This window comes from Claveliimonas monacensis (assembly GCF_014982975.1).
In the GTDB taxonomy this organism is placed as follows: Bacteria; Bacillota; Clostridia; order Lachnospirales; family Lachnospiraceae; genus Claveliimonas; species Claveliimonas monacensis.
Genome location: NZ_JADCKL010000016.1, coordinates 1 through 49,113 on the forward strand (window position 1 = coordinate 1; position 49,113 = coordinate 49,113).

44 protein-coding genes are annotated in these 49,113 nt (G+C 53.9%); 2 read left to right on the forward strand and 42 right to left on the reverse strand.

Going from position 1 to position 49,113, the window contains the following annotated elements; translation table 11 throughout:
* Nucleotides 1-129 precede the first annotated feature (129 nt).
* Nucleotides 130-684 carry a helix-turn-helix domain-containing protein gene (locus INF30_RS13580; RefSeq protein ID WP_226395608.1) on the reverse strand — a complete coding sequence of 185 codons (555 nt, stop codon included), beginning with the start codon at nt 682-684 and terminating at the stop codon, nt 130-132.
* Between the two features lie 159 nt (nt 685-843).
* Here INF30_RS13580 and INF30_RS13585 point away from each other — a divergent pair, with 159 nt between their 5' ends.
* The gene (locus tag INF30_RS13585; RefSeq protein ID WP_087173269.1) at nt 844-1,344 is read left to right on the forward strand and encodes a GNAT family N-acetyltransferase; all 501 of its coding nucleotides are present in this window, start codon (nt 844-846) and stop codon (nt 1,342-1,344) included.
* A 65-nt stretch (nt 1,345-1,409) separates the two neighbouring features.
* Here the strand turns inward: INF30_RS13585 and INF30_RS13590 are convergent, their stop codons facing one another.
* From INF30_RS13590 to ald, 5 genes are all read right to left on the reverse strand, one after another.
* The gene (locus tag INF30_RS13590) at nt 1,410-1,823 is read right to left on the reverse strand and encodes an endosialidase (protein WP_226395609.1); all 414 of its coding nucleotides are present in this window, start codon (nt 1,821-1,823) and stop codon (nt 1,410-1,412) included.
* 57 nt (nt 1,824-1,880) lie between these two features.
* Nucleotides 1,881-4,316 carry an ATP-dependent Clp protease ATP-binding subunit gene (locus tag INF30_RS13595; RefSeq protein WP_226395610.1) on the reverse strand — a complete coding sequence of 812 codons (2,436 nt, stop codon included), beginning with the start codon at nt 4,314-4,316 and terminating at the stop codon, nt 1,881-1,883.
* A gap of 76 nt (nt 4,317-4,392) precedes the next feature.
* Nucleotides 4,393-4,761, reverse strand: a complete 369-nt coding sequence (locus INF30_RS13600) for a GntR family transcriptional regulator (protein WP_033126873.1) — start codon at nt 4,759-4,761, stop codon at nt 4,393-4,395.
* Nucleotides 4,762-4,844: 83 nt separating this feature from the next.
* A complete protein-coding gene (locus tag INF30_RS13605; RefSeq protein WP_033126872.1) occupies nt 4,845-5,636 on the reverse strand; it encodes a nitroreductase family protein in 792 nt (263 codons plus the stop codon).
* A gap of 194 nt (nt 5,637-5,830) precedes the next feature.
* Nucleotides 5,831-6,952 (reverse strand): alanine dehydrogenase, encoded by a 1,122-nt coding sequence (gene ald, locus INF30_RS13610; RefSeq protein WP_076779017.1) that lies wholly within the window; start codon nt 6,950-6,952, stop codon nt 5,831-5,833.
* Between the two features lie 327 nt (nt 6,953-7,279).
* Between ald and INF30_RS13615 the strand changes: the two genes are divergently transcribed.
* Entirely contained in the window at nt 7,280-8,137 is an 858-nt protein-coding gene (locus tag INF30_RS13615; RefSeq protein ID WP_226395611.1) for a MurR/RpiR family transcriptional regulator, read from the forward strand.
* 89 nt (nt 8,138-8,226) lie between these two features.
* Here INF30_RS13615 and INF30_RS13620 read toward each other — a convergent pair whose 3' ends face one another.
* The 36 genes from INF30_RS13620 to lpdA form a co-directional block, all read right to left on the reverse strand.
* On the reverse strand, nt 8,227-10,938 hold the full coding sequence (locus INF30_RS13620; protein ID WP_226395612.1) for an ABC transporter permease: 2,712 nt from the start codon (nt 10,936-10,938) through the stop codon (nt 8,227-8,229).
* Complete coding sequence (locus INF30_RS13625) at nt 10,938-11,630, reverse strand: ABC transporter ATP-binding protein (RefSeq protein WP_226395613.1); 693 nt, start codon at nt 11,628-11,630, stop codon at nt 10,938-10,940. Before INF30_RS13625 ends, INF30_RS13620 begins: the two co-directional genes overlap by 1 nt.
* Before the next feature lie 118 nt (nt 11,631-11,748).
* Complete coding sequence (locus INF30_RS13630; protein WP_226395614.1) at nt 11,749-12,771, reverse strand: sensor histidine kinase; 1,023 nt, start codon at nt 12,769-12,771, stop codon at nt 11,749-11,751.
* 24 nt (nt 12,772-12,795) lie between these two features.
* Nucleotides 12,796-13,470 (reverse strand): response regulator transcription factor, encoded by a 675-nt coding sequence (locus INF30_RS13635; protein ID WP_033126866.1) that lies wholly within the window; start codon nt 13,468-13,470, stop codon nt 12,796-12,798.
* 95 nt (nt 13,471-13,565) lie between these two features.
* A complete protein-coding gene (purD, locus tag INF30_RS13640; protein ID WP_226395615.1) occupies nt 13,566-14,840 on the reverse strand; it encodes a phosphoribosylamine--glycine ligase in 1,275 nt (424 codons plus the stop codon).
* A gap of 25 nt (nt 14,841-14,865) precedes the next feature.
* Nucleotides 14,866-15,489: a phosphoribosylglycinamide formyltransferase gene (gene purN, locus INF30_RS13645; protein WP_226395616.1), complete on the reverse strand. Its 624-nt coding sequence runs from the start codon at nt 15,487-15,489 to the stop codon at nt 14,866-14,868.
* The gene (gene purM / locus INF30_RS13650; protein ID WP_087173278.1) at nt 15,483-16,508 is read right to left on the reverse strand and encodes a phosphoribosylformylglycinamidine cyclo-ligase; all 1,026 of its coding nucleotides are present in this window, start codon (nt 16,506-16,508) and stop codon (nt 15,483-15,485) included. Before purM ends, purN begins: the two co-directional genes overlap by 7 nt.
* Before the next feature lie 13 nt (nt 16,509-16,521).
* Nucleotides 16,522-17,034 (reverse strand): 5-(carboxyamino)imidazole ribonucleotide mutase, encoded by a 513-nt coding sequence (gene purE / locus INF30_RS13655; protein ID WP_033126862.1) that lies wholly within the window; start codon nt 17,032-17,034, stop codon nt 16,522-16,524.
* A 56-nt stretch (nt 17,035-17,090) separates the two neighbouring features.
* Entirely contained in the window at nt 17,091-19,148 is a 2,058-nt protein-coding gene (locus INF30_RS13660; protein WP_226395617.1) for an aminopeptidase, read from the reverse strand.
* The gene (locus INF30_RS13665) at nt 19,149-19,547 is read right to left on the reverse strand and encodes a DUF6142 family protein (RefSeq protein ID WP_076779028.1); all 399 of its coding nucleotides are present in this window, start codon (nt 19,545-19,547) and stop codon (nt 19,149-19,151) included.
* Entirely contained in the window at nt 19,516-19,935 is a 420-nt protein-coding gene (locus INF30_RS13670) for a VanZ family protein (RefSeq protein WP_083582710.1), read from the reverse strand. The genes INF30_RS13665 and INF30_RS13670 overlap by 32 nt, the downstream gene beginning before the upstream one ends.
* Nucleotides 19,936-20,035: 100 nt before the next feature.
* Nucleotides 20,036-20,188, reverse strand: coding sequence for a hypothetical protein (locus tag INF30_RS13675; RefSeq protein WP_173829262.1), 153 nt, complete (start codon nt 20,186-20,188; stop codon nt 20,036-20,038).
* A 12-nt stretch (nt 20,189-20,200) separates the two neighbouring features.
* Entirely contained in the window at nt 20,201-20,881 is a 681-nt protein-coding gene (gene pyrE / locus INF30_RS13680; protein WP_226395618.1) for an orotate phosphoribosyltransferase, read from the reverse strand.
* A 230-nt stretch (nt 20,882-21,111) separates the two neighbouring features.
* Nucleotides 21,112-22,014 (reverse strand): dihydroorotate dehydrogenase, encoded by a 903-nt coding sequence (locus INF30_RS13685; RefSeq protein WP_076779036.1) that lies wholly within the window; start codon nt 22,012-22,014, stop codon nt 21,112-21,114.
* Entirely contained in the window at nt 22,014-22,796 is a 783-nt protein-coding gene (locus INF30_RS13690) for a dihydroorotate dehydrogenase electron transfer subunit (protein WP_226395619.1), read from the reverse strand. Before INF30_RS13690 ends, INF30_RS13685 begins: the two co-directional genes overlap by 1 nt.
* A gap of 14 nt (nt 22,797-22,810) precedes the next feature.
* A complete protein-coding gene (pyrF, locus tag INF30_RS13695) occupies nt 22,811-23,737 on the reverse strand; it encodes an orotidine-5'-phosphate decarboxylase (RefSeq protein WP_076779042.1) in 927 nt (308 codons plus the stop codon).
* On the reverse strand, nt 23,730-25,022 hold the full coding sequence (locus INF30_RS13700) for a dihydroorotase (RefSeq protein ID WP_076779045.1): 1,293 nt from the start codon (nt 25,020-25,022) through the stop codon (nt 23,730-23,732). Before INF30_RS13700 ends, pyrF begins: the two co-directional genes overlap by 8 nt.
* Before the next feature lie 137 nt (nt 25,023-25,159).
* Nucleotides 25,160-26,302 (reverse strand): S41 family peptidase, encoded by a 1,143-nt coding sequence (locus tag INF30_RS13705; protein ID WP_226395620.1) that lies wholly within the window; start codon nt 26,300-26,302, stop codon nt 25,160-25,162.
* A gap of 32 nt (nt 26,303-26,334) precedes the next feature.
* The gene (locus INF30_RS13710; protein ID WP_226395621.1) at nt 26,335-27,465 is read right to left on the reverse strand and encodes a murein hydrolase activator EnvC family protein; all 1,131 of its coding nucleotides are present in this window, start codon (nt 27,463-27,465) and stop codon (nt 26,335-26,337) included.
* Nucleotides 27,466-27,561: 96 nt separating this feature from the next.
* A complete protein-coding gene (gene ftsX / locus INF30_RS13715; protein ID WP_076779052.1) occupies nt 27,562-28,470 on the reverse strand; it encodes a permease-like cell division protein FtsX in 909 nt (302 codons plus the stop codon).
* The gene (ftsE, locus tag INF30_RS13720) at nt 28,460-29,146 is read right to left on the reverse strand and encodes a cell division ATP-binding protein FtsE (protein WP_076779055.1); all 687 of its coding nucleotides are present in this window, start codon (nt 29,144-29,146) and stop codon (nt 28,460-28,462) included. Before ftsE ends, ftsX begins: the two co-directional genes overlap by 11 nt.
* Before the next feature lie 16 nt (nt 29,147-29,162).
* The gene (locus INF30_RS13725; RefSeq protein WP_076779057.1) at nt 29,163-30,248 is read right to left on the reverse strand and encodes a PucR family transcriptional regulator; all 1,086 of its coding nucleotides are present in this window, start codon (nt 30,246-30,248) and stop codon (nt 29,163-29,165) included.
* A gap of 210 nt (nt 30,249-30,458) precedes the next feature.
* Nucleotides 30,459-31,154: a WecB/TagA/CpsF family glycosyltransferase gene (locus tag INF30_RS13730; protein ID WP_076779060.1), complete on the reverse strand. Its 696-nt coding sequence runs from the start codon at nt 31,152-31,154 to the stop codon at nt 30,459-30,461.
* Nucleotides 31,155-31,262: 108 nt separating this feature from the next.
* Complete coding sequence (locus INF30_RS13735) at nt 31,263-31,457, reverse strand: small, acid-soluble spore protein, alpha/beta type (protein ID WP_076779061.1); 195 nt, start codon at nt 31,455-31,457, stop codon at nt 31,263-31,265.
* Nucleotides 31,458-31,539: 82 nt separating this feature from the next.
* Nucleotides 31,540-31,734, reverse strand: coding sequence for a PspC domain-containing protein (locus INF30_RS13740; protein ID WP_076779064.1), 195 nt, complete (start codon nt 31,732-31,734; stop codon nt 31,540-31,542).
* Between the two features lie 26 nt (nt 31,735-31,760).
* Nucleotides 31,761-32,597, reverse strand: coding sequence for a DUF4097 family beta strand repeat-containing protein (locus INF30_RS13745; protein ID WP_226395622.1), 837 nt, complete (start codon nt 32,595-32,597; stop codon nt 31,761-31,763).
* Entirely contained in the window at nt 32,598-33,338 is a 741-nt protein-coding gene (locus INF30_RS13750; RefSeq protein ID WP_076779068.1) for a DUF1700 domain-containing protein, read from the reverse strand.
* Nucleotides 33,335-33,658: a PadR family transcriptional regulator gene (locus tag INF30_RS13755; protein WP_076779071.1), complete on the reverse strand. Its 324-nt coding sequence runs from the start codon at nt 33,656-33,658 to the stop codon at nt 33,335-33,337. The genes INF30_RS13750 and INF30_RS13755 overlap by 4 nt, the downstream gene beginning before the upstream one ends.
* 208 nt (nt 33,659-33,866) lie before the next feature.
* Nucleotides 33,867-37,481, reverse strand: coding sequence for a helicase-exonuclease AddAB subunit AddA (addA, locus tag INF30_RS13760; protein WP_226395623.1), 3,615 nt, complete (start codon nt 37,479-37,481; stop codon nt 33,867-33,869).
* A complete protein-coding gene (locus INF30_RS13765; protein ID WP_226395624.1) occupies nt 37,478-40,864 on the reverse strand; it encodes a PD-(D/E)XK nuclease family protein in 3,387 nt (1,128 codons plus the stop codon). The genes addA and INF30_RS13765 overlap by 4 nt, the downstream gene beginning before the upstream one ends.
* A gap of 1 nt (nt 40,865) precedes the next feature.
* Nucleotides 40,866-42,125 (reverse strand): GTPase HflX, encoded by a 1,260-nt coding sequence (hflX, locus tag INF30_RS13770; RefSeq protein WP_226395625.1) that lies wholly within the window; start codon nt 42,123-42,125, stop codon nt 40,866-40,868.
* Between the two features lie 27 nt (nt 42,126-42,152).
* Nucleotides 42,153-42,680 carry a tetratricopeptide repeat protein gene (locus INF30_RS13775; protein ID WP_076779080.1) on the reverse strand — a complete coding sequence of 176 codons (528 nt, stop codon included), beginning with the start codon at nt 42,678-42,680 and terminating at the stop codon, nt 42,153-42,155.
* A 34-nt stretch (nt 42,681-42,714) separates the two neighbouring features.
* Nucleotides 42,715-44,580 (reverse strand): heavy metal translocating P-type ATPase, encoded by a 1,866-nt coding sequence (locus tag INF30_RS13780; RefSeq protein ID WP_226395626.1) that lies wholly within the window; start codon nt 44,578-44,580, stop codon nt 42,715-42,717.
* A gap of 28 nt (nt 44,581-44,608) precedes the next feature.
* Nucleotides 44,609-44,968: an ArsR/SmtB family transcription factor gene (locus INF30_RS13785; RefSeq protein WP_076779082.1), complete on the reverse strand. Its 360-nt coding sequence runs from the start codon at nt 44,966-44,968 to the stop codon at nt 44,609-44,611.
* Nucleotides 44,969-45,090: 122 nt separating this feature from the next.
* Nucleotides 45,091-47,394 carry a heavy metal translocating P-type ATPase gene (locus INF30_RS13790; RefSeq protein WP_226395627.1) on the reverse strand — a complete coding sequence of 768 codons (2,304 nt, stop codon included), beginning with the start codon at nt 47,392-47,394 and terminating at the stop codon, nt 45,091-45,093.
* 138 nt (nt 47,395-47,532) lie between these two features.
* Nucleotides 47,533-48,963 carry a dihydrolipoyl dehydrogenase gene (gene lpdA / locus INF30_RS13795; protein ID WP_226395628.1) on the reverse strand — a complete coding sequence of 477 codons (1,431 nt, stop codon included), beginning with the start codon at nt 48,961-48,963 and terminating at the stop codon, nt 47,533-47,535.
* Between the last annotated feature and the right edge of the window lie 150 nt (nt 48,964-49,113).

Consider the following 49,113-nt stretch of genomic DNA (forward strand, 5'->3'; position numbering starts at 1 on the left):
TGAGCACCGGTATACGATGCTCTGTTTGTCATGCGATTTTCAAGGTACAACGATATCTGAAATGCGTTCCCGCAATTCATTCATAAAATCTTCATTTCAGACTTGACTTTTAATAGTTAGTCTTTCCCTTTAACTCTCTCCGTAGTAGATCAGCATACTCATCTGCACAGTCTCACTGCCTGTATTCTTATACCCGTGGATCACATCCGACCTGAAACGGATAGAGTCCCCCGCCTTCAGCTGATACACTTTCCCGTCAGCCATGATCTGTGCCTCCCCCTCGAACACAGTAATGTACTCCTCTGTTCCAGCTATATGCGGCTGAGCATCCAGCTTCCCCCCCGGCTTAATGACAATGCGGTACATCTCAAAAAGGCGTTTCTCATCAAAGGGAAAGACGGGATAGTTGATATACAGACCATCCGCCTCTGTAACCGGATGCACGGACTCTGCGGGAATAACAGCTGCATCCTCAAGAGAAGTCTCTGTGAGCGCTGTAAAAGAAACTTTAAATCCATTCGCGATCTTCCACAGTACAGTGATCGTAGGATTGGCATCCCCTCTCTCTATCTGGGAGAGCATGCTGCGTGATACTCCTGTGGCGGCGGCCGCTGCATCCAATGTCATCTTCTTGTTTTCACGTATCCTTTTTATGTTTCTGGCTGTTGTCTTTGATATGTCCAAAATCTCGCCTCTCTCTCCGTTATATCGGATTTTTTTCCATTATATGATTGACATTTCTCACTCTGAAGATATATACTTTCTTTAACAATATAATGTATTTTTAGTACATTATATCGCACAAGAACAAAATGTCAACACACAAGGGGAGGAGCAGATACAATGGAACTGCGGAAAGCAAAAAGAGAAGATCTGGAGCAGATCATGGAACTTATTGACAACGCAAAATGTTTTTTGAGATCTCAGGGCGTGGATCAGTGGCAGAACGGCTATCCGGACAAGGACTGCTTAGAAAAGGACATAGAGAAAGAGATCGGATATCTGTGTATGCTTGACGGACGCCCGGCTGGTTATGTATGTATCGACTTCAACGGTGAGCCCGCCTACAATACTTTAAGCGGCTCCTGGCTCAGTTCCCAGCCCTATGTAGTCCTGCATCGCCTTGCCCTTTCCCCCTCCTTCCGGGGACGGGGCCTTGCCGCCTCTGTCTTCCAGGCCGCCGAAAAAATGGCTCGCTCAAAAGATGTGCACAGTTTTAAAGTGGACACAGACAGCCAGAACCTGATCATGCGGCATATTTTGGAAAAACAGGGGTTTGTATACTGCGGTACGATCTGTTTTGACAACAGTGAGAAAATTGCATTCGAAAAACTGCTCCTGTAGACGATCCATCTGATATTAACAATAAATAAAAAATAAGCTGCAGGGGAAATCCCTGCAGCCCGGAATTATTTCTTTACAATTTTTACTTCTATGCTCTTTCCTTCTTCCAGCTCTGCACTAACGCTCAGCTTGCCGCTTAAGTTTGTCGTCATATCACCGATATTCATATCATCCAGATAGACAGTGTACTCACTGTCCGCCTCCAGCTCAAGTGTAAACTGTGCATCTTTTGATGCAGATACTTTAAAGGAAACAATGCCGTCTCCTGTCTTAAAATTCTCCACCGCTGTCCCGGGAACGGACTCGTATACAAACATGCCGTTTTTCTCCAGTTTGGTGATCTCGGCAAATGTCTTTACCTTGTAGATGTCTCCCTGGAACTCAAAGCCCTCCAGCTTTGTCTTAGAGCCGAGTGTGTAATCCCCAAAACTCAGTGTTCCATCGTTTTCTGCCCGCAACAGCTCTTTTACTACTGCCATTTTACATGTCCTCCTAGTGGTTCTTCTTTTGTATCCACATTATATCTCAAAAAAATTTCAATTTGTAGTCTTTGGAATAAATTTTATTTCTTTTTTAGACATGCCGGCCTCCACTGTCTGGCCCCTCTTTATGGTACCGTCCAGCACTGCCTCAGCCAGCTTATCTTCCAGCAGATTCTGCACCGCCCGGCGCAGCGGACGGGCTCCATACTTCTGATCCGTGCCGGTCTCCACAATGTGCTTTTTCACAGAGTCCCGGACATGGAGCGTGATGCCAAGCTGCTCCTTTGCCCGCGCACACACCTCTTTGCACATCATGCTCACGATCTTCTTCATATCTACATTATTCAGTGCATGGAATACAAGGATCTCGTCAATACGGTTCAGGAACTCCGGACGGAAGAGCAGCTTCACTTCATTCATCACATTGGACTTCATCCGCTTGTAGTCGCCGGCCTCGTCTTCTTTTGTCACAAATCCCAGCCGCTTCGGGTCTATGATCGCCTGGGCGCCCGCATTGGATGTCATAATGATCACCGTGTTGCGGAAATCCACCTTCCTGCCCTGGGAGTCCGTGATATGGCCGTCATCCAGCACCTGCAGGAGGATGTTGAACACATCCGGATGCGCCTTCTCGATCTCGTCAAACAGCACCACTGAGTAAGGGTGACGGCGCACCTGTTCGCTGAGCTGTCCTCCATCCTCGTGACCTACGTATCCCGGAGGCGAACCGATCATCTTGGAGACGCTGTGCTTCTCCATGTACTCAGACATATCCACCCGGATCATAGAATCCTCATTGCCAAAGAGAGCCTCTGCCAGCGCCTTTGAAAGCTCTGTCTTTCCCACACCGGTAGGTCCGAGAAAGAGAAACGAGCCGATAGGGCGGGCCGGGTCTTTCAGGCCCACTCTTCCACGGCGCACCGCCTTCGCCACAGCAGTGACAGCCTCCTCCTGCCCCACCACTCTCTTGTGAAGGGTCTGCTCCAGCCTTTTCAGTCTGACGCTCTCAGACTCTGCCAGTTTCTGCACAGGGATCTTCGTCCACTCGGACACGACGCCTGCTATGTCATCGGCCGTGACACACACCTGGCGGCGGGCATTGTTTCTCTGGAAACGCTTTTTCTGCTGCTCCAGCTTTTTCTGAGCCTCCTGCTGCTCCTGGTGGAGAAGGGAGGCCTCCTTCATATCTCCGGCACGGATGGCATCCTCCTTGTCCCGGACCAGCTGTTCGATCACTTTCTCCAGCTCTTCCATATTTTCCGGAACTTTAAATCCCTTCAGGCTGACCTTGGCGCAGGCTTCATCCAGCACATCTATGGCTTTATCCGGCAGGAAGCGGTCGCTGATATAGCGCTCCGACAGGGAGACCGCCGCCTCCAGCGCCTCCTCCCGGACAGACACGCGGTGATGTTCCTCATATTTTTCCTGAAGTCCTTTCAGGATCTCCAGACACTCCTCCCTGGTCGGTTCCTCCACAGTCACCGGCTGGAATCGGCGCTCCAGGGCCGCATCCTTTTCTATATATTTCCTGTACTCCACAATGGTGGTGGCTCCGATGAGCTGCAGCTCCCCTCTTGCCAGGGAAGGCTTCAGTATATTGGATGCGTCCATGGCGCCTTCCGCGCCGCCGGCGCCGATGATGGTGTGGACCTCATCCAGGAAGAGGATCACATTGCCGGCAGCCTTCACCTCCTGGATCAGCCGCTTCATCCTCTCCTCAAATTCGCCTCTGTACTTGGACCCGGCGATCATCCCCGCCAGATCCATAGTAACGATGCGCCGGTTTTTCATTGTCTCCGGCACCACGCCTCTGGCGATCCGCTGGGCAAGCCCCTCCAGCACCGCCGTCTTTCCGACGCCCGGCTCTCCTACAAGGCAGGGATTGTTCTTCGTACGGCGGCTCAGGATCTGCATCAGCCGCTCGATCTCCTTCTCCCGGCCGATGACAGGGTCCAGTTTCCCCTCTGCGGCCTGAAGTGTCAGGTCTGTACCATACTGTTCCAGGACAGAATTTTTCCTCCGCCCGTCCTCCTGCATCTCCTCCATGTACTCTTTGGGGTCTGCGCCCACACTGACCAGGATATCCTGGCACAGCTTCTGAAGATTCACATTCAGCGTGAGCAGGATCCTGGCTGCCACACAGTCCACATCCCGCAGGATAGCAAGGAGCATATGCTCCGTCCCCGCCTCATCGGAGCGCAGGCGCAGCGCCTCCTCCTTGGACTCCTCCAGGATGTACGTAAGCCGGGGGCTCATCTGAGGACTGCCTGTGACCGTCGCTCCCTCCCCGGGGGATACCAGCTCATCTATGATCTTCCGGATATTCTCCTCACTGACACCGTTCAGGGCCAGCACCTGTCCGGCCACCCCGGTGTAAACTTTTTTCAGCCCGACAAGAAGATGCTCCGTCCCGATGTAGGGGTGCCGGAGCTCTCTTGCCACAGTCTTTGCAATTTTCAATACTTCCTTTGCCTGTTCGGTATAGTTCATGTCCTATCAGGGAAAAAGAATCTGCTCCTCTTCCCTCTCCTTTCTCCATTTTCCCGTCTCTGCCGGATCTTTCTTCCTAAGCGTACTCGTCGAAAATCTCATCCACAAGCTCATGCACTTCTTCCCTGGATATAGCCTTGCACCGGCCCTGAGCCAGCACGATCCGAAGCTGCTGCTTCATCTCCTCCACTGCCTTGATCTTGTCAATATCCAGTGCAACCACAGCGCCCTTGCGCCTGTCAAGCTGGATAAATCCTTCCTGCCTAAGCAGGCTGTAGGCCTTGTTCACTGTGTGCATATTGATCCCCACCGCCTGGGCCATCTGCCGGACCGAGGGGAGCGGGTCTCCCTCCCGGATCTCGGCGGTAGCGATCCCCAGGATGATCTGGTTGCGCACCTGCATGTAAATCGCTTCGTCACTGTTAAAATCAATTTCTATCAACATAGTATCCCCTTTTCACTAAGAGCCTTTTCTCTTGTTATATATACATTAGCACATATTACACAATTCCCGCAAGAAAAACAACTCTACCGGATCACGATATTGCCGGATTTCCGGGGCGCAGTCCTTTTATAGGATACAGCCGGGTACCCCATGAGCATGCAGCAGACCACGGTGCGCTTCCCGATGCCCAGCCACTCCCTGAGCACATCGCTGTTCTCCACCACCGCTTTGGTGTAGCCGCTGAACAGCACGCCGGCTCCCTCAGCCACAGCCATGTTTTCAATATTGGCCGCCGCCAGCCCTCCGTCCAGAGGATTTTTGGAGGTGATCACCAGGAAGGATGTGGCGTTAAAGAAAAAGGTATCGTCCTTTGGATCTTTTTTATATTTCTCATAGAACCCGCGGAAAACGCGCTCATACAGAGGCGCCTCCTCCTTCAGGACATCCAGGATGCCGGGCAGCTCCTTCCAGAAAAGATCTTTAAACGCTTTCATTTCGTCCCGCACCAGGACAAACCTGCATCCCTGGGTATTTTTCGCCGTGGGCGTGTACCGGCCTGCCGCCAGGATGCGCTCCAGCTTCTCCCGCTCTATGGGCGTGCTCTTGAAGTTCCGGATGCTCCTTCTGAATTTCACCGCGTGGAGAAAATGTTCCGGATCCACACAGAATGTGTCTTTATCGTACTCCTCCACCTCGTCCATGTCGTACTCCGGTATGGACACAGCTCCCGTGGGACAGACCGCCACACAGTGTCCGCACTGAATACATTTGCGCACATACTCCGCCTTTTTATCCTGGATCTGCAGCGCTTCTCCCGGACAGTCCCTGACGCAGGCGCCGCATCCCACACACAAATCTTTATTAATCTCAACCATGATCCGCACTCCTTATCCTTTAAATAATCCTTTAAAACTTTATAAGTTCTTCCGTATTTACATCTGATATATTACCACAGCTTCCGGTTTCTGCAAACTAAAAAGACGGAGGCATCCGCCGCCGGACTGTCTTTCTCTGCCCGTCGGGGATGCCTTCGTTTATAAAAGCTGTGAATTTTTATAGACTTTCCAATTTATTTGCAGATTTCTCTGATGTCTGTGTACTCATAGCAGTCAAAGCTGTCTGCCACGTTCTTGCATGTCAGCTTGCCATCGTATGTGTTGATGGCTGAGTAGATTACCTCGTTGTCTGCGCATGCTTTCTCAAGTCCCTTGTTTGCGATCTGGAGACCGTAGGAGAGAGTTGCATTTGTCAGAGCGATGGTGGATGTTCTCGGAACAGCACCCGGCATATTTCCTACACAGTAGTGAACAACGCCATCCTCGATGAAGATCGGATCATCGTGGTATGTCACTTTTGTGGTCTCGCCGCAGCCGCCCTGGTCAACAGCAACGTCTACAAATACAGCGCCTGGTTTCATCTCTTTGAGATATTTCTTCTTGAAGATCTTCGGAGCAGCTTTTCCTGGAATCAGGACAGATCCGATTACAAGGTCTGCTTCTTTTACAGCTTTCTCAATGTTTGCATCATTGGATACAAGTGTCTGGATGCGGGCTCCAAAAATGTCGTCCAGGTAAGCAAGTCTCGGAAGGCTGATATCCATAATAGTTACATTTGCGCCCATTCCAACAGCAATCTTGCAGGCGTTTGTTCCTACATTTCCGCCTCCAAGGATTACGATGTTTGCCTTCGGTGTTCCCGGAACGCCTGCCAGGAGAACGCCCTCACCGCCGAATGTCTGCTCCAGGTATTTTGCTCCTTCCTGGATACTTAAGCGTCCTGCGATCTGGCTCATAGGAGCAAGAAGGGGAAGTCCGCCCTGCTTCGGATCATACAGTGTCTCGTAGGCAACACCTTTAACTTTTCCATTTAAGAGAGCGTCTGTCTGCGGTTTGTCTGCTGCCAGATGAAGATATGTATAGAGGATCAGTCCTTCGTGGAACAGCGGATACTCTTCCGGAAGAGGCTCTTTTACCTTGATCATCATCTCTACTGTATCCCACACTTCTTTTGCAGTGTCGATCATTTTTGCGCCTGCTGCCTCGTACTCAGCATCCTGGAACCCGGATCCAACACCAGCGCCTTTCTCAATATACACCTCATGGCCTGCTGCCACATAGCTCTTTACGTTGTCCGGTGTCATACCTACACGGAACTCATTGTTTTTGATTTCTTTTACGCATCCTACTTTCAACTTTCTTACCTCCTGTGTCAATATTTTTCCGGCTCTTCTGCCTTCTCTTATTTCGGGCTGCAGCCTGCTCCTGCACGGCCTGCAGATACCCGGCGAAAAATATTCTTCAAATTCTTATTTTTTTGAAGAATATTTTTCATTTGTTTCTAAAATCATAATAGCACACCACCCTTCAACATTCAATAAAAGTTATTTTTTTCACGAAACTTTTTATTTATCAACATTTCTTTCATTTGTATGTACAATTGACTTGAATATTTTCTCAATCCATGCTTAAATCTTATTGTAGAATACAAACATACTATTGCCAAACCCGGAGGGAAGAATATGAAAGAATTGAGGGACCTTATCAGTAAGACCCCGCTTACCAAGACACAGAAGATCATTGCAAAATATATACTGGACAACTCTGCCGACGCCTGTTTCATGACATCCACAGAAATCGCCCTGAAGCTGGGCGTCAGCGAATCCTCTATCATCCGCTTCAGCCGGTCACTGGGATTTGAAGGATTTATGGATTTTCAAAAAAACCTGCGAAAGGACTACCAGGACAAAGTGCTGAGCATTTCCAGTTCCATCACCATCCCATCTCAGAGGATCGCCAAACGGGCCCAGCTCACCAGCACATCCGACTACATCAACCGGCATTTCAAAAATGCCGCACAGAATCTGGAAAGCGCACTGACATCCAACAGCCCGGACTCCTTCGAGGAGGCAGCCAGCATTATCCTTGCAAGCAGACACAAGTACATCACCGCCTCCAGAGGCAACTCCTCCCTGGGGGACTATTTTCTCCTCTATCTGAAGCACATGGTCCCCAACGTGGAGACCACCAGCTCCTCGGCCATCAGTCCGGTGGACCACCTGTGCAACATTTCAAAGGATGACTGCCTGATCATGTTCAGCTTCCCTCGGTACTCCTCCGAGGATAAGATCTGCGCCCAGATGGCAAGGGAGTCCGGCGCAAAGATCATCGTTGTGACCGACAAACCAAGCGCCCTCCTGGCCGAGTACGCTACTGTCCTCTTCACAGTCCCAGTAGACAGCAACGCTTTCTTCAACTGCATGGTGGGTCCGCAGTTCATCGCAGAGGGCATTCTGGAGACACTGAGCCATAAGGCCAAAGGGATTGAGAAAAGGCTCAAGAAAATCGACAGATATCTCGGCGAATTGGGTAATTATTGATCGCGAAAAGTTAATTCCGGACGTAATACTTTTAAAAAGTATTACGTCCGGAATTAACATATCTGGTGCGTTATTGTGTATTTTGTATTCTACTCTTTGCGCAATTCATCGATGATGTTCATCCTGCGGATCTTGCCTATGCTGTACGCCATGGTGATGCCTACGATGAGGAGCACGCCTGCCACAGCCGCCGCAAACCATGGCCAGGGGAAGATGAATTCATTCCCGCCTCCGGCCCGGGAAGTGAAATGCCAGAAGGCAAAGCTGATAAGCAGGGACAAAATGGTGCCGTACACAAGGGAGCGCAGGCCATAGATGACGCACTCGTATCCCAGCATAAGGCGGAAGGATCTGCCTGTCATCCCCACGGAACGGAGCATGGCGAACTCCCGCCGTCTCAGCATGAGGTTTGTGGACATGGTGTTGAACACATTTACCAGTGCAATAAGGGAGATGAGGGCAATAAATCCATAGCACAGAACCTGGATGGCCGCCACCGCCTGCCTGTTCATCTCTGCATCCGCAGCCGGCGTATAGAAAATGCCGTCCCACTCTTCTTTTTCTTCCAGTTTCTCTTGCAGGTCTGCCCCTACCGTCCGGTAATCCGAGGCCCGGATGTTGAACTCTGCAAAATAGGACTCCCCTTCCGTCCCGTCACGCATCAGGCTCCTGTACTGTTCAAACTGTCTCTCCGACAGGATCATGATAGGATCCACTCTTCCCTGGGCGTCATATTTTTCGGGGAGCTGCATCGTCTCCTGATCAAACTCCACCTGGAGCTTTTCTTCAAACGTCATTTCCTGTCCACCGTCCGGCGTCTCCTCCGCCCGGTATATTCCAGCCGCCAGAGGCCTTTTCTTCACCTCGTCTGACAGAACCGGAACCTGACTGTAGGTCTCATTTTCTTCATCATACACCTGCATCTGGTCATAATAAACCGCCTTGAGAACTGTATCGTCTGTGCCGTCCGCGCCGTCTGCTGCAGCACCCGCATCCGGCTCTTCCAGCCCCTGCTCCTTAAGGAACTCCTGGTACTCATCATCTGACAGCACAATTGCGGGGCAGGTAAAGGGCACTTTCCCGTCCGGATGATCCTCTTCGCTCCAGGAATGTATCCGGCTGTACTCCTCATTCAGCATGTTCTCTTCCACAGGAATGGAAAGATAAATGCTTTTATACATCCACACCTCTTCCACACCCGGCTCATTTTCCAGAAGTTTCCGGACATCCCCGGTGGTCTGCTCATCTCCCTGGCTGCCGGACAGGAACAGCGTGTACTCCAGTTCATACTTAGGCGGATCCAGGATCGTGCCGCCTGCACGGGTCAGATAAATGGTAAACAGCGCCGCTGTCATAAGGAGTACCATGCTGACCGTAAGGGAAACCACCGTGCTCTTATATTTCTTCCGGTCCCTCCTGTAATTCTTGGAGGCCAGCATCCCCGGAAGCCCCAGCATTTTCCCTGTCAGTCTCCCGCTTTTTACATCCCGGGGACGGATGCGGATGTCCTTTGTGGAACGGATGGCATCCATGGGAGAAATCTTCCGGATCCGCCGGGAGGGTATCCACACGGACACCAGCACGATAAGAAAGGCAAAAGCCGCCGCCAGAAGAAGCGCGGCCGGATAGATCTGCACCGGTATCTCTCCCTCATACCCGTACATAAATGCCGTCAGCCCGCCTCCGATAAAATGCAGCGTGACCGCGCTCCCGGCCACCCCGGCCAGAAGTCCCAGAGGGATTCCCAAGCCGCTTACAAGAAACGCCTCAAATCGCAGGGATTTTCTCAGCTGCTTTCGGGTGGCTCCCACAGAAGCAAGAAGCCCGAACTGAGCCGTCCGCTCCCGCAGGGAAATGGAAAATGAGTTGTAGATCAAAGAGACTGACCCCACCATGATCACCGCCAGCAGTGTCCCCAGCATTCCCACGATAAACTGGATATAGCGTTCACTGCGGAACACGCCCTGCCATCTGAGGAGACTGTCGTGCCGGGACCAGGACACCCCTTCCAGCCTGTTTCTGCCGTCGGAAGGATCCACCCAGTCCGCGATAAATCCGTCTGCCTGGCCCGGCTTTTTCATCTCCAGAAAAGCGCGGCAGTACAGCCCGTTTTCGTCCTGATCCGGGATATCCCGCCCCCCTGTCAGAAGCATGTACCCGGCGTCAAACCTGGCGCTGCCAAAATCCATCTCCGCCATCTCTTTGTAAACGCCTGTCACCGTAAAGCTCTGGGTCTGCCCTTCCACATACTGCCCAGCCCTGCCTGCCTCCTCGGAGGTTTCCCGGACGAGTTCCCAGGATTTCTGCGTCTCCCCGGTTTCCGAGACATATCTGCCCATGGGGATGGCAAGCACATCCCCCACATGGGCTTCCTGTCCGGCGATCCAGATCCCGTCGTAGGGGATCAGGATCTCGTCTTCCGTTTCCGGCAGACGCCCCGCGTCAAGTTCCACCGGCAGCTCCTCCCAGGCCGTCTCATCCCGGCTGGCCACCAGATGACAGATCCCGTCCTCTTCCCGGGCCGGGACATACCCCAGCTCATACAGCACAGAGGCCTTCTCCACCCGGTCATCCGCCAGGACCTCAGCCAGCTCCTCCCTGGTCATCCCGCTTATATCCACATGCCACGCTCCTTCCATGGCAATAGTATGCTGCACAAGAAAATGCTGCATGCTCCCTGCAAATACCGCCAGCGCCGTCACCATGGCCGTGGAGAGGATGACGCCGATGATGGTGACCACTGTGCGGGTCCGGTTCTGTCCCATGGTCCTTCTTGTGATCTCTGAAAAAATATTTCTCATTACCGGATCACCTCGTCTTTCACGATCCGCCCGTCCGCCAGGGCGATGACCCGGTCCGCCTGGAGAGCGATATCCTCGTCGTGGGTAATGACCACCATGGTCTGGTCGTAGGTTCGGTTGGAGTATTTCAGAAGCTCCACGATCTGCCGGCTGTTCTCCGAGTCCAGATTGCCGGTTGGCTCATCCGCCAGCACCACCGCCGGGGCGTTCATAAGCGCCCTGCCTATGGACACCCGCTGCTGCTGTCCGCCGGACAACTGCCCCGGCAGATGGGTACGCCGCTTTTCCATCTTCAGGATCTTCAGCAGATTTTCCATCCGCTCTTTATTCACCTTTCTCCCGTCCATGAGCACCGGCAGGGCAATATTCTCCTCTACTGTCAGCACCGGGATCAGATTGTAAAACTGGTAGATGAGTCCCACCTTTCTTCTGCGGAACACAGCCAGCTCCTCCTCCTTCTGGGCGTACACATCCACACCGCCCACACAGACTTTCCCCGCCGTGGGCCGGTCCACGCCGCCCAGCAGATGGAGCAGGGTGGATTTGCCGGAGCCGGAGGCCCCCATCACCGCCACAAACTCTCCTTTCTGCACGGAGAAGGACACGCCGTCCAAAGCCCGCACGGCGTTTTCCCCCTCCCCGTATATTTTTGTCAGATTTTCAACACGAAGGATCTCCCCTGTCTTTTTCATGTCACTGTTCCTCCTGCATGGTTTTTCTTTCACTGTCAGTATAGCCCGCCCACATGACAGGACCGTGACAGAAAAATGACGGATCTGTCACTTTCAGACCCGTCATCCGCAAAATCCGTCACCTGTAAAACCGCATGGTAAACTGTCCGCCCCGGCCCTTGCTGTTCCCGGCCAGGATCACCCCATTCTCTCCGGCCAGGATGGACCTGGCCAGCGCCAGGCCGATGCCAAAGTTCCCGGCAGCCGCGTTCTGCCCTCTGTAAAACCGCTCAAACACATGGGGCAGATCCTTATCCGCTATCCCCGTTCCGGAGTCGGTAATGACAATCTCCGCAAAAAGCGGGGTCTCCCGCAGGCTGATCCAGATGCGTCCCCCTTCCGGTGTGTGTTCCAGAGCGTTTTTGATCACATTCTGCACCGCCTCCAGCGTCCAGGTATAGTCTCCCCGTATGACCGGCTCCCCGGACAGGTCGAAGATGCACTCCTGCCCGTGGATCTCCATGGAAATCTCAAAGGGCTTAAGGGCCTCCCTTGCCAGCTCTCCGGCCGGAAATTCCTCTTTTCTCATTACCACTGTCCCTGCCTCCAGCTTTGACAGCTTAAGGAGCGTCTCCACCAGCCAGCCGATGCGTGACAGCATGCCCGTCATCTCCCGGAGCAGGGCCCGCCTTTCGTCCTCTGTAAGGGCGGAACCGCGGAGCCGCTCCGCCTGCAGATTAAGAGACGTAAGAGGCGTGCGGATCTGGTGGGAGATATCTGCCAGCGCTTCCGAGAGCTGACGCTTGTCCGCCATAAGAAGAACCGACTGCCGGCTTAGACGGACCAACAGCTTCTCGACCTCGTCCCGCAGCACTTCCAGATCCCCCTCCCGGAAATGCTGCATCTGCATGTCACCTCTGCCGGAGGAGGAGCCTTTTGTCTCCATGTGGAGAAAACTATCCAGCTCCTCTGCCAGGCGCTGCACATCCCTGGTCCTCCTCCATGTAAACAAAAGGGAAATGGCCGCAAAAACTGCTCCTGTCAGAAAGACCGGAAGCGCCGCCTGCCGGGAGACAGAAAACGCCGCCCCGGTGGCCGCCAGAAGAACCACAGCAAAGAGCAGGCACTGCTGCCGGACATCCCTGTTTCTGAAAAACTCCATCTCTTTCCTCCTTCTCTCTTCCGGTTACTCCATGCGGTAGCCCAGCCCCCGGACCGTCCGCAGGATGACAGGGTTCCCCGGATCCAGCTCTATCTTCTCCCGGAGCCGCTTGATATAGACTGTCAGCGTATTGTCATTGACAAACTCTCCCGAGATATCCCAGAGCTCCTCCATCAGCACATCCCGGCTTAAAATCTGTCCCCGGTGATTTAAAAACACAAGCAGCAGCCGGTATTCCAGCGCAGACAGGTACAGCTCCCGGCCCTCACGCAGGACCACGCCCCGATCTGTGTCCACCGTAAGATCCCCGATCACCGCCGCCCGCTCCGCCCGGCCGCTCCTTCGCAGCACATTTCTCATGCGGGACACAAGCTCCCGGGGCCGGAAAGGCTTGCTGATATAGTCGTCCGCACCCATGTCCAGGCCGGCCACCACCGAATACTCGTCGTCCATAGCTGTCAGAAAGATCACCGGGATCTGGTACTCCTCCTTGATCCTGGCGCAGACCGAAAACCCGTTTCCCTGGGCCAGGGTAATATCAAGAAGCACAAGATCCACCTTGTTCTCATCCAGTATATCCAGTGCCGCCTCCTGCCCCGACGCACTTTTCACCGCAAAACCTTCTCCTGCCAGAAATTCCGTCAGATGTTCCACGATGGAGGGATCGTCCTCCACAAGAAGCACTGCCGCTGTCTGCATGTTTCCCCATCCCCTTTCCTTAAAAGTCTGTCCCGGAAGTCAAAAAGCCCTCCCTGGAATTTCCCTCCAGAGAGAGCTTCTCTTTCGCTTTTTATTTATGCTTCGTCAATGGCTTTTCCAATGTCGTGGCGCATGTACTTGTTGTCAAACTGCACCCACTCTGTGGCCGCGTAGGCGTTGGCCCTGGCCTCCTTCAGATCTTTTCCCTTGGCCGTGATACCAAGAACGCGGCCGCCGTTTGTGACGATCTGTCCGTCCGCCTCTTTTGTCCCTGCGTGGAAGCAGTAGTAACCCTCGTGTTTCTTAAATTCATCCAGCCCTGTAATGGGAAGTCCCTTCTCATAGGAGACAGGATACCCTTCCGATGCCAGCACCACGCAGACAGCCGCATTGTCCTCAAACTGCAGATCGATCTGATCCAGGGTGCCGTCGATGCAGGCCTCCGCCACGTCGATGATGTCGTTCTTCATCCGGGGCAGCACCACCTGGGCTTCCGGATCGCCGAAGCGGGCATTGTACTCCAGCACCTTCGGCCCTTCCTCTGTCAGCATCAGGCCGAAGAAGATCACGCCTTTGAAGGGGCGTCCCTCCGCTTTCATGGCGTCAACCGTGGGCTGGAAAATATATTTCTGGCAGAACGCATCCACCTCTTCTGTGTAGAACGGACTTGGAGAAAATGTACCCATACCGCCTGTGTTAAGGCCAGTGTCTCCGTCCCCGGCCCGCTTGTGGTCCTGGGCGCTTGTCATGGTCTTTACAATATTGCCGTCCACAAAGGAGAGGACAGACACTTCCCTGCCGGTCATGAACTCCTCAATGACCATGGTGTTGCCGGAAGCTCCGAATTTCTTGTCCAGCATGATGGTCTTCACGCCTTCCTCCGCCTCCTCCAGGGTGTTGCAGATGAGAACTCCCTTTCCCAGAGCCAGGCCGTCCGCCTTGAGGACGATGGGGAATTTCGCCTCTGTCTTCAGATACTGGATGGCCTTGTCCGGATCGTCAAAATTCTCATAGGCCGCTGTGGGGATATGGTATTTTTTCATCAGATCTTTGGAAAATGCCTTGGAACCTTCCAGGATGGCTGCATTCTTCCTGGGGCCGAAGGTGCGGATGCCTGCCGCCTCCAGCTCATCCACCAGGCCGCCTACCAGAGGATCGTCCATGCCCACAATGACAAGGTCAATGTCTTTCTCCTTTGCAAAAGCCACGATCTTGTCAAACTCCATGGCGCCGATGGGCTCGCACTGTGCGTACTCAGCGATGCCCGCATTGCCCGGTGTGCAGTATATTTTATCCGCTTTGTGACTTTTCGCCACGCAGTACGCGATGGCGTGCTCCCTTCCGCCGCTTCCTACAATCAATACATTCATTGGTCTTCCTCCTGTCTTCCCGGCTTTACCGGATCCTGACTTTTCCGTCTTCCACTGTCACCCTGCCGCCTGCTATAAGGTTAATGGCCTGTGGCAGGATCTTCCACTCTGCCTGCTCCATCACGCGCCGCTGAAGGATCTCGGGGGTATCCCCCTCCTCCACTTCCACAGCTTTCTGTAAAATGATGGGGCCTGTGTCCGTGCCTTCATCCACAAAGTGCACGGTAGCTCCCACCACTTTCACCCCTCTTTTAAGGGCCGCTTCATGAACTTTCAGCCCGTAGAAGCCTGTCCCGCAGAAAGCCGGGATGAGAGATGGATGGATGTTGATGATCCTGTTTCTGTACTTTGCGATCATCTCCGCGGGGATGACCACAAGAAATCCGGCCAGCACGATGAGGTCCGGTCCGATCTCATCCACCGCCGCCAGGAATTTCGCATTAAACTCCTCCCTGGTGGCAAAATCCTTGGGCGAAATGCACCGGGACGCCACGCCGTGCTCCCTGGCCCTTGTCAGGGCGTAGGCATTTTTATTGTTGCTGATCACGCCCACGATCTCTGTGTTGGTGATGCTCCCTTCGTCCACCGCATCCAGGATAGCCTGCAGGTTAGTGCCGCCCCCGGACACAAGAACCAGTACTCTTAGCATAATGTGACTCCTTTATCTCCGGCTTTGATATGGCCGATCACATAAGGCGTATCTCCTGCCGCTTTCATGGCCTCCATGGCTGCGTCCACATCCTTCGGATCCACTGCCACAACCATGCCGATACCCATGTTGAATGTGTTGTACATCATCTGCTCTTCCACATGGCCCTGCTTTGCCAGCATGTCAAAAATAGGCGGCACCGGATAGCTGTCTTTCTCGATCACTGCGTGGGTGCCTTCCTTCAGCATACGGGGCACGTTCTCGTAGAAGCCGCCCCCTGTGATGTGGCTGCAGGCCTTCACCTTAACTCCTGCGTTTTTCACGCTCTTGAGGGCTTTTACATAAATCCTCGTAGGGGCCAGGAGAGCCTCCCCCAGGGTCTTCCCAAGCTCGTCATAGTATGTATCCAAAGACTCCCTTGTCATGTCAAACACCTTGCGCACCAGGGAAAATCCGTTGCTGTGCACGCCGGAAGAAGCCATGCCGATGAGCACATCTCCCTCTGCCAGGTTCTCCCCAGTGATCATATCTTTTCTGTCACAGACGCCCACTGCAAATCCGGCCAGATCATAATCATCTTCCGGCATAAGTCCGGGATGCTCTGCTGTCTCGCCGCCGATGAGAGCCGCCTCAGACTGGATGCAGCCTTCCGCCACTCCTTTTACAATGTCAGCGATCTTCTCCGGATAGTTCTTTCCGCAGGCTATGTAGTCCAGGAAGAACAGGGGCTCCCCGCCTGCACAGGCAATGTCGTTGACACACATGGCCACCGCATCGATACCGATGGTGTCATGCTTGTCCAGGATCATGGCCAGCTTCACTTTTGTGCCGCAGCCGTCTGTTCCGGACAGAAGAACAGGATCTTCCATTTCCTTGATCTTACTTAAGGAAAACGCGCCGGAAAATCCTCCCAGACCCCCCAGCACCTCGGGGCGCATGGTCTTCTTTACATGCTCCTTCATCAGTTCCACGGATCTGTAACCCGCCTCAATATCTACACCCGCATTCTTGTAATCCATACTTTTCTCCTCACTACATCTGTTTCATGTATTCTTTATAGCCAAGTTCGTCCAGCTTCGCCGCCTTTGCCTGCACGGTCTCCTTCATCTCCTGTGTGTAGGCCTTCAGTCTCTCAAGAAGAGCCGCGTCTGAGGTGGCCAGGATCTTCGCTGCCAGGATGGCCGCGTTCATGCCTCCGTCAATGGCAACTGTGGCAACCGGAATTCCGGGCGGCATCTGTACGATTGAAAAAAGCGCGTCCTCTCCGGCCAGGTTCTTTCCCGACATGGGCACGCCGATGACCGGCATGGGGAAGATGGCGGCACACATACCCGGCAGATGGGCAGCCATGCCTGCTCCGGCGATGATCACCTTAAAATCTTTCTCCTCCGCGCTCTTTGCATACTCAAAAAACACATCCGGCTCCCTGTGGGCGGAGATGATCGTCATCTCATACTCGATCCCCAGTTTTTCCAGCATATCGGCAGCCTTGCTCATAACCTTCATATCAGAGTCACTGCCCATTACGATTCCTACTTTTGGCATAGTTTCCATCCTTTCCGCTTTTCGCTCATTTATAAGTTTCGCAGATAAATCATAGCTTATTTATTCGTATTTTTCAATGGTTCATTTAAAATCTCTGTGCCTGGAAGGACAAATTCTCCATTTTCGATGAGAGGGATCTCCTCTCCCTCCCCGGTCACCACTGCGATCCTGCCCAGTTCCTCGTAGGGAATGGTGATATCCGTGTGGCAGTGGAAGTAGGCCTTTGCCGGGTCTTCTTTCCGCTTTATGGAAATAGAATTGTCTCTGGCCACGATCTCCTTCCCATCCGGGTTGTACACGCTGATGTCCTCAGCCCAGCTGTAGCATGTGTCGCCCACGGCAAAATGGGGGCCTGTCTTCTCTGCAATGAGAATGGGCATCTTGCCCCCGATGCCATATTTTCTGGCTGTCACGTAGGCTGTAGTGTTGGTGCCGATGGCAAACTCGCCAAGGGGAAGAGTCTCGTGTTTGAAAAGAATATTGTCAAAAATATACTTCCTGCCCTCTTCCTCATCCTCAAAATTGCCGCACCGGTACCCGGTGATCATGCCGTCCTCAAAGGTCAGCTCCAGATCCTTAAACTGCAGTCCGTTCAGGTACACCTGGCTGACATGCAGCGTCCCTTCCGTTCCCTCCAGCACCGGAGAAGTAAAGACTTCCCCCACCGGGATATTCACGTCCGCCACGCAGTTTTCAAATATGGTCTCCTTTTCCGGGTCTGAAAGTCTGTAAAGCTGCACTTTCATGTCCGTCCGGTTGCCGTCCTTTCCAAGGATGCGCACATATTTTCCCTTATCCAGGGCGTCGATGAGCTTCTGCTGTACGCTGCCGTACACTTCGGCGTCCAGGGTGTTGATGCGGATCACCTGGTCGAAGATCTCCGGGTACTTCTCCCCGATCTCCGGCACCGGCCACGCAATGATGGTAAAGCTCCTCTCATCCCCCGGAATGTACTCGTTGGTCATCTGGGAGGATCTGCTGTCATAGAGAAGCTGCAGCTCTTCCTGCTTCGGAGACAGGGATACCACTTCTTTTTTCTGCTTTGGAGAAAAAGGCTTCTCACCGAAGGTCTCCATCACCGCCGGGCCTGCCAGCGCCCGGGCCAGCTCTCTGTTTCTCTCATAGGTGGTGTGCATGACTTCCAGCTTCCGCTCCATGAACCGCTTGCCAAAGAAAAGGCCCTGGTCATTTCTGTGGTCATAGTCGTACTGCATATTGGGAATGCCGCCATAGTATCCCACCCGGGATGCCCCTCTCTTTGTGAGGACGCTTCCTGCCGCCCGGTAGATCACCGGTTCAAGGCCCATTTCACGGAAATTCTCCACCGCCTTCTTCACCACTCTCTCAAAGCCAAGGACATAGCGGATATTCACTGTCCCTTTCTTTGACAGATCCTTTCCCGTGTTGACAAAACCGATCCTGTATCCTTCCGTGTACACATCCGCCATCTTCTGCACTGTCTCCTCCGGCAGGGCCGCCAGATAGCGGGCTGTCCCCAGCTCATTTTCCCCCACGTACTCTCCGTAGAAATAAAGGTATCGGAAGTCCGACAGGTCGCATTCTTCTATGATATCCAGAGCGAACCTCCTCTCAGGATCGATCTGCTCCTCTATCCTGTCCGCCACAAACACGTCGCAGTAATCACTGGCGTACCAGTAAATGATATCCCGGAGGGTCCGAAGCTCCGGCTCATCCTCCTCTTCAAAGCAGTTGTAGATCTCGATGAAAAGTTCGTACAGAATGTCCAGGTACTCTGTCTTCCCCTCCGCCGCATAGGGGATGCCTCCCCGGATCTCAGCGTAGAGAAAGCTTAAGATCTGCCCGTATTCCTCCCCCAGCTCCCGCACCGCATACGCGGGATTGCCGCAGCTGGTCTCATAATTTTCAGGCAAGATGTCCTCATAGAGCTTTCTGTTCCACTCCTTCAGTTCCTCCAGCGAAGACTTCCTGTAGTCTCCCGAAGAGACACATCTGTAAAATCTGTCCAATAAAAGAATAAATTCCGCAGTCCGCCGGAACCAGGGCCGGAATCTCTCCCCTGCCCTCTCTTCATCCGGGATCTGCGAAATCCTTTCTATTGCAAGTTCATATCTTTCTTCTGTCAGTTCTGCCATCTAAAATAGCCCCCTTAAAAATATTGCGATCAGACCAAGGAGAAAAAGGCCATTCAACGCCGCCCCCACTTTACATGTGACGTAATTCTTTTCTCTCTCCTTAAAGCCCTGGATAGCATTTTTCAGTCCAACGACTGCCAGGGCAAGGGCGCTAAGACCCACAACGCCGATCAAAAGTCCTACATCTCCTCTGGTTATGTATGAAGCAGAAAAAGCCAGCACAAGGAGGAACAGACAGCACACTGCGAGAAACGTGGATTTGATCCCTCTTCTGGAGTGTTTCAGCTGGGCCTGCCCATACTTCCGGCTGCGCCTCTTCATTTTCTCTTTTTCTGTTTTTTTCTTTTTTCTTCTCTCCGCCATCTCCTCAATGGCTTCTCTTAGTCTTCTTAGCAACATGGTGTCTCCTTATCGCTGCACATATGGTAAAAATGATGTATCCTGCCGCCCCTCCTATGGTGTTCAGGAGCAGGTCGTCCACGTCAAAACTGCCCACCTTTGTCAGGAGCTGAAACGCCTCCACTCCCAGGCTCAGCGAAAAGCTGTACAGCACGGCCGAGGCAAAGCTCCTGTGCCGGCTGGCCATAGGCAGGAAAAAGCCAAAAGGCATAAAAATCAGCACATTGCCGAAAAGATTGGAAAACACGGCATAAGTGCCAAGCTGATCCCTGTATGTCCAAAACCTTCTGATCTCCTGAAAAAGGACCAGGTTGTAGTGGTACTCACTGGCCGGCCCGGTCCTCCCGTAAAGATCAGAAAACAGCAGAAAATACACGACAAATGCCATATACAGGATAAACAAGATCTTCCCCAGTATACGTATTCCTCTGCCTTTTTTATAACTCAAAACTTATCTTCTACTCCTCCATCCAGTCAGACTGTTTTCTTTAAAACATCAGGCCGTTCTTCTCTTTCAACAGCCTCGCGCCGCCGATGATGGACAGGATACCTGCCACCGTGCCCACCACGATCATCACAATGCCGATCACTATATTTCCAGTTCCCGCAAACGCCATAGATCTGTATGCTTTTTCATTCATAGCCGCTTCCTCCTATTTTGCTCCGTACTGTTCATAGTATGCATCAATAGCTGCCTTTAATGTATCGTCGATAACAACCTTTCCGTCACATTCTTTATTCCAGAGACACTCTACCACTTCCGCCATGGTCACAATGGCCGCTGTGTCAAATCCGTACAGGTCATGGACCTCATCCAGGGCTTTCTTCTCTCCGCCCTTGCCCACTTCCATGCGGTCCAGGGATACCATAAGGCCCACGATAGTTACATCCGCTGCTCCTCTTACCTTTGGAACCGTCTCCTCCATGGATTTACCGGAGGTTGTCACGTCCTCGATCATGATAACCCGGTCCCCGTCTTTTAAGCTGCTGCCAAGAAAGCTTCCCTTGTCAGCACCATGGTCTTTCTCCTCCTTGCGGTCTGAGCAGTAGCGGATCTCCTTTCCGTAGAGCTCGCTGTAGGCGATAGCTGTCACCACTGCCAGCGGGATCCCCTTGTAGGCGGGCCCGAAGAGCACGTCAAAGTCATCCCCGTACCTGTCGTGGATAGCCTTGGCGTAGTATTCTCCCAGTTTCTTTAACTGGGAACCTGTCACATAGGCGCCTGCGTTCATAAAGAAGGGGGATTTTCTCCCGCTTTTCAAAGTAAAATCTCCAAATTTCAGCACATCACTGTCCACCATAAACTGGATAAATTCCTGCTTGTAACTTTCCATATCTTTCAAAACCTCCGTGTTTATAGGATTTTGTCCTTGCGTTTCCACTTTTTTGCCGCTGCGGGCAAATCCCCCTCTGCCTTAAAAGGACAGAAAGAGAGTCATTATATTCTTTTCAATTCTACCATACCCGCTAGAGATTTTCAATTCAGGAATTTCCCCCGCTCTGTCAGATGCCGGCAAAAAAAGAGGACTGTCATGTCTCCACAACAGTCCTCTGGATCCTTCTGTTACCTGACAGCTCCCACCATGTCTTTCACAGTCTCAAATCCCTGCTTTTCCATATACTTCTCGATGCCATCAATGACTTTTAGGGTCACGGCCGGATCGTGGAAGTTGGCCGTTCCCACGGACACAGCGCTGGCTCCGGCCAGGATCATCTCGATGGCGTCCTCCGCCGTGGCAATGCCTCCCATGCCGATGATGGGGATGTGTACCGCCTGAGCCGCCTGGTACACCATGCGCACGGCAATGGGATGGACCGCCGGACCGGACACACCGCCTGTCTTATTTGCCAGGGCAAATGTCCTGCGGTTGATGTCGATCTTCATGCCGGTCAGTGTGTTAATGAGGGAGATGGCGTCCGCGCCGCCTGCCTCCGCCGCCTTTGCGATTTCTGTGATATCCGTCACATTGGGGGTCAGCTTCATGATCACCGGCTGCTTTGCGATCTTCTTGATCTGTGCTGTCAGCTCCTCCACATGTCCCGCGTCCTGCCCGAAAGCCAGAAAGCCCGCGTTCACATTGGGGCAGGAGATGTTGATCTCCATCATGTCGATGGGCTCATCTGCCAGTCGCTCCACCACTGCCAGATATTCTTCCGGCGCATGGCCGCACACGTTCACAATGATCTTTGTGTCAAACTGCTTCAGATAGGGGATATCCCTCTGGCAGAACAGCTCAATGCCCGGGTTCTGCAGGCCGATGGCATTCATCATGCCGCCGTATACTTCCGCCACGCGGGGCGTCGGGTTGCCGCTCCAGGGTACATTTGCCACGCCCTTTGTGGTCACGGCGCCCAGACGGTTCAGATCCACAAAATCTGAAAATTCCTCGCCGGATCCGAATGTGCCGGAAGCCACAGTCACCGGGTTCTTCCACTCTACGCCCGCTATATTTACTTTCATGTCCATCAGATCTCCACCTCCGTCGATAAGAAGACCGGCCCGTCTTTGCAGATCCGCTTATTATTTACATTGCTGTGGGCATCCTTCTCCTTTGTCTTACACACGCATCCGAGACAGGCGCCGATGCCGCAGGCCATCCTCTCTTCCAGAGAAATGTAGCACGTAATTCCCTTTTCTTCCGCGTACTGTTTGATCGCACGAAGCATGGGCGTGGGGCCGCAGGCATAAATGATGTCCGCCTCCAGTCCATGCTCCCGCACGGCGTCCAGGACATTGCCTTTTACGCCCACGCTTCCGTCTTCTGTAGAGATAAAGAGTTCCCCGTTTTTCTCAAATTCCTCCCGCAGGAATGTCTGCCTGTCCCTGTATCCGGCAATGATCTGCTTTTTCCCGCAGTCCAGTTCCTTCGCCAGCTCCAGGATGGGAGGCACGCCGATGCCGCCGCCCATGAGGAATGCTTTTTTCCCTTTTGCCTCCTCCAGGGGGAAGCCATTTCCCAGGGGGCCGACGATGAAGAGGCTATCTCCTGCCTCCATCCGGGAAAACTGCTCTGTCCCGGTGTTCTCTCCTGTCACCCGGTACACCACCCGCAGCGCCCCGCCTTCTCTGTCAATCTCGCAGATACTGATGGGGCGGGGCAGCAGCTTTGTCCCGTCATTTGTATACATGGACAGGAACTGCCCCGGCTTTGCTGTCTTTGCAGCCTCTGTGCATATCCACATGCTGAAGATCCCCTCCGCGAGCTGCTCCTGGGAGATGATCTGTACCTGTTCTTTCTTCTTTGTCATCTTTTCCTTCTCCTTTAGCGGTTTTCCAGCGCTCCGGCAATGTCCGCGATCATATCTTCCACCGCAGCCCTGGAAGCGTCTCCAAAGGCCTCTGCTCCGAAGGAAGCATATTTCTCCTGCTTGTAGGCAGCGATGATCCCCCTGGATGAGTTTACGATGGCGCCAAGTCCGTCCTCATTGAAGAAGTGCACCAGATCTTTTCCCTGGCCGCCCTGTGCGCCGTAGCCCGGCACAAGGATGTAGGCCTTGGGCATGATCTTGCGCAGCACTTTTCCCATCTCCGGGTATGTGGCGCCCACAACTGCGCCCACGTAGCTGTAGGAACATCCCATGCACTCCTGGCCCCACTCATTTACCTTCTCGCCTACCAGCTCGTAGAGCGGACGTCCGTCGATAAGCTGATCCTGGAACTCCCCGCTGGAAGGATTGGATGTCTTCACAAGGATAAAAAGTCCCTTCTGCTCTTTCTTGCACACGTCGATAAAGGGCTTCACACCGTCGGATCCAAGGTAGGGGTTGACTGTCACAAAGTCCTCGTCGAATGGAGCAAATGTATTGCTTCCCACCTGCACTTTTCCGATGTGTCCTGTGGCGTAGGCTGCGGAAGTGGAGCCGATGTCCCCTCTCTTGATATCGCCGATCACAACCAGGCCTTTTTCTTTACAGTAGTCCACAGTCTTTTTGAAAGCTGCAAGTCCCGGGATACCGAACTGCTCGTACATGGCGATCTGGGGCTTCACAGCCGGGATCAGATCGTATGTCTTGTCCACGATCTCCTTGTTAAACTGCCAGATGGCCTCAGCGGCCCCCTCCAGGGTCTCTCCAAACTCAGCAAAGGCCTTCTTCTGCACATGCTCCGGAATGTAGCTGAGCATGGGGTCCAGTCCCACTACAATGGGGGCTCCCGTCTTTTTGATATTGCTTACTAACTGATTAATCAATGGTTTTTCCTCCTTCGTATACAATCCGTCCGCCCACGATGGTGCAGCGCACTTCTCCTTTTACCTTCCTGCCGTGGAAAGGTGTGTTTTTCCCTTTGGATAAAAATGTATTCTTGTCGATCACGTACTCTTTCCGGGGATCAAAGATCACCACGTCCGCGATCTTGCCCGCGCTGACAGATCCCTTGTCGGAAAGTCCCAGTATGCGGGCCGGGTTATAGCTCATCTTCTCCGCCATCTGCATGGGAGTGAGGACGCCTTTTTCCACCAGCTCCGTGTAAGTCAGTGCTGCGGACGTCTCCAGTCCTACAATGCCAAAAGCCGCCAGCTTCATGGAGCGGTTCTTCTCCGCCTCCGCGTGGGGCGCGTGGTCTGTGGCAATGACATCCACCACGTCATTTTTCAGTGCCTCTCTCAGAGCCTCCACATCCGCTCTGCTGCGAAGAGGCGGGTTCATCTTAAAGTTGCCGTCATCCTCACAGATATCGTCCGTGGAAAGGATAAAGTGATGGGGACACACTTCCCCGGTCACAGGCAGTCCCTCCTTCTTCGCCAGCGCCAGCATCTTTGCGCTGTCCGCTGTGGAGCAGTGGCACAGGTGAAGCTGCACACCTGTCTCTTTTGCCAGCAGGATGTCCCTGGCCACGATGACGTCCTCCACCGCGTTAGTGATGCCCGGAAGTCCCAGTTCCCTGGCTTTCTCATCCGCGTTCATAACGCCGCCTTCCACCATGGTAATGTCCTCACAATGGGCAAACACGGCTACGCCTTCCTTCTTCGCCGCCTGCATCCCCTTCCGGTAGAGAGAGGCATTCATGACAGACTTTCCGTCCTCGCTGATGGCACGGCAGCCGTTCTCAGCCATCCCGTTAATGTCCGCCAGCTCTTCTCCCTTCTGGCCTCTTGTCACAGCTCCAAGCTGGATGACATTTGTGAGGGATTCTCTCTTGGCCCTCTCCATGACCTCCCGCACTTTCACGCCGTTGTCAATGACCGGCTTTGTGTTGGGCATGGCGCACACGGTTGTAACGCCGCCCCGGACAGCCGCCCGGCCGCCTGTGGCAAGGGTTTCCTTGTACTCCAGTCCGGGATCCCGGAAATGCACGTGCAGATCGATAAAGCCCGGCATCACCCAGCATCCGTCCGCATCGATGACCCGGTCGCTCTCCGTCTCAATATTCTTCTCCACCTCTGTGATCCGATCCCCGTCGATCAGCACGTCACATATATCATCCAGCCCTGTCCCGGGATCAAGCACATGTCCGTTTTTAATTAAAATCGTCATAGCCCGCATTCCTTTCTACATACATACTCTGTTTTATTTTATCATACCCATATAAGAAATGGAACGGGGAATTTCCCGTTCCATTTCTTCGGCAGCGGCCGCTGCCTGTATCCACTTTTTCACAATATCCTGTCGGTTTACTGCTGCGCCACTACTTCCATGGCCTTCTCGAGCTGATTGTCCGCGTCCGGGTTGTTTTCATCGTACTGGTACTCCACTTCCACGTCCGGGGTGATCCCCTCCCCGTCAATGCTGCGGCCATTGGGTGTAAAGTACTCCGCAATGGTCAGCTTCACGCTTGTTCCATCCTGCAGGTCAAAGACGCTCTGGACAACTCCCTTTCCGTAGGACTGGGTTCCCACGATCTGCCCCAGGCCGTAGTCCTGGATAGCTCCTGCGAAGATCTCCGAGGCGCTGGCGCTGTAGCCGTTCATCATGACAACCAGGGGTTTGTCGAACTGATTTTCCTCGTCAGAGGTGTACTCCTCCCGCTCCCCGTTCTTATCCTCCGTGTAGACGATGAGCCCCTCCGGCAGCATCAGGTCCAGGATATCGCAGACAGTATCCAGATTGCCGCCGGGATTGCTGCGCAGATCCACGATCAGTCTCTCCATGCCCTGGTCTTCTAAATCCTCCAGCGCCTCCTTATACTGCTCATAGGTCACAGTGTCGAATTCCGTGATGCGGATGTAGCCCACATTGTTTTCCTTCATCTCATGGGACACAGTCTGGGCCTCGATGGTGTCTCTTGTGATGGTCAGTTCCTCCTCGTCCCCCGTGTCAGCCCGCAGGACGGTCAGGGTCACCTGGGTTCCCTTCTCCCCCTTGACTTTGCTCACCACGTCGGACAGGTCCTCTCCTGTCACCTCTTCTCCCTCCACCTTATAGAGGGTGTCGCCGTCCCGCATGCCGGCCTCCTGGGCAGGAGAGCCGTCGTACACCTGGAGGACCGTGATAACGCCGGTCTCCCGGTCCTGGCTCATGAGTGCGCCCACTCCGCCGAACTCGCCGGACAGGCTCTCGCTCATCTGCTTCGTCTCCTCCTCGTCGTAGTAGACCGAGTAGGGATCTCCCAGCCCTTCAATATAGCCCTTGTAGACGCCCTCCGACAGGTCCGTCTCATCCACATCGCCGATATAATACCGGTCGATGAGGCTGTTCAGGAGCTCCATTTTCTGATTCTCTTCACTTTTAAAAACGCTGCAGGAGACAACTCCTCCTGCCAGTAATACAACGAGGGCGCCAGCAAGCGCCCCCTTAAAAAAACTATGATTTTTCATATAAGTAGTCCTGTTCTCCGTCTCCTGATTGCTTACAGATACAGTCTCGGATCAACCGGTGTTCCGTTTACATGCACCTCAAAGTGAAGGTGCGCTCCGGTGGAGATACCGGTAGAACCGACAGCCGCGATATTCTTTCCTGCACTTACTGACTGCCCTGCACTTACATAAATGGCACTGCAGTGCTGATACAGCGTAGACAGGCCATCACCATGATTGATAATCACGTAGTTTCCTCTGGCTGAATTGTATGCTACAGTCGTCACTGTGCCGGATGCCGCCGCATAGATGGGCGTTCCGGATGCTGCTGCGTAGTCCCGGCCTTTGTGATTGGTACTTCCAATACCACCCGGTGAATTTCTTCCGCCAAACTCACTACTGATATACGCTGCCGGGCAGGGATTCTGGAGTCTTCCTGTTCCTCCCGATGGTGTATAGTCATCTACCGGACCATTATTTACATTATTATTGTTATTATTGGCTTCCTGTTGCAGTCTTGCCTGCTCTGCCGCAGCTGCCTGCAGCTGAGAGATCTTGGCGTTTGTCTCGCTCAGCTCGGACTTGAGGCTTGCGATCTCAGCGCTCTTTGTATCGATGAGAGTCTGGAGCTCTGTCTGCTGGCTCTGAAGATTTGTCTGCATCTCCTCCAGCTCTGCATTTTCCTTCTCCAGCTCTTCCTGCTGCTTCTCCACTTTATCCACAATATTCTGGAACTCCACCAGCATATTCCTGTCATACTCGGAAATCTGGTTGATATACTCCGCGTTGCTCAGAAACTCTGCAATGCTCTTGGACTCCAGCAGCGTCTCCAGAAACTGACCGTTGCCGTTCTCATACATATACTGTATGCGGAGCTTCATGCTTTCATACTGGTTATTTTCGTCAATGCGGGCTGCGTCCAGCTCATCAGACTTCTTAACGATCTCCTCCTGCTTTTTCTCAATGTCAGCCTGGGTCTTCTCCATATCTGACACGATCCCTTCCAGCTGGCTGGCGAGCTTATCTTTCTCTGCCTGAGCCGCGTCGATCTGGCTCTGCTGCTGGCTGGCTTTGTTCTGCGCATCCTGTAGATCATCTGCCTTCGCCGTCACATTCACCTGCAGCCCCATTCCTGCCACGAGCGCTGCTGCCACTAACACACTGACAATCTTTTTTCTGATCATAGTTTTCTCTCCCTTACTTTGTACCCCTTTTTGTCTCCCCTGTGACTGTGTTTATAGTTCCATTTATCTGCAGTCAGATGCACGCGCATCTGGATGCTACACTTTCAGGTGTTTGCGGATGGTGAAGAAACTTCCCACAAATCCGATGCCCACACCGAGGGCAAGGCCTACCGGAAGCAGAACTTTGTACACTTCTGTCACCGGAAGGAAATCCAGAATATTATTTAACAGATTAAATCGTGTGAGGATGTATGAAACTGCTTTTCCATACATAAAATATAACAGTACAAGCGGTATGATGGCTCCGATCAGTCCGATGACCACACCTTCGATAACGAAAGGTGCCCGGACGAATCCGTCCTTCGCTCCTATATATTTCATAATGGCGATCTCCTCACGCCGGACCGTGATACCCATAGTAACGGTGTTGCTGATCAGGAAGATCGACACTGCCAGAAGAATGGCGATAATGGCGATGGAAACGTAAGTGATCAGCCTGTTGACGCTGCTGAGCGTATCTGCCACAACGTCAGACTTGTTGACCCTTCTGACGCCGTCCAGGCTCTCCGCAAAGCTTACTACGTCATCCTGTTTGGAGACATCCTCCATATACACTGCGTAGTTGTCAGAATTGGCCAGCGGATTGTCATCCTTGAAACCTTCCGCCAGGCTGGAATCCTCGCCAAAATATTCACTCTGGAATGACTCCCAGGCGTCGTCCGCGGATACATACTCCACATCCAGCACGCCGTCGCATTCTCTCAGCTCGTCGCCTATCTCATCGACCCGGGACTGCTCCAGCCCCTCCTCGAAGAACACGGTGATGGCCACACCTTCCTCGGCTTTCTGGACAATATAGTTAAAGTTCATAACAATTGCAAAGAACAGACCAAACACAAAAATACATGCCGCCATGGTCGCAATGGACGCAATGGAGAACAGCTTGTTACGGGCAATGTTCTTAAACCCCTGTCTTGTCGAATATCCGACTGTACTAATCTTCATTATTATACCCACCTTTTTGCTCGTCGCTGACAATGACTCCCTTTTTCATTGTCACCACTCGTTTTCTCATCTCGTTTACGATTTCCTGGTTATGTGTCACGACCAGGACAGTCGTTCCCCTCTCATTGGCCTCCTCAAGAAGCTTCATGATCTCCCAGGAATTGGTCGGATCCAGGTTTCCCGTAGGCTCATCAGCCAGAAGGATCGCAGGCTCATTCACGATGGCCCTTGCAATGGCAACCCTCTGCTGCTCACCTCCGGAGAGCTCCTTTGGATAAGACTTATATTTCTGGGCAAGACCTACCAGAGAAAGAGCCGCAGGCACTTTCTTCTTGATGATCCTGGGCGATGTCTCCACGACACGCTGGGCAAAGGCAATATTCTCATATATATTTCGGTCTTTCAGAAGACGGAAATCCTGGAACACGACACCAAGACCCCTGCGGTACATAGGGATCTGTTTGTGTTTCAGCCTCTCCAGATTCTGCCCGTTCACGACGATCGTACCGGAAGTCGGTTCCAGTTCCTTCATGATCAGGCGGATCAAAGTCGATTTACCTGATCCGCTGTCCCCGACGATGAAGACAAACTCACCCTGCTCGATCTTCAGAGTCACACCGTTCAGAGCCGCAACTCCCTTCGAGTATTCTTTCGTTACTTCGTTCAGTTCAATCATATTTTCCTCCTAATTATCAATACTCCAGTGATTCCATGTATTTCATGTACTTCACTACCATCAGCGCAATCTTGAATGTGATGGCATCCTCAAATACACGGAGATCAAGCCCCGTGCTCTTCTGCAGCTTATCTAACCTGTAGACAAGCGTATTGCGGTGGATGTAGAGCTGTCTCGATGTCTCGGACACATTCAGACTGTTCTCAAAGAATTTATTGATAGTCGTCAGCGTCTCCTCATCGAACTCGTCCGGCGATTTCCCCTCAAAAATCTCGCGGATGAACATTTTACAGAGCGGAATGGGAAGCTGATAGATCAGGCGGCCGATCCCCAATGTACTGTAGGCAATGACTTTCCGGTCATCAAAAAAGATCTTCCCCACATCCAGGGCAAGCTTTGCCTCCTTGTAGGACTTAGACACCTCTTTGATGTCATTGATCACGGTTCCGTATGCAATGCGGATGTCGTCATCCTCCCCCTTCAGGAGTTCCAGTATGGTTCCGGCTGTCTTCTCCAGTTCTGCATGCCCGTCTGAAGGCGCCAGCTCTTTTACAATTATAATATCTTTCTCGTCGACTGCTGTGACAAAATCCTTTGTCTTGTTGCCCAGAAGGCCCCGGACATGGTCCAGCATGCTGCTGTCTTTCTCACGGGCAGTCTCCACTATAAAGATAACACGTCTGACCTCTGTGTCAATATGTAATTTTTTTGCACGATTATAAATATCTACCAGAAGCAGATTGTCCAGAAGAAGATTTTTTATAAAATTGTCCTTGTCAAACCGCTCTTTGTAGGCTGTCAGAAGGGTCTGTATCTGAAAGGCAGCAACTTTGCCCACCATGTATACATCGTCGCTTCCGCCGTTGGCAAGAAGGATGTATTCAAGCTGGTGTTCATCAAAAATCTTAAAAAACTGATAGCCCTGTATCACCTGGCTGTCCGCCGGCGACTCCACAAAAGAAAGTACAGATGCTTCATAGTTCTCCTGTTCGGCAAATGTGCTGGCCAGAGACTTTCCGTCTGTATCCATGACACACAGATCGATCCGCGTGATCGCTTTTAAGCCATCGATGGTGTTTTGTAGTATTTGATTAGATATCATATTCCATCTCCTCCACTCATTTCAATATGCATTTTACACAATGTATTTACGCACATTTACCGCTTTTTGCATATTACTCTTTTCTATACTAATATAAATCCACAAAAAAAGAAAGAGGAAATCACACATTTTTGTTAATTTCCTCAATTTTTTCCCTGTATTTTGTTTATTTCCACATTGTCAGGCGCTATACAAATTGCCTCAAAAAACTCAGTGCTGGGCCGCTGTCTCCAGCTCCTTTTTCCTGTTTTTTTCCACTTCATGGCGGAAAAGCCTGTGGTTGATAAACTGAGCGATCCTCTCCAGCCTGCCCCTGCTCCGGTAGATGGGATTTTCGCTTTTTCCCACTCCCAGCCAGACTCTCGCGTTCAGCAGAAGCCTGTTCCTGGTGATAAATTCTTCCTGTCCCGGAGAAGATAAGGAAGCTATAATGCAGTCTGTCTCCGCACCGTTGACCGCATTGACCACCAGGTCATCAGCCTCATCCGTAGGCGACACTTTTGCCATACCGGCGATCTGTATCCCGCTGTATCCCTCTTCCAGAAAGCGGTAAAATCCTTCCGCCTCCTCCTCTGTCTCCACAAGGAGAAAGACTCTGGAATGATTTTTGTGAAGAAAGCGGAAAAACATCTTAAGATACGTTCTCTGCTCAATCTCCTGGAGCTGTCTTTTCTCACCCAGATCCACCCCTTCCAGGATCTCTTTCTCACCCGGGATCACAAGATCGATCTTCTCTATATTTTCACGCAGGGAAGGGTCACTGGAGGCGTACATCAAGGTATCCACCGTGACCATCTCGATTACATTGATCGCTTCTGTCCCCATATATGCCACAGTCCGCTTCATGGCCTCCTTGGCGGTACAGTCATCTATGCCAATATTCAGCACTTGAATTCTTCCGTCCATTGATCATCACCCGCTATTCCCTCTGGCTGTCGATTATAGCAAAATGACCTGTCCTTTTCAACCTTTGACACTAAATCTTCACACTTCGTAATATTTTTAACAGTTTTGTCACTTTTGATTTTTCTGCCGCCTTTTCTTGGTGATCAGGCCGCCAATGCGGCCGGTCTCCTTGGACGACAGGGATTTCCACCCATCTTCCATGACCTTGTCAAGCAGACCCAGTTCCTCTGCGATCTCGTACTTCAGTTTCTCCTCCTCTGTAAGCGCATTCAGATCCACAGGTTTTTCTTTTTTCTTTCCCATATGCCTGCCCCTTTCCAAAATAGATTGCTATCTGGAAGTATTGACAGGACTTCTGCTTTTATACAGCTTTTACACAGCCGTTTTATTGCCTGGGATCATCCGGTATGATAATGGCTGCGATGAGGTAGGCCAGAAAACCACTCCCGCCTGCAAAGATGAACAGGACGAAGGCCAGCCTTATGAGAGTCGGGTCAATTCCAAAGTACTCTGCTATTCCCCCGCACACGCCGCAGATCATGCGCTCTTTTCTCGAGCGGTAAAGTCTTTTTGTATCCATACAGATCCTTCCTTTCTTTTTGCTTTCTACTCTTCAAAATAGATGTCCATACTGCCCACATCGCAGGCAATATTCATCGTCTTCTGAGCCTTATTGTCGATATTCTGCTCCACAGACAGGCCTGAGTAACTGTTCTCACCCAGGTTTAGCTCTCCCACGCCGCACTCCAGTCTGTAGTTGAAATCCGCCTCTTTCCCCGCAGCCGTGTAAGCGAGAACACCCACACCGCACTCCAGGTCAGCCTGCTGCTTCGTGTCCCCGGAAGCGTCTATGGTTCCCACGCCCACTTCCAAGTCCAGCTCATCCGCTGTAAACCAGTCCACGATGGCAGATCCTGTGCCCACTTCCATCTTCAGTTCCCTGGCTTCTATATCCTCCACATAGAGTTCTCCTACCCCTATCTGGAGATCTGCCTCATCCAGCTGAAATGCCTCCGGAATATAGATCCACACATTTCCATAATTTCCCTGGTTGATCCTCCACGGGAAGCGCCTGGCTGTCGTCTCCACCTTCAGCTCTCCGTCTTCCTCCGTCACCTGGAACTTCAGGGCGGAATAAATATCTTCTGTCTGCACAGTGATCCCGCTGCCCGTGCCCTTCAGGATCTGGACATTCAGCCCCTCTGTGTCCAGCTTCAGCGCGTGGATGTCACCGTATGTCCGGTCTGTATCCGCCTCCATAGGGGCGTCGCCATAATCATAGGACACGCCGGCCTCCCCCCGTCCCAGACCGATCCAGTCCGGAATATAGTTATCCATAACCGTCAGCGTAGCTCCCATCACTTTCCCGCTGGTCAGGCACACACACCCGATGCCGGCCACCACGCCGCAGGTGATCCAGAAATTCTTCCATCCTTTTTTCATTTAGCCCACCGCCTTTCTCCTGTGAAACGGACGTCTGCAAAGTTCCACGAAAAACCGGAACAGACCCGGCAGCACGATGATGCAGAGCCTTACGGCTGCCACGGTCAGGATCGCTCCGATCACTGCCAGGATCATGCCGCTTCCGATCAGAGCCAGCCCCGTGGGCAGATCCGGCACCAGGGCCAGTATCCCCGCAAAGAAGAGGACGATCCCCACAATAGCCAGCACAATAGCTGCAACCGCAAACCCGAGAAAGACTGCAAAGGCCGCAACGGCGAGCATCACCACGGCACAGAGGAGAAAAAGCCCTACCGGGACCACAATGGGTGCGCAGACAAGAAGGATCAGAACGATCAGGATGATCTTCCAGGTCCGGCTTGATCTGGACTGGCTGTAACTGCCCTCCGGACCCGGTCCGCCATCCTGGCTGTACCCGCCGCTTCTCTGGCTGTCCGGGCCAGGGCCTCCCGGCCTTGCAGGGGCCTCCCTGTGTTCAAACCTGGTATCTGTATATCCGGTCTCCCGAAATTCTCCTTCCTCCCCGGCCTTTCCTCCCAGGCCGGCCTTGATCTCAGCTGCCACCTTGGCGGGACTGCCAAGCTCCCGGATGATCTCCGCCTCGTTTTCTTCTCCCGCCTCGTCAAAATAATCGTTGTAGTATTTCATTGCCTCTGTGCGCTCCTCCACAGATATGTCCTGCAGAAGCGCGGCCAGCTCAAGCATAAACTGTATGCGGTTCATAAGATAGCACCTCCCTCAAAAATTTCGCTGATCTTTTTCGAATACGTCCTCCATTCGGACCTGTACAGATTCAGCTGCGCTTCACCTCTCGGCGTAATCTTGTAGTATCGCCGGTTCCTCCCGTCGTACTGCATATCGTACACTTCCAGGCAGTCATCCTTCTGCAGTCTTCTGAGTACAGGATACAGAGTGGATTCCGACACTTCGATGGCCTTTCTTACATCCTGGGTGATCTTATAACCGTATGTCCCGTCTTTTTCTCTTGAAACAACCGCCAGGACGATCGCGTCAAGAAGGGCAGCTCCGGTGTTAAATACCATACCATCACTCCTTTTTCTTCCTGCCTTACAGCGCCGTCAAGTGTCCGGCACTGATATGATCAAAATTCTAATATTATTTTTATGGCTATATTATATGTTGTATAGTATTATTTGTCAATAAATATTATACAAAAATAAAACAGCCCCGCCCTGACAGGAATCCTAAGTTTTCCTGTCAGAGCAGGGCTGCTCTGCCTCTTGCCGGTCCTTACCCCGGCAGGATAATCTCTTCACGCAAAGTAAAGGAATAGATGATCTTCTCTTTAACCGGTCTGCCCACGAGCTGTTCAAGGGCCTTCGCATAGTAGTCCAGCTGGGCATGATACTTTTCCGTCAGCTGGCCTGCCGTCTGCACCTGGTCGGTCTTATAATCCAGCACCACAAGGCCGTCCTCCTCCTGGAACCAGACGTCGATGATCCCCTGGACGAGGATTTTATCCTCTTCCCCGCCGACGCTGTCCGGGTACACCTCTTCCATATCCACGCCGATCACAAAAGGCTGCTCCCGGAAAAGCTGTCCTCTCCTGGACGCCTCAAGCATCCGCCTGCCGCTCTCACACCGGGTGAACTCCAGTATATCTCCGGTGCGGACACAGCGGGCCATCTCCGGAGCAATCCGGCCGCTCTCTTCCATAGCCCGGACAGTGGCAGCCAGGCTTTCTTCACTGTACTCTTCCGTAAAATCTAAAAGCTCCATCACCCGGTGGTAGGCGCTTCCCCGGGAAGCGCCGGTAAGCTCTTCCTCCGCGGCCCTGAACCTGGGGATCAGGGGCACCACATCCGGCTCCTCAAAGGGCAGCTCGCCTGCGTCCCCCGGCTCCTCCAGGGACAGTTCTCTTAAATACTCTCTTTTTTTCAGCTCAGACACTGTAAATTTCAGCTTCCGCCCCTCCAGGTCCGGATAAGGGTATCGATAAGAAAACTGTTCCTCCAGATTCTCTTTCATCCCAGAGTCGTAGGTCTCCTGTGTATTCCAGTCTTCCAGCGCCTTCTTCGTGAAAATGCCCTCTGCCTCCTCCTGCGCCTGCCTTCTGACCAGCTCCTTCAGATCCAGTATCTCCACCTGGAAAGGAGAGGCTCCTGTGGCCACAGCGGGCAGGATCCAGTCCAGATAGCTGGAAGCCCGGGACAGATCGCCAAAAGAGAGGGGCCGCACCTCCTCCAGCTTTCCTGCCGGGTCCTTGGCCGTCCCCACCAGGATCAGCTTCTCTTTCGCCCGGGTCAAGGCCACGTAAAGAACGCGAAGCTCCTCCCCCAGGTTCTCCAGCTTTTCCTTCCGCTGGATCACCTGCTTGTAGAAGGAAGGAGCCTTTGTGCGGCGCTGAAGATCCACCACATCCATCCCCACACCCAGGGAGGCGTGGATGAGGATATTCCCCTTTGTGTCCTGGGTGTTGAAGCCTTTTCCCATTCCGGCCGCGATCACCACGGGGAACTCCAAGCCCTTGCTCTTGTGGATACTCATAATGCGCACAATATCTGCATTCTCATCGCTGACAGAGGCCTCCCCGTAGTCCACGTTGTATTTCTGGAGCTGCTCAATGTAGCGGACAAAATTGAACAGCCCCTGGTAGCTGGTGCTCTCAAAGGCCATGGCCTTCTGGGCCAGCATGTCCACGTTGGCTCTCCTCTGCTCGCCGCCGGGAAGGGCCGCCACATAGTCCCCGTATCCGGTGTCATCCAGTATCTCCCACAGGAGTTCGTGGATGGCCGTATAGGAGGCCTTCTCCCGGAAATAGCCCATCTTGTCCAGGCAGGCAGCCAGCTTCTCTCGAAGAGCCGGGTCTTCCCCCTGACTCCGATACTGTTCCACCGCCTCACAGAAGCGACGGTCAGGGCAGGCGATCCGGATCCTGGCCAGCTCCTCGTCCGTGAGGCGCCCAAACCAGGAAGAGAGGACTGCTGTCAGGGGAATATCCTGCTTTTCATTTTGCAGCACCCGGAAGTAATCCAGCAGCACGCCGATCTCCCTTGTCTCAAAGTACCCTTCTTTTGTCCCCGCGCAGGCCGGGATGCCCTCCTCCAGCAGCACCTCCATGAACACATCGCTCCACCCTTTGATGCTCCTCGTCAGGATGACAATGTCCCCATAGCGCACTGGCCGCAGTTTTCCCGTCTCCTTGTCCGTCACCATCTGCTCTTTTAAGAGCCTGCGGATGCAGTCTGCCACTGCCCTGGCCTCCAGTTTTCTGGAAGAGAGCTTTTCTCCTGCTGCCTCCTCCAGCTCTTCCTCCGGGCTGCCGCCAATGAGAAGAAGCTCTGTCTCATTGCCCTGGCTCTCCGGATAGGAAGCGCCGGGCCACAGAGCAGCCCTGTCGTCGTAGGTGATGCCTCCAAGCTCCGGTATCATGATCCGGCGGAAAAGGGCGTTGACGCTGTCCAGCACCTCCGGCCGGCTTCGGAAATTCTTAAACAGGTCGATCCGCTGGGTCGGGCTGTCCGTCCCCTCCCCCTCGTAAATCCGGTAGGTATCAAACTTCTCCATAAAAAGCTCCGGCCTGGAGAGGCGGAAGCGGTAAATGCTCTGCTTCACATCCCCCACCATAAAAATGTTGTTTCTCCCCTGCCAGGTGCGGGACACACTTGTCAGGATGGCCTCCTGGATCAGGTTGCTGTCCTGGTACTCGTCGATCATGACTTCCCGGAACTGCTCCTGGTACACCCTGGCGCAGGCAGAAGGCCACAGGCCGTCCTCTGTCTTCTCCGTGAGGATGCGCAGGGCATACTGCTCCATATCCGAGTAGTCGATCATGCCGCGGCTCCTCTTTTTCTCCTCAAACCGAACAGCAAAAGCCTCCGTCAGGTCCTTAAGCTCCTCCATCATGGGCGCGCAGGCTGCCAGCCCCGCAAGGACCTCTTCTTCTGTCTGAGAAAAATACTGCTCTGCCGGAAAAACCACCGCCTTTTTCAGCTCATCCCGGAGCTTTTTCACCCGCTCCGCCTTGTCTTTTGACACAGCCTTATCTCTGTTGGGAGCCAGTTTTTTCCAGGAGATCTGCTCCGCCGCCTGCCGGTACTGGCTGTAGGCAGCGGCCTGCCGGAATCGCTCCACGTTTTTCATGTCGCTCTCCAGCATCTCCTCATACATGTAAGGGCCGTCCGGCTCCAGGCAGAGTGCCAGCGCCTGGTCTTTCAGACTGGCCGCCGTCTCCATGGCGTGATCCACTTCCTCCCGGACAAAGGCAAAGAAAGGCGTCCGGGCAAGTTCTTCCCCGCTATGGATCTGGCAGGCACGGACACAGTCTGCAAGCCATCCTTCCGGGTCCGGACAGCTCCTGGAAAACTCGTACAGCCTCAGGATGATCTCCTCCAGCTTCCGGTCGCTTTTTCCCGACGCATAGCTCTCCGCGAAGGCAAGGAAACGCTCTTCTTTCTTCTCATACTTTTCCTCCAGGAGCTCCTGCAGCACATCCCGCTCCAGCAGCTTCAGCTCCCCCTCTTCGCCGATGCGGAAGGATGGATCCAGGTCAATGACATGGAAATTCTCCCGGATCACAGAGAGACAGAAGCTGTGGATAGTCGTGATAGAAGCGCTGTGGATCAGGGTGGCCTGCTGCCGCAGATGCTCGTTGAAGGGATCCTCCTGGGCTTTCTTCTCAATGGCTGCGCGGATCCTCTCTTTCATCTCCGCCGCGGCCGCCTCTGTGAACGTGACGATGAGCAGCTCATCCACGGACAGAGGGTCCTCCTGCCGGGTGAGCATGGTGATGATCCGCTCCACCAGCACGGCTGTCTTGCCGGATCCTGCCGCAGCGGACACAAGGATGCTGCGGTCTCTTAAGTCAATGACACTCTGCTGTTCTTTTGTCCACTTTACGCTCATGGCTGTTCCTCCTGTCTGTCTCCTGCTTCTGCCGCGCCGTCCTCTGTCCTGCCGTATGCCTGGATGCGCAGCAGCGCCTCCTCCTGTCCCATCCTGCTGACCTCCCGGTAGCTGTAGCCCGGAAGGGAGCTGTCAAATCCGCAGATATGCCGGTATCCGCAGTAGTCGCAGCCGGTCCGGTCCCCGTACCTGTAAGGCTGGACCTTTGCCTCACCGGAAGCGATGCGGTCGTGCAGTTCCCCCGCCTTCTTGCTGGCAAAGGCTCCCAGCATGCGGAAGTTTTCTCCCGGCAAGGCCTTCGATCTTGCAGAGAGAGCTCCGTCCTTTTTGAAGGAGACAGGGATGGCCAGAGAATCCCCCTGGGCCCTGTGCTCCAGATGCCAGAGGGAGTCCCCCTCCAGGCTCACCAGACCATCCGGCCGGAGCTTCTTCAAAAGGCTCTCCTGGATCTGACTCTCCTCTTCCCTCGGTTCTGTAAAGGGATCCTGGATGTGGTAATAGAATACTCCGGCAGGGACAGGCTCCCTGCCCGGATACTTCTTCCCTGCGATCTTCAGCGCCTCCTCCATGTAGACCAGGAGCTGCATCTGCAGCCCTCCATAGACAAGGGACAAGTCAAAGGCTGTCTGTCCTGTCTTGTAGTCCAGGACTTTGACATAGACCTTGTCCTCCTCCACGCAGGTATCCACCCGGTCGATCTTTCCCGCGCCGAACTTCAGTTCATAGGCCTCCGGCCGGAAATCCCCGGCCCTCAGCTGCTCTGTAAGCGCCCACACAGTCCGCTCCATCATGTGCTCGATCCGGGTGATGAGCCAGCTATTCCTGGATGTGCTGTAGAGAACCGAGTTGCCGTAGTCTGTCACGGCCTCCTCCACGCTCTCCTTGCAGAGCTGCTTCTGCGCCTCCCGGTCAAGTCCGGTCCAGCCTTCCTTGCTGGCGGAGGCTTTCCGGGAATACCTCTCGATGGCCCCGTGGAACACATTTCCCATGTCCACTGCCTGGAACTCATAGGCCTCCCTCTCCTTCAGGCGCAGCCCGTAATGGAGGAAATGCGCAAAGGCGCATGCAGAGAACTTCTCCATGCGGGAGATACTCTCCAGCGGCCGGTCCCCGTACAGCCGCTCTGCCACAGCCTGTGTGACAGCGTCTGCCGGTCTTCTGTAAAATCCCGCCTCCAGGATGGCGCCCAGCTTATCTCCCCACTCCTGGTGCTTTTTGTACCAGTTATAGAGCTCCATCCAGGCGCCCCCCGCCTTTTCACTCTTCATCCGCAGCCCTTCGATCAGCTCAGACAGCCCGGTCTTCGGAGAAAGTTCCCTGTCCCGGAGCGAAAGAGCGTCCTCGTCTGTGACAGCCAGATCCGGGAAAAGTTTCTCCAGCTCCTGCACAAGGTAGGATGGACGGATGGTCTTTCCGTCAGCGGACACCCTGCTGTAGAAGACACACAGCTTCCGGGAAGGTTTGGTCAGGTTCAGGTAGAGATAGTATTTCTGTACATAGGCCTGCTCCCTGCTCCCCGGCGTCAGGGCGATCCTCTCCTTCTCAAAGGCCTTCACGTCCCGCTCGGAGAGAAGGCCGGTCCGCACAAGGGAGCCCGGAAGGAAGGTGTCATTGGCCCCCACGAAGATCAGGGCCTTCACCCCCTTCAGCCGGGTCCTTTCCATGTCTCCAGCCACCACCTGGTCGATGCCCGGAGGAATGACTCCCACCTTGGCCTCCGCAAGCCCTGCATCCAGCAGGTCACTGTACTCCTGCAGGGAGACCTGTTCCTCGCCCAAAAGCTCCACGAATTTGTCAAAAAGCCCGATGACAATACCGTAGATCTGGGCGTACTCCCGGGCCAGAGCATTCTCTCCTCTCTCCTGGAAAGTCTCCTCCTGCTTTTTCAGGGCAAGCTGCATCTCCTCTCCGGCCAGGAAGTCATAGAGAGCCTCTGTGATATCGCGAACGGTCTTCCTCCTCTGGCGGAGCACGAAAAGGAGAGGTTCCATCTTCTCCACAAAGAGGACACGCATGTGGTTGAGTCTCTCCAGCTCCTCTGCAGCCATACCCTCAGGCCGGCGGATCCAGCGCTGCTGCCATTTTTTCCATCCCCGGATGCCAAGGGCCATACAATAATTCTCCAGATCGTCCAGCTCCCCTCTGGAAAAGGAAGTGTATCCGGTGCGCAAAAAACGGAACACGCTGTCACATGTAAAGCTCTCCCTGGACATGGCAAGAAGACTGCGGATATACTCCACAAAAGAATTGAGCAGAATGCTCCTCTTCTGATCCATGAAAACCGGGATCTCATAGCGGGCAAAGGCCTTTTTGAGATAATTGCCATAGACTTCCATGTCGCTGGCGATCACGCCGATCTCCCGGTACCGGTACCCCTCCCCGCGCACAAGGGCGCGCACCTTCCGGGCGGCTGCCTCTGCCTCCTCGTCCGGGCTGGCTGCCACATGGATCTCCACACCGTCCTGCTCACCCTCAAAGACCGTATTTCCATATCGGAAAAGATGATTCTCCACAAAAGCCAGAGCCGGGCTCTCTTGAAATCTGGGAGGCACCTGGGGCCGCAGAAATTTTAGTTCTTCCACCGGCACATGGCGCTCCCGGGCGATCTCCACCAGCGATGTGACCGTCTTTTTGCTCATGGCAAACAGCTGATAAGGATGGTCCCAGGCGTAGGGATTTTCCCTTCCGTCGATCGTCACTGTGACGATCACATCCCTGCAGATGGTCAGGAGTTCTCCCAGAAGACGGTTCTGTACGGGCGTAAAACCGGTGTAACCGTCCAGCACCACTGTGCTCCTCCTCAGCAGGGCGGAATCCCCCGCCACTTTTGCCAGCACGTCCAGCAGCTCTTCCTTTGTGGTGTACTTTCCCTTCAGATAGTCCTGGAAGCTCCTGTAGAGAAGTTTTAAGTCCTGCAGCTTAAAGGACAGGTATGAGCCCTCCTGCTCCTCTGCTATGACCTGCTCAAGCTGTTCCTCGCCCACATCGTACTGCATGAACTCGGAGAGGACGGATTTTACCTCACTGACATAGCCCAGCCTCCGCATGTTGCCCTTCAGCACGGTCAGCTCTTCCTCCAGATCCCCGCCGATCTTGCGCAGCACCAGGTTCTTCCCCTCGTCATCCAGCACAGGAAAGCCCCCTTTGCCTGTCTCTTCAAAGATTCGGTGAGCCAGGCGCACGAAGCTGAGGACGTCGATATTCATAATCCCCTTCGCAGGGCTCATCATCACAAGGTCCTTCTGGGTCTGCATGGTAAACTGCTCCGGCACCAGGACCAGATAGGAAAGGCCGGGATTTTCCCCGGCCTCCTGTATGATCCTCTCATATAGATAATGGGACTTCCCGGAACCGGAACCCCCAAAAATAAATTTCAATGCCATATTATCTTCCTCCTGACGGATCATGGGTGAGTTTTCCGTAAACATCTACAGGCACATAAGCCCGGACATAGATTCCCTCCTGGGTATACTCTTCTTTTTCCAGTTCCCCGTATTTCCGGATGAGCTGTATCTTACCTGCGTCGCTGTATGGGTAGATCTGCTCGATCTCCACCTTCTGCTCCCGCAACACATCCTCCACACAGGCCAGAAGTTCCTCCACGCCCTCCCCTGTCTTTGCCGAGATGAAAGCAGTCCTCTCCGCCTGGAAATCCCGGGGCGCGTACTCTCCCTCAAACCGGTCCTTCTTGTTGAAAGCTGTGATCACCGGCTTATCTGAGGCTTCCAGCTCCCGCAGCGTCTCGTAGACCACATGCATCTGCTGATCCATCTGCGGGTTGGAAGCGTCCACAACGTGGAGCAGAAGATCTGCGTACTTCGCCTCCTCCAGCGTGCTCTTAAAGGCCTCGATAAGATGATGGGGCAGCTTGCGGATAAAGCCCACCGTGTCTGTCAGGAGGACCTCCTGTCCGCCCGGCAGCTTCAGGTTCCTGGTGGTCGGATCCAGCGTGGCAAAGAGCTTGTCCTCCGCCAGGATGCCGGCCCCGGTCAGAGCGTTCAGGAGCGTGGATTTCCCGGCGTTGGTGTAGCCCACGATAGCGATCACCGGTATGCGGCTCTTTGCCCTGGACTCCCGGGTAAGCTGACGGTGCCGCTTCACCTCTTTCAGCTCTCTTGTGAGCTGGGAGATCCGCCCTTTGATCAGCCGCCGGTCCATCTCCAGCTTCTTCTCACCGGGTCCTCTCGTGCCGATGCCGCCTCCCAGCCTGGACAGAGAGGTGCCAAGTCCCGTGAGCCTGGACTGTCTGTATTTCAGCTGGGCCAGCTCCACCTGGATCTTTCCCTCACTGGTGGACGCCCGCGCCGCAAAGATATCCAGGATGAGAAGGGTCCTGTCCATGATCTTCACACCCAGCTCATCCTTGAGATTGCCGATCTGGGCCGGTGACAGCTCGTCATCGCAGATGATGCCGTCGGCCTGCGTCTCCCAGATCAGATCTTTGAGTTCTCCTGTCTTCCCTCTGCCAAGGTAAGTGGCCGGATGCATCTGCTCCCTTTTCTGCAGGACGCGCCCAACGCACAGGGCACCGGCGGTGCGGGCCAGCTCCTCCAGCTCATCCAGGGACTGCTCCGCATCGTCACTGTCCGCCAGGCTCACACCCACCAGGATGACCCGCTCTCTTTTCTCCGCTGTCTCATACATATACGCAAGACTCCTTATCTGGTTTCCTTATCTTGTCTCGAGAAATTCTGCCTCTTTCGCCGCCTTCTCGTCATCCGGATAGTCGGCTGTATAATCTGCCAGCTTGGATCTGGCGCTCTCTATGTCACCTGCCTGCTCGTAGGCGACAATCTCATTGAAGCGCATCTCCTGCATCATCTCCTCGCTGACATCCTCCGCCTCCATACCCAGGCGGAAATAATTCAGTGCATCTGTGGGCTTTTCCAGCTGCATGGCGCAGCATCCCATAAGGTTGTACAGCTCTCCTGTCTTCTCTCCTCCGTTATCCAGAACAGACTGAAAGGCCTCCAGAGCCCCCTCGTAGTCCTGCTGCTCCCACTTAGCAAGGCCAAGTCCTCTCCAGCCTTCCGCGTCCTCACTGTCCTCATCCACAGCCGCCTGGAACGTGTCGGCCGCCTCCGCATATTTTCCCTCTTCCAGAAGGGCAGTTCCCTCCTCCAGAAGATTGGAGCCGCACCCTGTCAGCATCAGGGCAGCCAGAAGAACCGCCGCAAATTTTCCTGCCTGTCTTTTCATATTCAAACTCCCTTCGTCTACACTCTCCCCGCCATCAGGCCGAATATTTTACAACGCCCGCCGCATTGATGATGGAGATGATCATAACCCCCACATCTGTAAACACAGACTCCCACATGGTGATATAGCCGGCCGCCGCAAGAAGGAGTACAACAAACTTCATGATCAGCGCAAAATTGATATTCTGGCTCACCACCCGGACAGTCTCCTTAGCAATCCGCACCGCATCCACAACTTTAGGCAGCTCATCCTCCAGAAGAACGATGTCAGCCGCCTCGATAGCCGCGTCAGACCCGAGAGCCCCCATGGCGATTCCTACATCCGCCCGGGCGAGCACCGGGGCATCGTTGATCCCGTCTCCCACACATGCCACTCTCTCCGCCTCATACTGGTACTGCATGAATTCCTCCATCTGTTCCAGCTTGTCTTCAGGCATCAGCTCTGTGTAGGCATAGTCCAGCTGCAGCTCTTTTGCCACCGCATTACCGGCAGCCCGGCTGTCTCCCGTAAGCATGACCAGAACGGCATTGTACCTCTCCCGCAGCATCTTCATGGTCCACCGGGCATTCTCCCGGATCTGGTCCTCGATGACAATATAGCCGGCATACCGGTCTTCACGAGCTACATAGATGACGGTCCCGACGGTCTTCACCTGCTCTACCCTGAGCCCCTGCTCCTCCATCATACGGAGGTTTCCGATATGTACCCTGCTGCCGGCATAGTCGGCGCTGATCCCGTATCCGGGCATCTCCTCCACGTTTGTCACTTTCGAGGCATCATAGGCCCCGCCGTAGGCGTTCATAAGCGACTGGGCGATAGGATGGTTGGAATAGCTCTCCACATGGGCTGTGATCTCCAGAAGCTCCTCCTTCGTGATCCCCTCCGGCCGCACCCGGGTCACTGTGAAAGTACCTTCTGTCAGTGTACCCGTTTTATCAAAAACAAATGTATCCACCTTTGCCAGCATTTCCAGATAGTTGCCGCCTTTGACCACAATGCCCTGGCGGGCCGCCGAGGCGATCCCTCCTAAAAAGGCGATGGGAACAGACAGGATCAGACCTGTCGGGCATGCCGCAATGAGTACGATCATTCCCCGGTAGATCCAGGTCTCCCAGCCGCTTCCGGTGATAAGGAGAGGCGGGCAGACCATGATGAGCAGAGCCGCCAGCACAGCCACGGGCGTGTAGATCCGGGTAAATTTCCTCACAAACCCTTCACTGTCTGCCTTCTGCTTCTGGGCTCCCTCCACCAGCTCCATGATCCTGGACACGGTAGAGTCCTTGTAGAGCTTCTTCACCTCGGCTTCCACCACACCGGTCATATTGATACTTCCGCTGTAGATCCGGCTGCCAGGGCCCACACTGTCGGGCATGGCCTCACCTGTCAGGGCCTTTGTGTCAAGACTGGTATTTCCGCTTTGGATCACCGCGTCCACCGGAACCCTCTCGCCGGGCTTGATAATGATCACATCTCCCACTTCAAGCTGGGACGGCTCCACCTGCACTTCGCCGCTCTCCTCTTTTCTCGTGGCAAAGGCAGGGCGTATATCTATAAATTTTTCAATCGTCCTCTTTGTCCTGTCCACAGAGACTGCCTCGAGAATGCAGCCCACCTGGAACAGGAGCATGGCAGCTACCGCTTCCATGTAATGCCCCACGGCAAGGGCTCCCACTGTAGCGATCACCATGAGCAGATGCTCTTTCTCCAGCTTTTTCTGGACAAGGCTGCTGCTGATACTATAAAAAGAGCGGAATGCGACCACAAGATACACGGCGAGAAACAGAAAAAAACGCACTTCGTTTTTCAGCATCATCTGTCCCGACAAAATAACAGCGGCAACATATAGGATCGCTCCTGCCGCCAGTATACCCGCCTGTATCTTGATTTCCTTCGCCATCATTCCGCCCCTTTTTTGTTATTCTTACACTTTACTCGCTGATATGCTCCATGCCCTGGCTGATGATCGTCTGGATATGGCCGTCAGCCAGTGAATAGAAGACAGTCTTTCCCTCTCTTCTGTTCTTCACAAGCTTCATCTGCTTCAGGATCCGAAGCTGATGTGAAATGGCAGACTGACTCATGCCCAGCAGCTCCGCCAGGTCGCAGACACACACTTCGGCCTGCAGAAGGGCGCAGAGAATGCGGATGCGGGTGGCATCTCCAAACACCTTGTAGAAGTCCGCAAGTTCCTGGATCGTCACCTCTCCGGGCATCTTGGCGCGCACTTCCCGGATGATATCTGTATGTGCAGCCACTACGTCACAGCATTCTGCCTCTGTCTTTTTCATCGTCAGTCACCCTTTCTGAAGTCATCGTTCTGTCTGCCTTATTCATATGAATATCAGTTCATCTGTTAATTATGCCAAAATACCCCTGGCATTTCAACCTTTTCGCCGAAAATCAAGGAAACTTAATACTTTTGTAATACGGTTTTTCCGTACAGGGCGCGGATAGAGTTCAGCACACAGAGCATGGCCACTCCCGTGTCCGCGAACACCGCCATCCACATGTTGGCCATTCCCGCAAATCCAAGGATCATGACCAGCGCTTTCACTGCCAGTGCAAAGACCACGTTCTGCATGGCGATCCGTCCTGTCTTCCTGGCAATGGCAACGGCCTCCGGAACCGCCGTCACCTGGGAGGTCATAAAGACCACGTCTGCCGCCTCAATGGCCGCGTCTGCACCGCTTCCCATGGCAGCCCCCACATCCGCGCCAGCCAGCACAGGGGCATCGTTGATCCCGTCTCCCACGAACAGGACCGCCCCGCTTTCCCGGCGCATTTCCTGCAGATGGGCCAGCTTATCCTGGGGAAGGAGCTGTGCAAACACCTTGTCAATGCCCGCCTCACCGGCCACCGCCCGGGCGCTCTCCTTGCTGTCGCCTGTGAACATGGCCGTCACAAGCCCCTGTTTTTTCATCATGTCTATGGCGTCTTTTGCCTCATTTTTCAGAGAGTCCGCAATGACGATGCAGCCGGCCAGTTCCCCGTCAAAGGCCAGAAGCACCTCTGTGCCGTACTGGTCGTTTGCATACCGGTCCATCTTTACGTGGAACATTTCCATGAGAGCCTTGTTCCCGCAGAGGACTTCTCTTTCCTCCAGAACAGCGTGTATGCCTTTTCCGGAGATCTCCTCCACCTCTTTGGGCCGCTCCAGAGGCATGCCTTTCTCTCTGGCAGCCTCCACAATGCTGGTCCCGATGGGATGGGTGGACCCCATCTCACAGCGGGCAGCTGTCTGCAGCAGTGTATCCATGCTCTCCCTTCCGAAGGGGATCACGCTCTGCACCTGGAATTCTCCTTTTGTGATCGTGCCTGTCTTATCCATGACCACTGCCTTTACATTTTTCAGCGCCTCGATGGCAACTCCTCCCTTAAAGAGGATACCCTTTTTCGACCCGGCCCCAATACCGGAGAAAAAGGCAAGGGGGACGCTCAGGACAAGAGCGCAGGGGCAGCTGATGACAAGGAAAGTGATCGCCGTGTAGATCCACTCTCTCCAGTTCCCGGTTATGATAGACGGTATGATCGCCGTGGCCACTGCCGCCAGCACTACGATGGGCGTGTAGACCCTGGCAAATTTTGTGATAAAGCGGTCCAGTTTCGGCTTGCTGGCAGCCGCATTTTCCACAGAGTCCAGTATCTTTGTCACCATGGACTCAGCAAGAGGCTTCTCCACTTTCATCTGCAGCACGCCCTGCTCATTGACACAGCCGGACACAAGCCGGGAACCTTTTCGCACAGTCACCGGAACCGGTTCTCCGGTCACAGGGGAGGTGTCGATCCGGCTCTCCCCCTCCGTCACAACGCCGTCCAGAGGGATGCGGTCTCCCGGTCTTACAAGAAGGATATCTCCCACCGCCGCGTCTCCCGCCGGGATCTCGTGCACTTCTCCGTCCTCCAGGCGGCCCACCACCTCAGGACGCATATCCACAGCCTCCATGATCTGAGAACGGCTCCTGGCCACAGCCACATCCTCAAAGAGCTCGCCGACCCGGTAAAACAGCATCACTCCCACCGCCTCAGCGAAATCGCCTATGGCAAAAGCTGCCAGCGTGGCTACACTCATCAGGAAATTCTCATCAAACACATGGCCTTTTCCCAGATTTTTAAAGGCAGTCCAGACAATCTCCCATCCCAGAAGCACATAGGCGATGACGTAGCACACGGGGGGCCAGAGAGACGGAGCCCCCGCATGCTCAGCGATCTCTCCCGCCGCAAAGAGGACTGCCCCCGCTGCTATGATCAGGATCTCTTTTTTGTTCTCCTGGAAAAGGCTCTTCTTTTCCACTTTCTTTACTGTCTGTATCTCCTCCCTGGGTGTCACCGTCACCTGCTCCTCTATGGAGGCGCAGATCTCCCGGAATCTGGGCAGGAGCTCCTCCTGGTGGTTGGCCGCCACCCGGAGCTGTTTTGTGGCAAAGGTGATGGTGGCCATCTCCACGCCCGGCAGCTCCCGTATCTGCCTCTCCATCTTGGCTGCACAGTTGGCACAGCCAAGTCCTTCAAGAATGTAGACCTTCTGCTCTACGCCGGCAGATACGCCGTCAAATTCCCGGCCCGTGTGGTGCACCTCCTCGTGGGAATGATGGCTGTGGTCATGCTCGTGCCCGCAGCCGCAGGCTTCATGGTCGTGACCATGCTCGTGGCCACAGCCGCAGGCTTCATGGTGGTGCTCATGGGTGTGTTCTGATTCTCTCTTTTCAGCAAGCATTGTACTCCCTCCTGTGTTTGTCGTAATATATGAATGATTGTTCATATGTTCATGCTTTAATATAAACACAGAACGGCACACATGTCAATAGGATAAGCAAAAAAAGAGAGCCAACGCTCTCTTTTTTCTGCACACTCTCTATACCGGGAAGTCTTTTCTGCTGTCCTCCACTGCACAGGAGATGGCCTCATTGAAGGTGGGGTGGGCTCTCATAGCGTAGAGGAGCTGGGTAGATGTAAGCCCATTGGCAAGAGCTGTGGCCAGCTCACCGATCATATCCGTGGCTCTGGGGCACATGAGTTGCGCCCCAAGCAGCTCATCGCTGTCCGGCGCAAACAGCACCTTGATAAATCCCTCTTCCTCGCCTGCGATGATGGACTGCCCGTTCCCCTGCATCACGTACTTTCCGCACCGCACCGGCACGCCCTTCCTGCGGGCCTCCTCTTCTGTCAGCCCCACGGAAGCGATCTCCGGGTCTGTGTATATACAGCTGGGGATAATGGAGACCGGCGTAAAAAGTCCTCCTGGAACCATGGATATGATGACGGACGGCTTCCTGCCATTCATCCTCTCCACCACATAGGCAGCCTGGGCTGAGGCCACATGGGCCAGCTGTATGCCGCCTGTCACGTCCCCCACCGCGTAAACGCCCGGGATATTAGTGCGGAAGAAATCGTCCACCACGATCCGGCCTCTCTCCAGTTTTACCGGCACATCGCTCTCAAACAGTCCCTCCGTGGCGGGACTGCGCCCCACCGACACCAGCACTGCATCTACGACCTCTTTATTGTTCCTGCCGTCACAGACAAACCGGCACACCAGCCTGCCGCTCTCTTTTTCCTGCTCGATCCTCTCCAGGATGCTCTCCTTGCAGATCCGGATGCCTCTGCCTGTCAGGATGCGCTCAAGCGCATCAGAAAATTCCCGGTCCATGTTCGGCAGAAGGCGGTCCGAGATCTCCACCACCGTCACTTCCGTACCCAGAGACTGGAAGACTGTGGCCAGCTCCAGCCCTATGACGCCGCCGCCCAGGATCAGCATCCGGTCGTACTTGTGGGCGTCCGCGGTGAGAAGCTCCTCACTTGTCATGACACCGGGCAGATCCATGCCGGGCAAGTCCACAAGGTTCGCCTTCGCCCCAGCGGCCACCAGGATATTTTTCCCCTGGCAGACGGAAGTCGTTCCCACTTCGTCCGTCACCCGCACTTTCCGGTCCCGGCAGATCACCGCGCTGCCCCGGATCAGATCCACATCCAGCTGCCGGAATTCTTCCTCCAGTTCTTCTCTCATGCGGTCCGCCGCCATATCTTTGTACTCATAGATCTTCTGAAGGTCAAAGGAAATCCCCTCTGCGTGCAGGCCGAACCTCTCACAGGTTGTCATCTCCCTGTACAGTGTGGCCGCGTGAAGCAGCGCCTTGGCAGGGATGCATCCTCGGTTGATGCAGGTTCCTCCTGCGGATCCCCTGTCGATAAGGGCCACTGACATCCCCAAACTGGCCGCCTTTCTGGCAGCCACATAGCCTCCCGGCCCTGCGCCCACGATCACGAGATCATACGTATCTCTCATAAATATCCCCCCTACTCAATCTGGGTAGTGTCCAAAACTACCATGCTTTTTATTGGTTAAAGTTACGTTTTACCTTGATCTTTTGGAGGTTTGCAAATAAAAAGAGCATTGACCTCCCTTTTCGTGTATAATGTCATCGACCAAAACAAC

Bases quoted from the DNA above. Each gene is read 5' to 3' on its own strand.
- INF30_RS13585 (WP_087173269.1), top strand. From the start codon at position 844: ATGGAACTGCGGAAAGCAAAAAGAGAAGATCTGGAGCAGATCATGGAA.
- INF30_RS13590 (WP_226395609.1), bottom strand. From the start codon at position 1,823: ATGGCAGTAGTAAAAGAGCTGTTGCGGGCAGAAAACGATGGAACACTG.
- INF30_RS13595 (WP_226395610.1), bottom strand. From the start codon at position 4,316: ATGAACTATACCGAACAGGCAAAGGAAGTATTGAAAATTGCAAAGACT.
- INF30_RS13600 (WP_033126873.1), bottom strand. From the start codon at position 4,761: ATGTTGATAGAAATTGATTTTAACAGTGACGAAGCGATTTACATGCAG.
- INF30_RS13605 (WP_033126872.1), bottom strand. From the start codon at position 5,636: ATGGTTGAGATTAATAAAGATTTGTGTGTGGGATGCGGCGCCTGCGTC.
- INF30_RS13615 (WP_226395611.1), top strand. From the start codon at position 7,280: ATGAAAGAATTGAGGGACCTTATCAGTAAGACCCCGCTTACCAAGACA.
- INF30_RS13620 (WP_226395612.1), bottom strand. From the start codon at position 10,938: ATGAGAAATATTTTTTCAGAGATCACAAGAAGGACCATGGGACAGAAC.
- INF30_RS13625 (WP_226395613.1), bottom strand. From the start codon at position 11,630: ATGAAAAAGACAGGGGAGATCCTTCGTGTTGAAAATCTGACAAAAATA.
- INF30_RS13630 (WP_226395614.1), bottom strand. From the start codon at position 12,771: ATGGAGTTTTTCAGAAACAGGGATGTCCGGCAGCAGTGCCTGCTCTTT.
- INF30_RS13635 (WP_033126866.1), bottom strand. From the start codon at position 13,470: ATGCAGACAGCGGCAGTGCTTCTTGTGGAGGACGATCCCTCCATCGTG.
- purD (WP_226395615.1), bottom strand. From the start codon at position 14,840: ATGAATGTATTGATTGTAGGAAGCGGCGGAAGGGAGCACGCCATCGCG.
- purN (WP_226395616.1), bottom strand. From the start codon at position 15,489: ATGCTAAGAGTACTGGTTCTTGTGTCCGGGGGCGGCACTAACCTGCAG.
- purM (WP_087173278.1), bottom strand. From the start codon at position 16,508: ATGGATTACAAGAATGCGGGTGTAGATATTGAGGCGGGTTACAGATCC.
- purE (WP_033126862.1), bottom strand. From the start codon at position 17,034: ATGCCAAAAGTAGGAATCGTAATGGGCAGTGACTCTGATATGAAGGTT.
- INF30_RS13660 (WP_226395617.1), bottom strand. From the start codon at position 19,148: ATGGCAGAACTGACAGAAGAAAGATATGAACTTGCAATAGAAAGGATT.
- INF30_RS13665 (WP_076779028.1), bottom strand. From the start codon at position 19,547: ATGTTGCTAAGAAGACTAAGAGAAGCCATTGAGGAGATGGCGGAGAGA.
- INF30_RS13670 (WP_083582710.1), bottom strand. From the start codon at position 19,935: ATGGCATTTGTCGTGTATTTTCTGCTGTTTTCTGATCTTTACGGGAGG.
- INF30_RS13675 (WP_173829262.1), bottom strand. From the start codon at position 20,188: ATGAATGAAAAAGCATACAGATCTATGGCGTTTGCGGGAACTGGAAAT.
- pyrE (WP_226395618.1), bottom strand. From the start codon at position 20,881: ATGGAAAGTTACAAGCAGGAATTTATCCAGTTTATGGTGGACAGTGAT.
- INF30_RS13685 (WP_076779036.1), bottom strand. From the start codon at position 22,014: ATGGACATGAAAGTAAATATAGCGGGCGTAGAGTGGAAGAACCCGGTG.
- INF30_RS13690 (WP_226395619.1), bottom strand. From the start codon at position 22,796: ATGACAAAGAAGAAAGAACAGGTACAGATCATCTCCCAGGAGCAGCTC.
- INF30_RS13700 (WP_076779045.1), bottom strand. From the start codon at position 25,022: ATGACGATTTTAATTAAAAACGGACATGTGCTTGATCCCGGGACAGGG.
- INF30_RS13705 (WP_226395620.1), bottom strand. From the start codon at position 26,302: ATGAAAAATCATAGTTTTTTTAAGGGGGCGCTTGCTGGCGCCCTCGTT.
- INF30_RS13710 (WP_226395621.1), bottom strand. From the start codon at position 27,465: ATGATCAGAAAAAAGATTGTCAGTGTGTTAGTGGCAGCAGCGCTCGTG.
- ftsX (WP_076779052.1), bottom strand. From the start codon at position 28,470: ATGAAGATTAGTACAGTCGGATATTCGACAAGACAGGGGTTTAAGAAC.
- ftsE (WP_076779055.1), bottom strand. From the start codon at position 29,146: ATGATTGAACTGAACGAAGTAACGAAAGAATACTCGAAGGGAGTTGCG.
- INF30_RS13725 (WP_076779057.1), bottom strand. From the start codon at position 30,248: ATGATATCTAATCAAATACTACAAAACACCATCGATGGCTTAAAAGCG.
- INF30_RS13730 (WP_076779060.1), bottom strand. From the start codon at position 31,154: ATGGACGGAAGAATTCAAGTGCTGAATATTGGCATAGATGACTGTACC.
- INF30_RS13735 (WP_076779061.1), bottom strand. From the start codon at position 31,457: ATGGGAAAGAAAAAAGAAAAACCTGTGGATCTGAATGCGCTTACAGAG.
- INF30_RS13740 (WP_076779064.1), bottom strand. From the start codon at position 31,734: ATGGATACAAAAAGACTTTACCGCTCGAGAAAAGAGCGCATGATCTGC.
- INF30_RS13745 (WP_226395622.1), bottom strand. From the start codon at position 32,597: ATGAAAAAAGGATGGAAGAATTTCTGGATCACCTGCGGCGTGGTGGCC.
- INF30_RS13750 (WP_076779068.1), bottom strand. From the start codon at position 33,338: ATGAACCGCATACAGTTTATGCTTGAGCTGGCCGCGCTTCTGCAGGAC.
- INF30_RS13755 (WP_076779071.1), bottom strand. From the start codon at position 33,658: ATGGTATTTAACACCGGAGCTGCCCTTCTTGACGCGATCGTCCTGGCG.
- addA (WP_226395623.1), bottom strand. From the start codon at position 37,481: ATGAGCGTAAAGTGGACAAAAGAACAGCAGAGTGTCATTGACTTAAGA.
- INF30_RS13765 (WP_226395624.1), bottom strand. From the start codon at position 40,864: ATGGCATTGAAATTTATTTTTGGGGGTTCCGGTTCCGGGAAGTCCCAT.
- hflX (WP_226395625.1), bottom strand. From the start codon at position 42,125: ATGTATGAGACAGCGGAGAAAAGAGAGCGGGTCATCCTGGTGGGTGTG.
- INF30_RS13775 (WP_076779080.1), bottom strand. From the start codon at position 42,680: ATGAAAAGACAGGCAGGAAAATTTGCGGCGGTTCTTCTGGCTGCCCTG.
- INF30_RS13780 (WP_226395626.1), bottom strand. From the start codon at position 44,580: ATGATGGCGAAGGAAATCAAGATACAGGCGGGTATACTGGCGGCAGGA.
- INF30_RS13785 (WP_076779082.1), bottom strand. From the start codon at position 44,968: ATGAAAAAGACAGAGGCAGAATGCTGTGACGTAGTGGCTGCACATACA.
- INF30_RS13790 (WP_226395627.1), bottom strand. From the start codon at position 47,394: ATGCTTGCTGAAAAGAGAGAATCAGAACACACCCATGAGCACCACCAT.
- lpdA (WP_226395628.1), bottom strand. From the start codon at position 48,963: ATGAGAGATACGTATGATCTCGTGATCGTGGGCGCAGGGCCGGGAGGC.